Origin of the sequence: Methylocystis suflitae (assembly GCF_024448135.1) — a bacterium.
GTDB classification, from domain to species: Bacteria; Pseudomonadota; Alphaproteobacteria; order Rhizobiales; family Beijerinckiaceae; genus Methylocystis; species Methylocystis suflitae.
Map to the genome: position 1 here is coordinate 1 of NZ_JAMRYX010000023.1, position 50,685 is coordinate 50,685.

Annotated in this window: 38 protein-coding genes and 2 pseudogenes; 29 read left to right on the forward strand and 11 right to left on the reverse strand. The window is 61.4% G+C overall.

The genetic code is table 11. The features are described from left to right. Positions 1 to 171 precede the first annotated feature (171 nt). Positions 172 to 429: a hypothetical protein gene (locus NEI07_RS01600; protein ID WP_256032255.1), complete on the forward strand. Its 258-nt coding sequence runs from the start codon at positions 172 to 174 to the stop codon at positions 427 to 429. A 198-nt stretch (positions 430 to 627) separates the two neighbouring features. Here the strand turns inward: NEI07_RS01600 and NEI07_RS01605 are convergent, their stop codons facing one another. After that, positions 628 to 1,866, reverse strand: coding sequence for an MFS transporter (locus NEI07_RS01605; protein ID WP_328516950.1), 1,239 nt, complete (start codon positions 1,864 to 1,866; stop codon positions 628 to 630). 60 nt (positions 1,867 to 1,926) lie between these two features. Beyond that, a complete protein-coding gene (locus NEI07_RS01610; RefSeq protein WP_256032256.1) occupies positions 1,927 to 2,220 on the reverse strand; it encodes a con-10 family general stress protein in 294 nt (97 codons plus the stop codon). Between the two features lie 495 nt (positions 2,221 to 2,715). On the opposite strand from NEI07_RS01610, the gene NEI07_RS01615 reads away from it, so the two are divergent. From NEI07_RS01615 to NEI07_RS01635, 5 genes are all read left to right on the forward strand, one after another. Then, positions 2,716 to 3,105, forward strand: coding sequence for a hypothetical protein (locus NEI07_RS01615; protein WP_256032257.1), 390 nt, complete (start codon positions 2,716 to 2,718; stop codon positions 3,103 to 3,105). Positions 3,106 to 3,397: 292 nt separating this feature from the next. Continuing rightward, positions 3,398 to 4,069: a sensor histidine kinase gene (locus NEI07_RS01620; RefSeq protein WP_256032261.1), complete on the forward strand. Its 672-nt coding sequence runs from the start codon at positions 3,398 to 3,400 to the stop codon at positions 4,067 to 4,069. Further along, positions 4,066 to 4,686: a response regulator FixJ gene (gene fixJ, locus NEI07_RS01625; protein ID WP_256032263.1), complete on the forward strand. Its 621-nt coding sequence runs from the start codon at positions 4,066 to 4,068 to the stop codon at positions 4,684 to 4,686. The genes NEI07_RS01620 and fixJ overlap by 4 nt, the downstream gene beginning before the upstream one ends. 133 nt (positions 4,687 to 4,819) lie before the next feature. Continuing rightward, positions 4,820 to 5,263 carry a response regulator gene (locus NEI07_RS01630; protein WP_256032264.1) on the forward strand — a complete coding sequence of 148 codons (444 nt, stop codon included), beginning with the start codon at positions 4,820 to 4,822 and terminating at the stop codon, positions 5,261 to 5,263. 470 nt (positions 5,264 to 5,733) lie between these two features. After that, entirely contained in the window at positions 5,734 to 9,105 is a 3,372-nt protein-coding gene (locus tag NEI07_RS01635) for a PAS domain S-box protein (RefSeq protein WP_256032306.1), read from the forward strand. Between the two features lie 124 nt (positions 9,106 to 9,229). Here NEI07_RS01635 and NEI07_RS01640 read toward each other — a convergent pair whose 3' ends face one another. After that, positions 9,230 to 9,571: an antibiotic biosynthesis monooxygenase family protein gene (locus tag NEI07_RS01640; RefSeq protein WP_256032265.1), complete on the reverse strand. Its 342-nt coding sequence runs from the start codon at positions 9,569 to 9,571 to the stop codon at positions 9,230 to 9,232. 257 nt (positions 9,572 to 9,828) lie between these two features. Here NEI07_RS01640 and NEI07_RS01645 point away from each other — a divergent pair, with 257 nt between their 5' ends. From NEI07_RS01645 to NEI07_RS01715, 16 genes are all read left to right on the forward strand, one after another. Next, positions 9,829 to 11,952, forward strand: a complete 2,124-nt coding sequence (locus tag NEI07_RS01645) for a heavy metal translocating P-type ATPase (protein ID WP_256032266.1) — start codon at positions 9,829 to 9,831, stop codon at positions 11,950 to 11,952. Between the two features lie 292 nt (positions 11,953 to 12,244). Further along, a complete protein-coding gene (locus NEI07_RS01650; RefSeq protein WP_256032267.1) occupies positions 12,245 to 14,671 on the forward strand; it encodes a TonB-dependent receptor in 2,427 nt (808 codons plus the stop codon). A 16-nt stretch (positions 14,672 to 14,687) separates the two neighbouring features. Further along, positions 14,688 to 14,975 carry a hypothetical protein gene (locus tag NEI07_RS01655; RefSeq protein ID WP_256032268.1) on the forward strand — a complete coding sequence of 96 codons (288 nt, stop codon included), beginning with the start codon at positions 14,688 to 14,690 and terminating at the stop codon, positions 14,973 to 14,975. Next, positions 14,972 to 15,256, forward strand: a complete 285-nt coding sequence (locus NEI07_RS01660) for a hypothetical protein (protein ID WP_256032269.1) — start codon at positions 14,972 to 14,974, stop codon at positions 15,254 to 15,256. Before NEI07_RS01655 ends, NEI07_RS01660 begins: the two co-directional genes overlap by 4 nt. A gap of 15 nt (positions 15,257 to 15,271) precedes the next feature. After that, the gene (locus tag NEI07_RS01665) at positions 15,272 to 16,873 is read left to right on the forward strand and encodes a PepSY-associated TM helix domain-containing protein (RefSeq protein ID WP_256032271.1); all 1,602 of its coding nucleotides are present in this window, start codon (positions 15,272 to 15,274) and stop codon (positions 16,871 to 16,873) included. Next, a complete protein-coding gene (gene fes / locus NEI07_RS01670) occupies positions 16,870 to 18,234 on the forward strand; it encodes an enterochelin esterase (protein WP_256032272.1) in 1,365 nt (454 codons plus the stop codon). Before NEI07_RS01665 ends, fes begins: the two co-directional genes overlap by 4 nt. A gap of 3 nt (positions 18,235 to 18,237) precedes the next feature. Continuing rightward, positions 18,238 to 18,462 carry an MbtH family protein gene (locus NEI07_RS01675; RefSeq protein WP_256032273.1) on the forward strand — a complete coding sequence of 75 codons (225 nt, stop codon included), beginning with the start codon at positions 18,238 to 18,240 and terminating at the stop codon, positions 18,460 to 18,462. A gap of 74 nt (positions 18,463 to 18,536) precedes the next feature. Continuing rightward, entirely contained in the window at positions 18,537 to 25,706 is a 7,170-nt protein-coding gene (locus NEI07_RS01680; protein WP_256032308.1) for a non-ribosomal peptide synthetase, read from the forward strand. Between the two features lie 2 nt (positions 25,707 to 25,708). Further along, positions 25,709 to 27,124 (forward strand): enterobactin transporter EntS, encoded by a 1,416-nt coding sequence (entS, locus tag NEI07_RS01685; protein ID WP_256032274.1) that lies wholly within the window; start codon positions 25,709 to 25,711, stop codon positions 27,122 to 27,124. A 61-nt stretch (positions 27,125 to 27,185) separates the two neighbouring features. Continuing rightward, entirely contained in the window at positions 27,186 to 28,376 is a 1,191-nt protein-coding gene (locus NEI07_RS01690; RefSeq protein WP_256032276.1) for an isochorismate synthase, read from the forward strand. Then, a complete protein-coding gene (locus NEI07_RS01695; protein ID WP_256032279.1) occupies positions 28,367 to 29,989 on the forward strand; it encodes a (2,3-dihydroxybenzoyl)adenylate synthase in 1,623 nt (540 codons plus the stop codon). The genes NEI07_RS01690 and NEI07_RS01695 overlap by 10 nt, the downstream gene beginning before the upstream one ends. Before the next feature lie 19 nt (positions 29,990 to 30,008). Beyond that, complete coding sequence (locus NEI07_RS01700) at positions 30,009 to 30,896, forward strand: isochorismatase family protein (RefSeq protein ID WP_256032280.1); 888 nt, start codon at positions 30,009 to 30,011, stop codon at positions 30,894 to 30,896. 17 nt (positions 30,897 to 30,913) lie between these two features. Continuing rightward, a complete protein-coding gene (gene dhbA / locus NEI07_RS01705; RefSeq protein WP_256032281.1) occupies positions 30,914 to 31,660 on the forward strand; it encodes a 2,3-dihydro-2,3-dihydroxybenzoate dehydrogenase in 747 nt (248 codons plus the stop codon). Between the two features lie 272 nt (positions 31,661 to 31,932). Then, positions 31,933 to 33,042, forward strand: coding sequence for a transporter substrate-binding domain-containing protein (locus NEI07_RS01710; protein WP_256032282.1), 1,110 nt, complete (start codon positions 31,933 to 31,935; stop codon positions 33,040 to 33,042). Positions 33,043 to 33,112: 70 nt separating this feature from the next. After that, entirely contained in the window at positions 33,113 to 33,331 is a 219-nt protein-coding gene (locus tag NEI07_RS19665; protein ID WP_407659837.1) for a GCG_CRPN prefix-to-repeats domain-containing protein, read from the forward strand. A gap of 297 nt (positions 33,332 to 33,628) precedes the next feature. After that, a complete protein-coding gene (locus NEI07_RS01715; protein WP_256032283.1) occupies positions 33,629 to 34,087 on the forward strand; it encodes a MucR family transcriptional regulator in 459 nt (152 codons plus the stop codon). Positions 34,088 to 34,161: 74 nt separating this feature from the next. On the opposite strand, the pseudogene NEI07_RS19670 reads toward NEI07_RS01715, so the two are convergent. Beyond that, positions 34,162 to 34,733, reverse strand: a pseudogene (locus NEI07_RS19670) (ParB-like protein). A 481-nt stretch (positions 34,734 to 35,214) separates the two neighbouring features. Between NEI07_RS19670 and NEI07_RS01730 the strand changes: the two are divergent. Continuing rightward, positions 35,215 to 35,622 (forward strand): VOC family protein, encoded by a 408-nt coding sequence (locus NEI07_RS01730; RefSeq protein WP_256032285.1) that lies wholly within the window; start codon positions 35,215 to 35,217, stop codon positions 35,620 to 35,622. 65 nt (positions 35,623 to 35,687) lie between these two features. On the opposite strand, the gene NEI07_RS01735 is transcribed toward NEI07_RS01730, so the two are convergent. Then, positions 35,688 to 36,212 (reverse strand): NADPH-dependent FMN reductase, encoded by a 525-nt coding sequence (locus tag NEI07_RS01735; RefSeq protein ID WP_256032286.1) that lies wholly within the window; start codon positions 36,210 to 36,212, stop codon positions 35,688 to 35,690. Between the two features lie 8 nt (positions 36,213 to 36,220). Next, positions 36,221 to 37,159 carry an NAD-dependent epimerase/dehydratase family protein gene (locus NEI07_RS01740; protein ID WP_256032287.1) on the reverse strand — a complete coding sequence of 313 codons (939 nt, stop codon included), beginning with the start codon at positions 37,157 to 37,159 and terminating at the stop codon, positions 36,221 to 36,223. A 130-nt stretch (positions 37,160 to 37,289) separates the two neighbouring features. Between NEI07_RS01740 and NEI07_RS01745 the strand changes: the two genes are divergently transcribed. Together NEI07_RS01745 and NEI07_RS01750 are read left to right on the forward strand one after the other, a co-directional pair. After that, on the forward strand, positions 37,290 to 37,961 hold the full coding sequence (locus tag NEI07_RS01745) for a LysR family transcriptional regulator (RefSeq protein ID WP_256032288.1): 672 nt from the start codon (positions 37,290 to 37,292) through the stop codon (positions 37,959 to 37,961). Next, a pseudogene (locus tag NEI07_RS01750) lies at positions 37,880 to 38,245 on the forward strand (LysR substrate-binding domain-containing protein); the annotation flags it as partial. The gene NEI07_RS01745 and the pseudogene NEI07_RS01750, both read left to right, overlap by 82 nt. Before the next feature lie 76 nt (positions 38,246 to 38,321). Here NEI07_RS01750 and NEI07_RS01755 read toward each other — a convergent pair. Both NEI07_RS01755 and NEI07_RS01760 read right to left on the reverse strand, forming a co-directional pair. Continuing rightward, a complete protein-coding gene (locus tag NEI07_RS01755; RefSeq protein ID WP_256032289.1) occupies positions 38,322 to 38,879 on the reverse strand; it encodes a carboxymuconolactone decarboxylase family protein in 558 nt (185 codons plus the stop codon). Between the two features lie 14 nt (positions 38,880 to 38,893). After that, a complete protein-coding gene (locus NEI07_RS01760; protein WP_256032291.1) occupies positions 38,894 to 40,618 on the reverse strand; it encodes a thiamine pyrophosphate-binding protein in 1,725 nt (574 codons plus the stop codon). A 202-nt stretch (positions 40,619 to 40,820) separates the two neighbouring features. On the opposite strand from NEI07_RS01760, the gene NEI07_RS01765 reads away from it, so the two are divergent. After that, positions 40,821 to 41,912 (forward strand): ligase-associated DNA damage response exonuclease, encoded by a 1,092-nt coding sequence (locus NEI07_RS01765; RefSeq protein WP_256032293.1) that lies wholly within the window; start codon positions 40,821 to 40,823, stop codon positions 41,910 to 41,912. Next, positions 41,909 to 43,639: an ATP-dependent DNA ligase gene (locus NEI07_RS01770; protein WP_256032295.1), complete on the forward strand. Its 1,731-nt coding sequence runs from the start codon at positions 41,909 to 41,911 to the stop codon at positions 43,637 to 43,639. Before NEI07_RS01765 ends, NEI07_RS01770 begins: the two co-directional genes overlap by 4 nt. A 55-nt stretch (positions 43,640 to 43,694) precedes the next feature. On the opposite strand, the gene eutC is transcribed toward NEI07_RS01770, so the two are convergent. After that, a complete protein-coding gene (gene eutC, locus NEI07_RS01775; protein ID WP_256032296.1) occupies positions 43,695 to 44,480 on the reverse strand; it encodes an ethanolamine ammonia-lyase subunit EutC in 786 nt (261 codons plus the stop codon). Between the two features lie 2 nt (positions 44,481 to 44,482). Next, a complete protein-coding gene (locus NEI07_RS01780; protein WP_256032298.1) occupies positions 44,483 to 45,862 on the reverse strand; it encodes an ethanolamine ammonia-lyase subunit EutB in 1,380 nt (459 codons plus the stop codon). Between the two features lie 163 nt (positions 45,863 to 46,025). Between NEI07_RS01780 and NEI07_RS01785 the strand changes: the two genes are divergently transcribed. Then, positions 46,026 to 46,916 (forward strand): choline kinase family protein, encoded by an 891-nt coding sequence (locus NEI07_RS01785; RefSeq protein WP_256032301.1) that lies wholly within the window; start codon positions 46,026 to 46,028, stop codon positions 46,914 to 46,916. Next, complete coding sequence (locus NEI07_RS01790) at positions 46,913 to 49,360, forward strand: GcvT family protein (protein WP_256032302.1); 2,448 nt, start codon at positions 46,913 to 46,915, stop codon at positions 49,358 to 49,360. Before NEI07_RS01785 ends, NEI07_RS01790 begins: the two co-directional genes overlap by 4 nt. A gap of 9 nt (positions 49,361 to 49,369) precedes the next feature. Here the strand turns inward: NEI07_RS01790 and rocD are convergent, their stop codons facing one another. Continuing rightward, positions 49,370 to 50,611: an ornithine--oxo-acid transaminase gene (gene rocD, locus NEI07_RS01795; protein ID WP_256032312.1), complete on the reverse strand. Its 1,242-nt coding sequence runs from the start codon at positions 50,609 to 50,611 to the stop codon at positions 49,370 to 49,372. Between the last annotated feature and the right edge of the window lie 74 nt (positions 50,612 to 50,685).

Sequence of the window (50,685 nt, forward strand, 5' to 3'; positions counted from 1 at the left end):
AGCCATTTTTGACAAGGATGGTCGCGCACGTCTCAATACCGGCAGTTTGGAGCTTTGCTTTCGTTTCGCTGGGCGCAAAGCAGGGAGGATGACGCCGTGTGCACAGTGGAAAACGCGCTTCAAGATGATTGCGTCAGCGTCGTTCAAAGGCAAGATGACGAAGGCGCCTATATGATCCGGATCGGGACGCTCGAGACCGTCATCACCATTCGATTACGCCGGACCTGGGGTTCGCGCACGGCCTATCGCCTGAGCCACGCGATCAAGACGCCGCGCCAGCCGAGCCCCTTCTGGAGCTGCGCGTCGGAGGCGGATACGCCAGGCGACGCTTTGCGGAAAGCGATTAGCGGCTTCACGATGCACTATCGCAAGGCGGTCGGCGAGGGCTATGCGCCAGCCGAAGATTGGCTCGTTCCGGCCGGAAGCTAGGCGCGCGCCGATCGGCTTCCAGTGCAGCCAACGAATCTGCGGATAAGAGCTTCGTAGCGCGTCGAGTGGGGCGGCGCGCGTTGGCGACATCGACGCGCCTGTCAGAATGACGAGCCCGCGCCGCCTGTCGCCGACAACTTGTCGCGCTGCTCGCCAAGCGCTTGCTCGAGCGCGGCGGATCTGCGCGCTTCGGGCGGTTTAGCGGTTCACAGGCCGGTCTGAAGTTTTAGCGCGTCGCGCGAAAAGGTAGCTGGCGATCAGTCCGAGCATCGCGAACAGGGTGACGACCGAGAACACGTAATTATGCCCAACGGTCCCGGGCCACCGGTCGAGCAGATAGCCCATGAGCGGCCCCATAAAAATATCCGGCGCGTAGCCGATCACCGATAGCAAGCCAACTGCGCTCCCCGTGCGCTCCATGGGAATTTTGGCATCTTGCATGATCGCGAAATACAGGCCGCGCAGCGCGAAGACGCCGATGCTGGTGAAGATTATCGTCAAAACAAACATCCATGCCATGCCCGCGCCAATAGCGCCGGAGGCCAGCACGGAGCTCCCGGCTGCGAGAAGCACGAAACAGCCGACGATCATGAGCGGCGCGCCGACACGCTCAGCCAGGTAGCCGGCGCCAATGGCCGCAGCCGGTCGTATCCAGAGCGATGCGACGCCCGCCCGCGCCGCCTCTACCTGATTCATACCGATGACCTGATTCGCGTAGAGCGAAAAATCGTCGATCGCCTTAAAGCCCACGTAGGCGCAGAGGATCACCGCAGCCTGCAGCCAGACTGATGGCATGGCGAACACGCGGGCGACATCGCTTATCGACGCCGCTCGCTGCGCCGGCGTTTTGCGCTCCGGTAGCGCCAGCCGGATGAGCAAGGCGGCTCCGCAGGTCATCGCGGACAACAACAGTATGATCCATCGCAATGATTCCGTGCGTTGCGCGAGACTGGCCGTCTCGCTGTCTTCTGGCAACAGCGCGGAAAACAGGACCACCATGATCGACGCCATGACGGCCGCCAGCGCGCCTCTGCCGCCTTCGAGCAATCCGAACGCGCGGCTTTGGGAAAAGTTGAGTCCCCACTCACGCGTGGCGCGAATCAACGGCGCCCAGAACAGGGCGATCGTGGTGACTCCCCAGTACCCGTATAAGATCGCCAGCGTCGATGGGGACGGAATCGCCATCATCACGAGGCCGCCGACGGCGGTGGATGTCAACGCGACAGTCAACATTGTGCGTGCGGGGTATCTGTCGGCGAGCAGACCGCCGAATAAATACGCGGCCACTGCAACAACGCCATAAACCGAATAGGCGGCGCCGAGTTCGAGATTAGTTACGCCGAACACATCGAGGAGCGTCGGCCGGAATATGCGAGAAAATACGAAAGGCAGCAGAAAAACGGATTCCCCGGCGACGATCAGCGCCGTGATCGCCAGTCCTCGCCGTCGCGCGAGGCGCGCGTCATACGCCAGCAGTGGCGCCAGCGCGACGATTCGTCATGCGCCTCCGGATGTGCCCTCATCCTCGGTGCGCGTGTTGCGCGACGCATGGCCCCCTTTTTTGCCCGCTTGCGCCGCAAGCTGCCGATCGACGGAAAAACTGCGCTTTGCCGCGTTGACGGCAAGTCCGCCTTTGCGTCCCGCCGTCGACGCAAGGTCGGGATTTTTGGCGAAACTGCGCTGTTCGCCCGGCACGCTCTTTCCGCCCTTGCGCGCAATTTCACGTTGCCGCTCCGGCGTCATCGATGCGAAGCCCCTCCGGGACTTGGCGCCCGCGGCAACCGTATCCATACGTCGCGCTCCAATTCTGGTCGACTACTCCTCCGCAACGATCGAAGCGGCAGAAGCCGCTCAGCAGACCAAATAAACGACGCCGGCGCTGTCGGCCTTTCGAAATGGCGGCTGAGCCATAACCATTTTCGCTAAGACTAAGCGGCTGCCAAGCTCGTAATCTTACGTAGAAATTGCATCCTTCGAGCCATCAGAGTTTGTCAGTGTTCGCGAGGTCTGGGCGTCGGGCTCATGCGTTGAGAATGGCTTTTGAGGTAAGACTTCGTTAAGGCTCGCTGTGGTCGGTCTGATACTGCGTTCTCTTGTTTTGGGTCGACGCGCGCCGTGCAATACAACAAATGGTTGATCCAATATTCCACTTACGTAAGTCTACCAATTTTGCCTCGCGCGCGATCGTGCTCTTATGCCGTAGGTGTCGATTTCTCCAAGTAAATGCCGCCGAAAGAGCTGCAACAGCGCCTTGAGTAGAGCACGAGAACACGACGGGAGCGTCCAATGTTGTCGGCGTCGTGGTGTGGGGAGCAGTCGGGTCTCGCGCCACGCCAAGTGGTTGCGATGCTTTCACCGAAGCAAAAACAGTTGCTCGCGAGCTACCAGCTGAACCTGCAAAAGGGCGATTGGTTTGTATTTGAATTGATGGCGTCGGATATTCGGGGTCTTGTGGACCTCGGCGCAATGGCGCTTGCGACAGACGTGCTCGTTGTCCTTCGTATTTTCTCGCGGGACCGGTCCGCAATTCAACGCCTATGTGCAGCGCACCCCCGCGTTCAAAGGTTTGTCCGGGACTCGATCGACGCGGCGGACGCCCAACTTGCTTATTGCGGCGAGCGGGGGAGGCAAATTCAGTCTGCAATCCGCACGGAGCGGAAGCAATCACTAGCGTGAGCTCTGCCGTCGCAATGGCGGTCTTGTTGCTCAGTCCCGAGCACGCGATCTAACTGAAGGGGCGGACGCGCCGCAAAAGCAATGACGACGGCGTCTGTGCGCTGCCACGCTTACGGCGCCATAGAGCGCTGGCTATAGGAGATCGCGCTTGCCGAACTTGCGGCGTATGGCGGCGAGTGCGACGGATTATATGATTGAATCAGGCAATAGGATCGCCTCGGTGGATGATGCTGGTCCCAATGTATTTGGCGTTAGTCGTCGAGAACTCGATCGCCTGAGAGCCGTTAGCAGATTGGCTGCGACTTTCGCCCACAATATCAATCAACCGCTGACTGCGGCGAGCGCCTATCTCAGGGCGGCGCAGCGCCTCACAGGAGGACTTCCAAAGGAGTCGGTCGCACCGATCGTTGCGGCGCTCGACAAGGCCGTCATGCAGATCATGCGCGCCGGGCAGGTCGTTCGCAGTCTGAGCGAGCTTGTTGCGCAGGGCGAGCCAGACAAGACGCTTGTGAGCGTTAATTCGCTGATTGAGGAGACGCTTTCACTCGTTGCTGCGGAGGCCGCCGAGGCGGGGGTCTCGATCGGCAAGCGGCTGACCACAGACGACGATTTTATCGTCGCCGACCGTGTCCAGATCAGACATGTTCTGGCCAATCTTATACGAAACGCGATTGAAGCGATGCAGGATTTGCCGCGACGCGAGCTGTTGGTTTCCACAAAGACGCAAGCTCCGACCACCATACGCGTCGAAGTTCAAGACACCGGCTGCGGACCTGGCGGAAGGGAAAACGCCGATTCGCTCGATGTTTTTGCGATGCGGAAAGAGGGAATGGGCATCAGGCTGTCCATTTCCCGCGCAATCGTCGAAGCGCATGATGGCCGGCTGTGGGCTAAGGCCAACCCAGAAGGCGGCGCTATATTCTCCTGTGATCTTCCGTTGCGAGGACGAGCATTTAGCGGATGAGATCGGGAACAGTTTTTGTCGTGGACGACGACGCGGCGGTGCGCGATGCGCTTCAGCTTCTACTCGAATCTGAAGGGTTCGCCGTATCGAGTTTTCCGTCGGCGCCAGCTATGCTTTCGTCCATCGGGCCGGAAAGCGCCGGGTGCGTCATCGCTGATGTTCGCATGCCGGAAGTGAGCGGACTCGACCTGATTCTCGAGATGAAGAACCGAAATCTCCATCTGCCGATCATTATCATCACGGGCCATGGCGACGTGCCTCTCGCCGTCGAGGCCATGAAGCGCGGCGCTGTAGATTTTCTCGAGAAGCCGTTCGATGACGATGCGCTCTTTGCGGCAGTCAAGAGTGCGCTCTCGAAGCACGAAGCTGCGCAGTCGCGCTATGCGGAAGAGCGGCAGATCGCCGAACGATTTATGTCATTGACCAAGCGGGAGCGCGAAATTCTTGAAAGGCTCGCGCAAGGCCACTCTAACAAAGTCATTGCTCATGATCTCGGCATCAGCGTGCGCACGGTGGAAGCGCATCGCGCTAACGTCATGGCGAAAATGCGCGTCAAGAACCTCGCGGAGTTGGTCCGAATGTTTCTCAACGGTCGGAATATGAGCTTCGGCGCGTGATGTCGCCAAGCGTTCTTCACGATACTCCGTCGTCAATCATGCGTCGCGGTAATTTCGGTGCGGATGCCCTTGCCAAAAGGCGCGCATTAAGTATTCAAGTGAAAGCGCCGAGCGCAAGAGGAGCGAATTGGTCATGCGAGCGCCACTCTCCCCGGCAGACGCAGTCCAACTGAACGAACTCTCCGTAACGACGCCCCGGGCGCGGCGTGTTCTCGTCATCGACGACGATAGGGACGTCGCCGACAGCCTGGCGATGCTGCTCGACCTCCTGGGATGCGACGTGAGAACGGCCTATAGCGGCGCGGTGGGTGTCTCGCTGGTGTCCGATTTCCAGCCGAGGATTGTGTTCCTGGACATCGGCATGCCGGGGATGAACGGCTATGAAACTGCGCGGCGCATTCGCAGCGAGCCAGCCGGTCGGCGGGCGCAGCTGATTGCGCTCACCGGCTGGGGGCAGGATTTGGACAAGAAGCACACCCGCGAAGCGGGGTTCGACCGCCATCTGGTCAAGCCGGCCGATATCGACATTTTGGAAGAAATCCTCGCCGCCTGCGGCGAGGAATCACAGCAAGCTTAAGCGACATATCGGCGCATAATGCCGCCTCTTGGCGAGGCTTTCGTCAGGATTCCTCCCTCTTCACGTCGCTTAGCCCTTTGTTTGGCGCGCTGAAGCCATTGCGGGAGGCTCCTGCCGTCCACCAGGGCGGGTCATGCGACGCGCCCGCAGCTAGAGCGCGCCGCTAGTGTCGCGCCTCAGCTGGATTTTCCTGGGACGCCGGCGTTAGTAGGAGTGTCGCGGCGAGGAACCGTCTCGACATAATGCTTGGCGGGAACATCCTAAGGACTGAGCGCCCGAGGCGCGGCCGCGCGAGCAGTGGGCCGTGGCCTTTCGCGAAAGCAAGGCGCGCTTGCGCTTGCGTTTAAGCCTTGCAGGGGGATTTCCAACAGAAGCGTCAGGATGCGCCGGCGGACGCTGGACCAACAGCGCGTTTCTGTTCGGCGCCTTGCCCAATTCTGTCCGTTGGATAGCAAATGACCTTGTCGAATATGGACGCGTTCTGGGTTGTAAATTGGACAACGGATGTCGCTGGACAATGCGATTATATCGATCGGCAATGGCCAAGAATCACAGGCCAAACAGCCGGAGCCGCGATGGGCGGAGGGTGGCTCGACGCCATCCACCAGGACGATCTGGAGCAGGTGAAGGTCGAACTCGGTCTGGCGAGTGGATTACAGCGCCCGTTTCAGATCGTGGCAAGGCTTAGACGCCAGGATGGTCAGTTTCGCTGGGCGTTGGCGGTTGGCGCGCCGCGCTATGATGAGCAAGACGTATTCATTGGCTACAGCGGCTCCATCATCGATTTCCATGATCGGATAGATATCACCGAGCGCAAAGAGCGCTCGAACGCATTGCGCGCAAGCGAGGAGCGCTATCGTTCGCTTTTTGAGACGAGTCGCGACGGCATCGTCACCGTCGATCTGAGCGGCCAAATTCTCGAAGCCAACCCTGCTTACCAGAAGATGCTCGGCTACACGCTCGAAGAGCTGAAGCGCCTGACTTATCAAGAGCTGACCCCAGAAGTCTGGCATGACATGGAAGCGGCGATCGTGCGGGAGCACATTCTTCCGCGCGGCGAATCCGCCGAATATGAGAAGGAATATGTCCGCAAGGATGGAACCGTATTTCCGATAAGTCTGCGAACGTGGACCGTTGTCGACGAAAGAGGCCATATTGTCGGCATGCGCGCCTTCGTGCGCGACATCACCGAACGCAAGCAGGCGGAAGCGGCGTTGCGCGACAGTGAGGAACGCTTCCGCGTATCCTTCGCCAACGCCTCGATCGGCTTTGCGATGAACGGGCCGAACGATAATTATCTGGACGCCAACCGCGCTTATTGTGTGATCGCCGGCTACACGCGGGAGGAACTTCTTGCCCTCAAGGGGTCGCAGTTGATCCATCCCGACGATCGGCCAGCCAATATGGCCTTGGCCGAACGGATGCTCGCCGGCGTGATCCCGGGCTTCGTCGTCGAAAACCGCTACATTCGAAAGAATGGCGAAAACATTTGGGTCCGCAAGAGCGTCTCGCTCATTCGCTCGGCCGACGGTGCGCCACGGTGGATCATCACTCTCGTCGAGGACGTCACCGAGCGCAAGCTGGCCGAAGAGGCGCTGCAGCAAAGCCGCAACGATCTCGACCGCGCCCAGGAGGTCGGAAAGATCGGTTGGTGGCGGCTCGACGTGCGCCGGAACGTTTTGACCTGGTCGGACGAGAACCATCGCATATTCGGCGTGCCGAGGGGGACGCCGCTCACCTACGATAATTTTCTCTCCTTGGTGCACCCGGACGACCGGGCCGACGTTGACGCAAAATGGCAGGCCGGCCTGCGCGGCGAACCGTACGACATCGAGCATCGCATAGTGTCCGGGAGCGACGTCAAATGGGTGCGTGAGAAAGCCTATCTGGAATTTGACGCGGCGGGCGCGCTTCTTGGCGGCTTCGGCATCACGCAGGACATCACCGAGCGAAAGCAGGCGGAGGAGGCGCTTCGCGGGAGCGAGGCTCGGCTGCGGCTGGCGACCGAGGCCGCGAAGATCGGCGCCTTTGACTGGCGCATTCCGACGGACGTGAACATCTGGACGCCGGAATTAGAGGCGATGTATGGGCTGGCGCCGGGCGAGTTCGGCCGGAGACGCTCGGCCTGGGAGCAGTTAGTTCACCCAGAAGATCGCGCGGGCGCGGTCGCCAAGGTTAACGAAACGTTGGCGTCGGGCGAGCCGGTCGAGCATGAGTGGCGAGTCGTCTGGCCCGACGGCAGCGTGCATTGGATTGCCGGGCGGTTTCAAGGTTTCAAGGACGCAGCCGGCAAGCCAGTGCGCCTCACCGGCGTGAACATCGACGTTTCCGAGCGCAAGCGGGTCGAGAAGGCGCTGCGCGACAGCGAGTTGCGCTATCGCTCTCTCGTGGAAGCGGCGAGCGCGATCACATGGAGCTGTCCGCCATCCGGACTGCATGAACAGCCGCAACAGGAATGGATGGCCTTCACGGGTCAGACCGCCGAGGAAATGCTGGGCGACGGCTGGACCAAGGTTGTTCACCCTGATGACCTCGAGGCAGTGGCGGCGCAGTGGCGAGCAGCCGTCGCGCGGGGCGAGCCGTTTTGGAGCGAGCACCGCATCCGCCGACATAATGGCGAGTGGCGCTGGATGCGCGTACAGGCCGCGCCCATTCGCGACGCAACCGGCGAGATCATCGAGTGGTTCGGCAGCAATGCAGATATCGACGATCTCAAGCAGGCCGAACTGGCGCTACGGGAAAGCCAGCAGCAGCTCGCGCTGGCGCTGGAAGCCGGCCAGCTGGGATTCTGGGACTGGCACGTGCCCAGCGGCCGGGTCCAGTTCGGCGGCCATTGGGCGTCGATGCTCGGCTATGATCTTAGCGAGATTGAACCTGATGTCCGAGCCTGGGAGAGGCTAATTCATCCCGACGAGAGGGAGGAGGTCGCCGCCAGACTGACCGACCATCTGGAGGGTCGCTGCGATTTCTACGAATGCGAGCACCGCCTGCGTCACAAGGATGGATCTTGGCGCTGGATTCTGGACCGCGGCCGGGTCGTGGAGCGGGACGCTGCTGGCCGTCCGCTAAGGGCCATCGGCACTCATGCCGACGTGACGGCGCGCCATGAGGCTGAAAGCGCGCTGCAAGACGCCGACCGCCGCAAGGACGAGTTCCTCGCCACTCTTGCGCATGAATTACGCAACCCGCTCGCCCCGATCCGCAACGCCGTGCATATCTTGAAAAAGAAATATGGTCCCCAATTTCCTGACGCTCCGCTGCTCGCTATGGTCCAGCGACAGGTCGATCACCTTGTTCGCCTCGTCGACGATCTTCTTGAAGTGTCACGGATCAGCCGTGGCAAAGTCGACTTGCGAAAGGAAAACGTCGCCGTATCGGATTTCTTGCAGCACGCCTTGGAGTCTTGTCAGCCGCTCATCGAAAGCAAGAGCCATCGCGTAACCTTGAATGTCGCGGATGAGCCGCTGCGGGTTTTCGGCGACTCCGTCCGTCTGGCGCAAATTGCGGCCAATATCATCAACAACGCGGCGAAATACACGCCGCCGGGCGGGCGCATCGACATCGACGCCGCGCGCGGGAACGATGAAGTCGTGCTGCGGGTTCGCGACAATGGCGTTGGCATCAGCGCCGACATGATGCCGCGCGTCTTCGATCTCTTCGCGCAGACGGACGACCAAATTCGGCATTCCGAAGGAGGGCTCGGCATCGGCCTTGCGCTTGTGCGCAGCCTCGTGGAAATCCACGGCGGCAGGGTGGAAGCGCGCAGCGAGGGCGTCGGCCGGGGCAGTGAATTCATCGTCAGTCTGCCGCTCGCGGACGGCGGCGCCCGCCGTCACCGCTGAACTGGTCCGCCTCGAGGCATGTGAGATAGACGCCATCCGGCTTCGCAGCGAGGATGCGATCGCGCTTATTCAGCTGCGTCACCTCCTCCTTGGCCGACGCCTCGCGTTTCTTGCAGCATCAATCCTATTCTGCGGCGGTCGGCGCATAGTTTGGATTGGATTCGGTGAGAATCGCGTCGAAACCTTCGAATTCGGGACCGCCCAGATAGAGATCGCGGTTCTGACCAGCGTTTTTGTGAGCCTCGCGGAAATGTTCGGAATGCGTCCAATCGATGAAGTGCTGCCGAGTTTCCCACAGCGCATGCGACGCATAGAGAATGTGGTCTTCGCGCTCGGGCCCCTTGAGCAGATGGAAGACGATGAAGCCGGGCCTTTCCTGAAGCCGCGACTGACGCGACCGCCAGACGTCCTCGAAGGCCTGTTCCTTTCCCTTGACGATTTTGAAGCGGTTCATCGCGACAAACATGACTCGGCTCCTGTCATTGGCTTCGGCGGGTTCCGCCAGCGTTCTTAGCTAATCGTCCTCAGGGCGAAAGGCAAAGAACATGGTTGCAGCTAATGCGCTGTCGCGCGGTAGCGACTCCGCTAAGATCACAACACATTTGTGGACCATGGCGCAAAACTGAGTTAGGAGCGAAATTTAGTGTCTGCGTGAAGGCAGAGTCGGAGATCGACGCCTCAGCCGCAGATCCGCGAACGCGCAAAGGAGCCTCGTCGCTGGCCATGGCGTGTTTAGAAATTGTCCATGAGTTGGACAAGCGACTGCGTTTGCGGCTTTTGTCGAATGCGGACGATTTCACGCAGACGGAAGTTGCGCTGCGACAGCTTCCCGGCGTCGTCTCTGTGCGCGCCAATCGCGCCTGCGCATCTTTGACGCTTGCGTATAATGGACAGCCCGAGGTCCGCGACTGTATTCTTGAAACCGCACGTCGAACGCCATCGATGGCCGCGGATGTCTGGCGACCTCCGCCAGCCGCTAACGCCAAGCGCGTGACTCTCGCGGCCGGCGCAATCGCCGCTGCGCTTCTCCTTCCCGCGCCGCTCGCCGCAGCGATCACTTGGCTCAACATCGCGGGCGTGCTCGCGCGCGGCGTCCTTGCGGCGTCGCGCGGCAAGCTGAAGACCGACGTTCTTGATGCGCTCGCGATCGGCGTGCCGGCGGCGCGTCAGGAATATGTCACCGCCAGCGTGACCCGCTTCCTTCTCGCGCTGGCGGAGCATATCGAGGCGACCACCCTCCAGCAGTCAGACGAATTGCTGCGTTCGCTCCTGCGGCAGGCGCCTGGCGACGTCTGGGTGGAACGCCGGGACGGCGCACTCGCGCGCATGCCTTTCATGCAGCTGAAGGGCGGTGAGCGCGTCGTCATCGGCGCCGGCGAGACCATTCCGGTCGACGGCCAGGTGGTGGCCGGCGACGCCTATGTCGATCAGTCCTCAGTGACCGGCGAAAGCCTTCCCATGCCGCGCGCGGTCGGAGATCAGGCGCTCGCGGGCAGCGTTGTCACCGACGGACGGCTCGTGGTCCAGGCTGAGCGCGTGGGCGAGGACACCACGACGGGACGCATTTCGCGCTATATCCAGGAGGCGCTCGACCGTCCGGCGGACATCCAGACTGTGTCCAGCGTCTTCGCGGATCGGCGCGTCGGCATTACGCTGATCACAGCTGCGATGGTGTTCGCGCTCACGCGCGACTGGCGCCGGATCGAATCCGTCTTCATGGTCGACTATTCCTGCGCCGTGAAGCTCGGCACGCCGATCGCGATCAAGTCGGCGATGTATCGGGCCGCGCATGAAGGCTGTCTGGTCAAGAGCGGAACGGCGATCGAAACGCTTGCCGGGGTCGACACGATCGTTTTCGATAAGACCGGCACGCTGACTCACAACATGCTCGAGGTCACGGACATTTGTCCGCTGGACCCCGGGATCGGCGAAGAGCGGGCGGCGGCCATGGTCGCTTCGCTCGGCGAACACACGAGCCATCCCATCGCGCGCGCCGTTGTCGGGCTCGCGCAGCAGCGCCGACTCGCCCATGTCCCGCATGAGGCCGTCAATTTCATTGTCGGCCATGGCGTGGAAGCGAATGTCGATGGACGTCGCATTCGGTTTGGCAGCCGGCATTATCTCGAAGACGACGCCCACATTTCATTCGCGGCCGCCCGCAAGACCGTGCGCGCGCTTCGAGAGCAAGGCAAATCGCTTCTCTATGTCGCCGCCGATGAGCGCCCAATTGCGGTCTTTGCATTGCGCGATCGATTGCGACCGGAGAGCGCGCGCACGGTTGCGCAGTTGCGCGCGTTGGGAGTCAAGCGCCTCGTGATGATCACGGGCGATCGCCAGGCGCCGTCGCTGGCTTTCGCGGAGACGCTTGGCATCGATGCGGTGCATTACCAACAGCAGCCGGAAGACAAGGCCAATATCATCGCGGCGCTCAAACGGGAGGGCCGCCGCGTCGCTTATATCGGCGATGGCGTGAACGACGGTCCTGCATTGATGGCGGCGGATGTCGGCATCTCAATGCCGCGCGCCGCCGACATTGCCCGAGCCACCGCCGACATTGTGTTGCTGGAAGACAGACTGGATTCCGTCGCCACGATACTCGCGGTCGCTCAAGAGGCGATGCGCTTGATCCACTCGAACTTCCGATTCGCGGTTGGCGTGAATTCGGCGATTCTGGCCGCCGCGGCGTTCGGCCGTCTTTCTCCTCTCGCCGCCGCCACGCTGCACAATGGGACGACGATCGCCGTCCTGCTGCGCGCCCTGCTGAGCGGACGCGCGCATCGTTCCGTCACGGACAAAATCCCACGCGATTCAGTCGCGCTCGAGCATAGCCGGGCGCAGGAACAATAGCAGCACTCCTTCAGCTCGGCGATCGCCTCGGACCAGTCTGCGGCGAGATCGGAGTCTGCTGACTTCGGCGCCGCACGGTGACTGCGGGCGGGTCGCTTTGTTTACAACTTAAGCAATAAAGCACTAGCTACTTTGGAATGAGAATAAATACAAGTAATATATGGTACATATGTCACATCGCCTTTAAAATACTTCCGAAATGACGGTTACATAATTGACGGAAAAAAAATATTCGAGCTATGTGCAGCATACAAAGCGGGGCGTCGCGCTGCACAATAGTAGAGGCGGAAGAATGACTAAGAAACATTCCAGATTTTCCGGCCTGGACATCTCGACGATCGGGAAAAAATCCCTGCTTGTATGTAGTCTCGGCGCGCCGGTCGTGATCGCGCTCGAAGCCGCATCGGCCCTGGCGCAGAACGGCTCGCAAACATTGCCTCCGGTGACCGTGGACGCGCCGCGCGAAAAGCCGCAAGCCAAACCGCAGCAACAAACGCGCCCAGTGTCGTCGAGCGCACGGGCGAGCAGCGTTCATCCGAGCGGCCCGAGACCGCACGTGGCTTCGACGCCGCACGGTGCGACTTCCGCCGCCCCGCAGGTGGGTCCTGCGCTGCTCGGCGCAACCGGCGTTGCGCCGTCTCCGCCAACGGGCGAAATCGGCAATCTTCCGCCCGCCTATGCCGGAGGCGAGGTCGCTCGCGGCGCCCGGCTCGGCATGCTCGGCAATCGCGATTTCATGGATACGCCGTTCAATGTGACGAGCTACACGTCGGCGTTAATTCAGAACCAGCAGGCGCGCACCTTGCAACAGGTCCTGGAGAACGACCCGTCGGTTCGCATGCAGACGTCGGCAGGACACATTCGCGAGAATTTCAGAATTCGCGGCTTTCCCGTACTTGGCAGCGAGCTGGCGCTGAATGGTATGTACGGGCTTGCGCCCGACGGGCACGTGGCGACCGAATTCCTGGAGCGCGTCGAAGTGCTCAAGGGGCCGGGCGCGCTGCTCAACGGCATGGCGCCGTTCGGCGCGGTCGGCGGCTCGATTAATCTTGTCACCAAACATGCGGGCGATGCGCCGATCACCAGCGTCAGCAGCGACTACACATCCAGTTCTCAGTTCGGCACGCATATCGACGTCGGTCGGCGCGGCGGCGATCACAATCAGTTCGGCGTTCGCTACAACGGCGTTTATCGCAGCGGGGGGACCGCGCTCGACGAGCAGTGGAAAGTGCGCGGCCTGAACGCGCTGGCGCTCGATTTCCGGGAGGAGCGCGTCAGGCTGTCGATTGACGCCTATCACAGCCAGGAAATCTTCAAGAACGGCAGCGCGTTCATGGCGAGCTTCAGCGGCATTGGGGTGGCGGCTGCGCCAAGCGCAACCAAGAATCTGTTTATCGGTTCCAACGCCCGCTTCGAGAACGCGGCGGTCATGGCGCGCGGCGAGCTCGACATTGCGGAGAATGTCACCGTTTTCGCCGGCATCGGCTTTTTGGACAGCCGAAACTTCGGCTTCACAAATGGAACCCAGGCGCAAGGCGTCAATCTGCTCGGCAACTACTCCAAAGCCCGAATCGTCAATCTGCGCGGCTATACCAATTCGCTGTCGACGCAGGGCGGCATTCGCGGCCAGTTGGACACGGGACCGCTGCGCCATCAATTCGTGCTGAGCGCTTCGGCGCTGAAACTCAGCAGCAGTTCCGAATTTGGAGCTGTCTCGCCATACAGCTCCAACATTTATGTGCCCGTCGTGCCGCCTCAGGCGCCGCCGCCGCCGGTCATTCCGAACACGGCGTTCCGTCTCGGGCAGCCGTATTTCGCAACCGATCCGAGAAAGACCGGAGAAAACTATCTCGCGAGCCTCGCCTTCGCCGACACCATCTCGGCCTTCGACGAACGCATTCAGCTCATCGGCGGCCTGCGCAGCCAGCGGGTGATGACCAAGACGTTCCAGGCCAATACGGGCATCGAGACGAACGCCTATGACAGCCATCGTCTCTCGCCGGCCTTCGCGCTGATCGTCAAGCCATTCGACAATCGGCTGTCGCTTTACGCCAACTATATCGAGGGCCTCAGTCAGGGGTTACGAGTCACCAATCCCTCCGCAACCAATTACAATGAGACGTACCCGCCCTTCGTCTCCAAGCAGATCGAGACTGGCGCGAAGCTCGATTTGGGCATTCTCGCGAATACTCTGAGCTTCTACGAGATCACTCAACCGACTCTTTCGACTGTGACGACGGGCGGCCTGCTCAGTTACAAGCCCGTCCAGCAACGCAACCAGGGCATCGAGTGGAACGTCTTCGGCGAGCCGATCCCGGGCGTCCGCGTGCTCGGCGGCGTCTCCTACATGATCGGCGTCATCACTCAGAGCGCGGACGGAAAGACCACCGGAAAGAACGCCTTCGGCATTCCAAGATGGCAGGCGAACCTCTATGGCGAATGGGATCTTCCTTATCTGGTCGGGGTGACCGTGGAAGGCCGCGTCATCTATACGAGCGCCCTCTACGTCGACTCGTTGAACTATTACCGAATCCCTGAATGGGCGCGCTTCGACGCGGGGCTTCGCTATGCGACGAACATATACGGCGTGGATATGACGCTGCGGGCGAATGTGAACAATCTGTTCGATCACAGCTATTGGTCTGGAGCGTATAACGACGGTTTCGCCACGCTCGACGCGCCGCGCACCGTCCTCCTGTCGACGACGTTCAAGTTCTAAGGCTAGGGAGCGGACGTTGAACCTCTCGCCCGAAGCCCTTCAATTCGGATCCTCCATCGCAGTCGCGATGGGCGCCGCCAGTCTCTATCTCGGCGCGCAGAACCAGTGCTGGCTGTCGCGGCCGCTGCCTGGGTTGTGGAGCGGCGTCGCTGGCGCGGCGCTGCTGCTTCTCGGCGTTTTTCTGTGGAGTCAGACGGTTCAGCTTACAACTGCGATTTTCGGGACGCTCGCCCTGGTCATGCTTCTGTTCATTGCTTTCCCGTGCCTGGGGGCGCTGCGAACCTTCATCAGGAAGGCGCCATGAGTCAGATCCGACGCGATTGGGTCAGCAAAACATCGGCCGGCGCCATTTTGGGCTTCAGCCTCGCGATCGCGCTTGCGGGCCTCTTTGCATGGCTCAGTCCCGGCGGACTGGCGACTCCAAATAAATTTCAGCTCGTGATGTGGCTTGTCGCGCCAATCTGGCTGACGACGCTGAGTCTGTGTTTCCTCTTTTCGAGCGGTATGCGCGCCTGGCTCTGGCTGGGCGGCGTGAATCTATTGGCATACGCCGGCCTGATCGCCTGTCGCCTTCTCCTTCGCTAATCGGGACAACGCACGATGCGCAGCGACGTTGTTCGACTCTATAAGGTTGTTCATACGTGGACAGGCATCACCGCTGGGATGTTTCTGTTCATCGCCTTCTATGCCGGCTCCATCACGGTGTTCGCCGAGCCGCTCGCGCGCTGGGTTTCATCCCCCGCGCCTGTCCGCCTCACCGCGCTAGATCGATCGGATGATCTGATCGCGCACACGCTTGCCGCTCGGCCTGACGCAGCCAAGGAATTCACGCTCTATTTGGGCGAAACCGAAGATCTTTGGGCGCGCCTCACATGGCGGAAAGGCAAGGACGATAAGGCGCCATGGTCGGCGGAGCTCTCTTCCGAGGGCGACTTGCGCCTGGTGCAGTCATATCGCTCGAGTCTTGCCGATTTCGTCGACAATATTCACCGAACCGCTGGCATTCCAGGCGCAAATGACATCGGCGAGACCATCATGGGCGTCGTGAGCGCCGTTTATGCCGTCGCGCTTGTGTCGGGTTTGATCATCGTTCTGCCTTCGCTCGTTAAGGATCTATTCGCTCTGCGGATAGGCCCCAATCTCAAGCGCATGTGGCTCGACGCGCATAACGTCGTAGGCGTCGTTAGCCTGCCGTTCCACATCGTCATCGCGCTGAGCGCGGTCGTTTTCTGCCTGCACGAGCCCCTGTACGACGCGCTTGACTACGTCGTCTATGACGGCCGTCTGAAGTCGGTCATGGCTGCGAGCAATCCCTTCAACTCTGTCAAGAAGGACGAACGCCCCGCGCCCATGCTGCCCGTCAACACGCTCCTTGAGCGGGTGAAGGCGGCGTCCCCGAGTTTCGTCCCCACCGAGATGCGTTACCGAAACGCTGGGCATCGTGGCGCCTCGGTTCAGATTTGGGGCTATGACACGCGCTACATGACGAGAGGGAAGGGGTTTGCGGTCATCAGTCCGGTCACCGGAGAGATCGCCAACACAGACTATCTTCCCGGCAAAGAGGGAACTTGGACGGGCCTCGTGGCGATTTTTTTCGCCCTGCATTTCGCCACCTTCGGCGGCGATGTGGTGCGCGTCTGCTATTTTCTGCTCGGCATTGCGGGCGCCTTCCTTTTCTATTCTGGTAATTTGCTTTGGATTGAATCTCGTCGGCGAACTGAACGGCGAAACGGCGGGCCTGTAATTCAGAAGACTTCGACGCGGCTGATGTCCGCCGCCACAGTCGGCGTTTGTCTCGGCGCGATCTGCGCGATCTCCCTCACGATCGTGGCGGCGAAATGGTTGGACGGCCGCGTCGCGAACATCGATGTGTGGCACAATGGCGTTTATTACGCCGTGTTCCTTGCGAGCGTCCTTTGGTCGTTCCTCAGAGGAGCGGCCGCAGCCAGCGTCGAGCTTCTCTGGCTTGCCGCGATCGCCGCCGCCGCAATTCCTTTCACCTCACTGATCGGTTGGGCATCGCCTGCGCTCGGCATGCAGGGTTCGGCGAGCATGGCCGCGCTCGGCGTCGACCTCGTCGCGCTTTTCGGCGCCTTATGCTTCGTCTGGATGGCGCGCTCTGCGGCCCATCGCGTGGAATATGGGCCCGCTGACAGCGTTTGGGCCGCGTCCCACCGGCAATTGCAGGAGGCGACGCGATGACGACGGCTTGCGAGCAATTGTTGGTAGGTCGCTTCGGCCAAGATGTGGGTTCCAATCGTTGGTGGCGTCGAATCGCCATCGAAGGCTGTCCTATTGTTCAGGCGATAGGCGGGGACCGGGCGCGCGTCTTGTTCTTGTGGCGTGACCCTGAAGGCGATGCGACGACCTCAAGAACTCGATGCGTCTATATCGATATCTGCTCAGTCACTGATCATCATAGCAATGAACCTGCCTCCTTGGAGCGGATCGCCGGAACGGATGTCTGGCATTGGTCCTTCGAGGTAGAGGCTGAATGGCGTGGAAGTTATTGCTTCATTCCTGTCGACGACGACCACCTCCATGGCGCGCGCGGCGCTGACGGCGGCATCACACTGAAGGATTGGTGGCGTTCGGCGCTGAAGTTCGCGCAGACCGATCCGCTGAACCCCAACCTCTGCCATGTCGGCCTGCGCGGACAGCCGCTATCCGCCGCACACCTTCCACAGGCGCCAATGCAAACGGCATGGCGAGATGTCGACCGCAACAGCCGCCTCGCGGCCGATCAGAGCCGCCTCCATCAAATGGAATGGAACAGCGCTCAGCTGCGCAACAGCCGCCGTATTTGGATATATCGCACGGGCGTGACGCCTAAAGAAGGAAGGCTTCCTCTCGTCGTGCTGCTGGACGGCCAATATTGGGCCGAAGCCATGCCGATCTTCTCAGCCCTGGACCATGCCACGCACGCCGACTTGCTCCCGCCCAGCGTCTATGTGCTCATCGATTCGCTCAACGCGGACATGCGTCGTCGCGAGCTCGCGTGTGACGAGGCCTTTCTGGAAGCCGTTCAGCAGGAGCTTTTGCCAGTAGTGGCAGGCCTCGCGCCGTGCGGCCGCGATCCACGCAAAACCGTCATCGCAGGACAGAGCTTTGGCGGACTCGCGGCGCTTTTCGCCGGACTTCGCGCGCCAGAATGCTTTGGTTGCGTGCTCAGCCAATCTGGCTCGTTCTGGTGGCCGGGAGCATATGCGCGGGAGGAGCTGCGGCCGCACGTTCCCGATACTCGCGGTCATGCGCGAGACGTCGTCGCCGATTTGATCGAGAGCAGCAAGAGCGGCGCTTCCCGTCTTCGCGTCTTTCTTGAGGCTGGAAGCTTTGAGAAAGTCATTCGTGTCGCCAGCGACCGCGTTCATCGGACTCTCCTCGATGCAGGGCACGACGCCCACTATCGCGTCTATTCGGGCGGGCACGATCCGCTCTGCTGGCGCGGCGGGTTGATTGACGGATTGTCCGTTCTGCTCGCTGACCATCGCGCCGCGCCAGTTGGCGCTACGGCGTCTCGCTCGGACGCCTCAAGATTAGCAACTACAAACGCGACGGAGTGAAGTGTGAACGACGCGCAGCCAAACCCATTCGACGACGAAAGCCTTACGTTTCTCGTTCTGGTCAATTCCCAGGGCCAACACAGTTTGTGGCCGACGTTCGCCCCACAGCCCGCGGGCTGGCGACGGCTCTTTGGTCCGAGCGATCGGAACGACTGCGTAAAATTCGTCGATGAGCATTGGACCGACATGCGCCCGCAGTCGCTTCGTGACGTTTCTCGTCCGCGCTAACCGAATGACTTCCTAGTCAGCCTTTCTTTCGAGAGGAACGACAAGTGCTTCTTGCTCCGCCTTTGCGACCATCCGTGCCGAGTGAGCTTCAACTCCCGCTCATTGCCGCGCAGCCGGGCATCTGGATGGGGGACCAAGTTTCCCCGACGCGAAACGCCTTCATCGTCGCGCAATACGTAGAGTTGAAGGGCGCCGTGGATGTCCAATCTTTCCGCCTGGCTATTCGCATGGGACTTTCCGAGGCCGATACAGTTCACGCCCGGTTTGTCGAGTCTGATGGCCGGCTCTCGCAAATCATTCCCCAACGCCGAAACGCCGAGGAGTCGCCTGATCCGGAGGTCGTTGACGTCAGCGGAGAACTCGATCCGGAGGCTGCAGCGCTTGCCTTCATGCACGTCGATCTGGCGGCGTATCTGTCATTGGATGGCGACGCGTTGCTCTATCGGCACGCGCTTATTCGTCTCGGCGAAACATCGAACGGCGAGCGCTGGTTCTGGTATCAGCGATACCACCATCTGATGGTCGACGGTTTCAGCTTTGCGGCCATCGCGCGGCGCATCGCTGAGATCTATACGGCGCTAAGGCGCCGAAAGCCTTTAGGGGATTCGCCTTTCACCTCCTTCGCCGAGGTAGTCGAAGAATACCAATCCTACGAGGGCTCGAAGGCGCAGGAAGCAGACCGATTTTTCTGGCAGGACCACGCTCAAAATCTGCCGACCCCGATCGCATTGTCGCAACCGAGCGCGAAGACCCCGCAGGCCGGGGCTGTATCCTTGCCGCTGCGGCGAAGAATCTCGCTTCCGCCGGACGTTATGACGGCGTTCGAGGCGCAAGGCGCCGTGGTTCGCGTCTCCGGCGTCGAAATGGCGATGGCCGCCGTCTTTGCGTATCTGCATCGGATGAGCGGCGCGACGCGATTGACGGTCGGCATGCCCTTCATGCGACGCATGGGATCCATTGCGCTCTTTGCCGCAGGTCCTGTCGTCAACGTCCTACCTGTGCAGCTGAGCATCGAACCCTCGATGTTACTGTCGGAGGCGGCGACAGCGCTCGCATTGGAATTGAAAGCGGTGCGGCGGCGCCAACGGTACGAAGCCGAACAGCTGCGGCGAGATCTTGGGTTGGTCGGTTCGGATCGATCTCTCTACGGGCCGATGCTCAATCTCAAGATGTTCGATTATCGCCTCGATTTCGATGGCGTCGCGGGCGTAACGCATCAGCTGGCGTCGGGACCGGTCGAAGACATGGAAGTCGACCTTTATGTCGACGACGGAAGGTTGACGATTGATCTCGTTGGCAATTGCGATCGCTACGACAAGCAGGATCTGGAACTGCACGCGAAGAGGCTCGCCCGTCTCGTGGAGCGCCTCGCGGATGATCCCAAACTCGCGATCGGCGCGGCGCTGCTCCTGACCGAAGGCGAGCGCGCGCTGATCGCAGCGGCGAACGACACCGCGAAAGATGTTCCGCAGCTGACATTATGCGACATGCTCGCCGCCCAGGCGGCAAAGACGCCGGACGCTATAGCGCTCGTTGATCCAGACCATACGCTGACCTACCGAGAGGTTCGCCGCCAGGTCTCTCGACTTGCGCAAATACTTGCAGATGCGGGGGTGGTCGCTGAGGATCATGTCGCGATCGCGCTTCCCCGGACCGTTCACTTAAGTCTTGCGATCATGGCGGCGCTGGAGACGGGCGCCGCCTACTTGCCCCTCGACATAAATTATCCCGACGAGCGACTCGCCTATATGGTCGAAGACGCAGCGCCGCGATTGATCATCACCAGTGAGAATCTGCGAAGCCGATTCGAAAGGATGGGGCGGGTGCTGATCCTCGACGAGCTCACGCCCAACATCGAAGAACATTCGTTCGTGTCCAAGTCGGCGCTCACGCCCGATCATCCGGCCTATATCATCTACACGTCAGGCAGCACCGGGAAGCCGAAGGGCGTCGTTGTTTCTCACGGCGCGGTCGTTAATCTCCTGTGCTGGCTTCAAGACGAATATTCGCTCAGCGCCGATGATGTTGCTTTGCAGAAGACGCCCTGCAGCTTTGACGTCTCCGTCGGCGAGTTCTTCTGGCCCCTGACATGCGGCGCACGTCTCGTGATGGCGCCGGAAGACGTGGACCGCGATCCGGAATCCCTGCTTCAGGTTATCCGCGACTATCGGGTCACGACGATGAATTTCGTGCCGTCGCTGCTCGCCGCCTTTGTCGCCGGCGTTCGAGCGACGGCGAACGCCGCGCGTGACGCTATGAGTCTGCGTGCGGTGTTTTGCATTGGCGAGGCGCTGTCGAAGGAACTCGCTGAAGCTTTTGAGAACCTGTTTCACGCCCCGCTTCATAATGTTTACGGACCGACCGAAGCGACGGTCGAGGTGACCTATCAACCTGCATTCGGACAAGCGCTCACCTCGGCGCGGGGACCGGGCGTGCCGATCGGACGCCCCCTGTGGAACACGGGCTTGCGCATAATGGACGCGCGCTTGCGTCCTGCGCCGATCGGCGTCGCGGGCGATCTCTATCTGACGGGGGCGCAGCTTGCGCAAGGCTATTGGCGCCGCGCGTCGCTGACCGCTAGCCGGTTCGTCGCCGACCCGGAAACCAATGGCGCGCGCATGTATCGCACCGGCGATATCGCGCGCTGGTTGCCAGACGGAACCGTCGACTATCTGGGTCGTAGCGACGATCAGCTCAAAATTCGCGGCCAGCGTATCGAACTCGGCGAAATTGAAAGCGCTCTGCGAGATCAGCCCGGCGTCGGGCAGGCGGCCGTCATCGCGCGCATTTTCGGCTGCGGGGATGTGTCGGCGCTTGCTGCTGATGCTCGACAACTCATCGGCTATGTCACGCCGGCGATGGTCGGCGACGAAATCGACGGCGAAGCGCTGCGCGCGGCGCTGGGCGAGCGCCTTCCTGTCTATATGACGCCTGTTGCGATCGTGGTTTTGAAAGAATTTCCGCTGAGCGCCAACGGCAAGCTCGATCGGAAGGCTTTGCCCGATCCATCCGAGACGGTTCAATCAAAAAGTCGTCAGCCGCTCCCAGGACCCGAAGCGATGCTGGCCGAACTTATCGCTGGCGTCTTGCGCGTGGACAGCGTCGGCGCCGATGACGACTTTTTCTTTCTCGGCGGCGACAGCATTTCCGCGATAGGTCTTTGCGCGGCGCTGCGTCGGCGCGGCGCTCTGTTGCGCCCCCGAGACATCTTCGAATGCCGAACCGTCGCTCGCATGGCCCAGGCGCTCGAGTCGCAGGCGCCCACGCCGTCAGTAGCAACTCTTGAGTCCAACGACATCAGCGAGGCGGAGCTAGATGCGCTGCGGGAGCGATACGGTCCAATCGCCGCCGTATTGCCTGCATTGCCGTTGCAAGAAGGACTGCTGTTCCATGCCCGGCTTGGCGATCAAGCCAGCCGCTACAATGCTATCTCCCGCTTTGATTTCGAAGGTCCGCTTGATGTCGAAAGACTCAAGGATGCGCTGGAGACGCTGCTGCGCCGTCACCCCCAGTTGGCGGCAGTCTTTGATGTGCAACAGGGCGCGGCGCTGCAAATCCTTCCGCTGCTCGACGAGGGTTCCAGTCTACGTCACTGGCCATGGAAGCGTTGCAGTCTCGACGCATGCGATCAAGTGCAGCAAGTCGCCGAACTCGATCGTCTCGAGCGGGCGGAGCTTGATCAGGATTTTCTTGGCGCCGAGGCGCAGGAGCGGATGATGGCGCAGGCGACGCTCGTGCGCCTTGCCGCCGACAGGCATGTTCTGCTCATCTGCTCGCATCATTTGATCGGCGACGGCTGGTCTTCAACGATCATGCTGCGAGAGCTGCTCGGCGCCTATGCAGGTTATGCGCTGCCGGCTCTCACGCCGGATTATCCGACAGTCGTGCGTCGCCTCACGAGCCGCGATCCTGTCCCGGCGCGTCTCGCTTGGCGAGAGGCGCTGCAGGCCGTTGCGCCGACATTGCTGTTTGAAGACACAAAGCGCTTCGGAGCCATTCATGAGCTGCCGCTTCGTCTTCGGCCCGGACTCCTGGAAGAACTGGAGGCGTTGCGCCGCAGCCGCGGGCTGACGATCAACACGTTGATGCAAGGCGTTTGGGGCGCATTTCTTGCAACAATGACGGGTCGCAGCGACGTTGTGTTCGGGTCGCCAATGTCGGGCCGTTCCGAGGCGATCGAGGGCGTCGAAGCGCATATTGGACTTTTTACCAACACGCTGCCGGTGCGCTTGCGGCTGCGCCCGGACCAGCCGCTGCTCGAGCAGCTTGCCAATGTCCAGCAGCGGCAAATTCGCCTGCTGGAGCATGACGGCGTCGGCCTTGGCGAAATCCAGCGGCTGTGCGGCGTTTCCAACCTGTTCGACACATTGCTCGTGGTGGAGAATTATCCGGAAGACGCGAAGCTGTTCGCGGCGGACTTCGGCGGTCTGCGATGCGTCGGCGCCCGCAACCGCGGTTATACGCATTATCCCTTGACGCTGATGGCTTTGCCGGGCCGCGAACTGGAGCTGCGGCTCGAATATCGCGAAGGCGTCAAGGAGCCGGAGAACATTGCCCGCCGTGTGACGAGACTGCTGGAGCAGATCGTCGACCGACCCGACGCGCCGCTCTCTGCGATGGATGTTTTGCTGCCCGAGGAGCGAGATCTGCTCACGCGCGTCAACACGACGAAGGTGGCGAATCATCCGAGCACTCTATGTGAGCTGCTGGCGGACCAGGCGCAGTGCACGCCGGACGCTATAGCGCTGGTCGACGCCGCTTATGCGCTGTCCTACCGCGAGGTTCGGCGGCAAGTGACGGCGCTCGCGCGCAACTTCGCGGCTGCCGGCGTCACCACCGGCGACATCGTCGCGATTGCGCTGCCGCGTTCAGTGCGACTCGTCATCGCGCTGATGGCCGCGCAAGAAGCGGGCGCCGCCTATTTGCCGCTCGACACCAGCTATCCGGAAGAACGTCTTGCGTACATGGTGCAGGACGCCCGACCGCGCCTCATCGTCACGACGCAGGATTTGGAGAAGCGCTTCGAGCAATTGGCCGCATTGCTCATCTATGATGAACTGTTGGATGGTCAAAGCGAAGACAGCTTAAAGAGCGTCATTCGCCCAAGCCCCGACGATGCAGCCTATGTCATCTATACCTCCGGCTCGACAGGGCGCCCCAAGGGCGTGACGGTCTCTCACAAAGCGATCGTTAATCGTTTGCGCTGGATGCAGCACGAGTACCGATTGAGTGCTGACGACGTCATTTTGCAGAAGACCCCAAGCAGCTTCGATGTTTCAGTATGGGAGTTCTTTTGGCCGCTGATTACGGGCGCGCGTCTCGTCGTCGCGCCGCCCGAAGCGCATCGCGATCCACGCGAGTTGCTTCGGCTCATTCAGGACCACCGGGTCAGCGTGATCCATTTCGTTCCATCAATGCTCGCGACCTTCGTCGCGACGGCCAAATCTCAGTCCGGCCATGCAGCGGACTCCAGCAGTTTGCGTCTCGTCTTCTGCAGCGGCGAAGCCCTGTCAAACGGATTGGTTCAGTCCTATGAGACGCTGTTCGGCGCGCCGCTGCATAATCTCTACGGTCCGACAGAGGCGGCTGTCGACGTCACCTTTCAACAGGCCTGCGGAGTCGGCGCAGACGACGCTGCTGAGGCGGCCAGCGTTCCCATCGGCAAGCCTGTGTGGAACACAGGCTTGCGGGTTCTCGACGGCTGGCTGCGGCCGACGCCGGTCGGAGTCGCCGGCGAACTTTATCTTTCGGGCGTTCAACTCGCCGATGGTTACCTCGGCCGCCCGTCGCTCACGGCCAGTCGTTTCGTCGCCGATCCTTTTGCGGACGGCGAGAGAATGTATCGCACAGGCGATATCGTCCGCTGGCTTGCGAACGGAACCGTCGAATATCTTGGTCGAGGCGACGACCAGATCAAGATTCGGGGCCAGCGGATCGAACTCGGTGAAATCGAAAGCGTGCTGCTGGAGCAGCCCGGCGTCGCGCAGGCCGTAGTCATAGCAAGAGCGACGGGCGAACGAGTCGGCGGCGGCGCCGATGAGCGTCAGTTGATCGGCTATGTCATTCCAACAAAGGATGCGGAACTCGACGGCGAATCGTTGCGTAGCGGGCTGTCGCGTCGTCTTCCCGGCCATATGACTCCGACGGCTGTCGTCTGCCTGAAGGAATTTCCGCTGAACGCCAGCGGCAAATTGGACAGGAAGGCGCTGCCAGCGCCTGGAAATGTGGTTCAACGCCGAGGCCGCAAGCCGCTCCCGGGTATTGAAACGACTCTTTCAGAAATATTTGCGCGCGTTCTCGGAGTCGACGAGGTCAACGCCGACGACGACTTCTTCGCGCTTGGCGGACATTCTTTGCTCGCCATGCAACTCGCCGCGGAGTTGGAGACGGAATTCAAGACGCCCGTCTCCGTCGGCGAAGTCATCGTCAGTTCGAGCGTCGAGCGGCTTGCGCGCGCGCTCTTCGACGAACAGGCGGGCGAAGAGCGCAAGGCCGGCTTCGGCGAAGTGCTGCATCTGCGCTCGGGCGCGGAAGCGCCGCTGTTCTGCATCCATCCCGCGTCAGGCTTTTCGTGGCAGTTCAGCGTCCTCACCCGCTATCTCCAAAGCGACTGCCCGGTGATTGGACTCCAGTCGCCGCGCCCCAATGGCGTTATCGCGATCTGTGATTCAATGGATGAGGTTTGCCGGAGACATCTGGAGACGATCCGAAAAATTCAGCCTCGCGGGCCTTATCGGCTGCTCGGCTATTCGCTCGGCGGCGTGGTGGCGCAGGCCATCGCTGCGCGCCTGGTTGAAGAAGGCGATGTGGTCGACTTTCTCGGATTGCTCGACACCTATCCGCCAGAAATTCAAGATTGGAGCAGGCCTCCGACGGCGGACGAAGAGCGAGAGATCGAGAAGGAGCGCGCGCTGTTCATGAACGCCTCCAAGGATGCTCTCGACTCGGCCTTGGCGAAGGAGAAGGCCGAGATGTTCGGCAATATCATGCGGAACTACGAAGATTCAGTGCGTCTACTCTCCACTGCGAAGACGGCGCGCTATCCCGGTGCGGCAACGCTATTCGTAGCGACGCGGACCTTGCCGCCGGGAATGGACGTCCAGGAGACCTGGCGTCCCTATGTGGGCCAGCTCAACGTCGTCGACCTGGACTGCGCCCACACGGACATTGTCTCTCCGCGCTCCTTGCAGGCTTTGGGACCGATCCTCAATGGCTTGCTGCGCGACACAGAGGCGAGGAGCTAGGGGTGGATACTCAGCGCTCCCCAAAGGCGTCGCAAGCGACGCGCAACGAAGACCGCGCCGTGTCGTCGGATTCCTCTTCTGATCCGGCCGGCGCCGCCGCCAAGAATATCGCCAAGAACAAATCTACTTTCCTGTTGGACCTTAGCCTGCTGCGCGACAATGCAGCGTTTCGCACCGTCGTCATCGCTCGAACCCTGTCGGTGTTTTCGCTGGGCATGCTGACTGTCGCGGTTCCAGTTCAAATCCAGGAATTGACCGGCTCCCCCATGCAAGTCGGAATAGCCATGGCGCTCGGCGGCGGCGGCGCCTTCGCCGGGCTGTTGGCGGGCGGAGTGCTCGCTGACCGATGGGATCGACGCAAGCTCATCCTCTTTGCGCGATCCGTGTGCGGCCTCGGCTTCGCGGCGCTCGCCGTCAATGGCTTCAGCTCGTCGCCTTCAGTGCTGGCGATCTATGCGTTGGCGCTGTGGGACGGATTTTTCTCAGCACTGGGCGTTACAGCGTTGCTCGCCGCAACGCCCTTTCTCGTCGGCCGCGAAAATCTTGGCGCCGCCGGCCAGTTCAACATGCTGACGGTTCGCATGGGCGGAATTCTCTCTCCGGCGCTCGGCGGGATGGTGATCGCGTCTTTCGGCGTCGGTTGGAATTACCTCGCAGCCGCGATCGGCGCGCTGCTGACCGTCGCCCAGCTCATGCGGCTTCCGCCGATGCCTCCCGCCAGACGCGAACCGCAGCACCCGCTGCGCGCGCTAGGCGCGGGCATAGGCTATCTTTTCGTCAACAGGCTTGTCGGCGCCGTCGTGGCGGTGGGCGCGCTTGTTAGTCTCGGCGGCGGCGTTCGCATTCTTCTGCCGGCGCTTGCCGAGGACCTATACCGCGTCGGCCCGTCGGCGGTGGGAATGATGTATGCCGCTGCGCCGCTTGGCGCGACGGTGGCCGCCTTAACGGGCGGTTGGCTCGGCGGCTTTGCTCGTTCCGGAGCGCTACTGCTCGCGAGCGGCGCGGCAGCTTTCGTCACGCTCGGCTCGCTCGGATTGATCAGCGATCCTGTCGTCGCTTTCGTGGCTCTCGCCGGCTTTGGCTATTTGAGCTCGATCGCCTCGCTTCTGCAGTTCACTCTCGTCCAACGCCACACGCCGGAACATTTGTTGGGCCGAGTCAATGGTCTATGGGCCGCCCAGGCGGTCACCGGCGACGCTTTGGGCGCGCTTGCGCTTGGCGGCGTCAGTCGCGTTTTTCCGCTGACGTCAGCCATTCTCATTTTCAGCCTTGTCGCGCTTCTTTCAAGCGGGGTGATGGCGATTGGATTTCGTTCGCTTCGTTTCGCCTCGTCAAAGGAGAGCGAGGATTTGCCCTCGACCGCCGCCGACAAGAGCGAACGGCCGCAGCCTCAACTCTTGAAGAGCGAGAAGGCTTGATGCGCAGGCCGCGCATGTAACGCCCTTGATGAAGAGATTCGATAGCAAAAGAGGTGCGACAATGAACGCGGTTAGTCTTCCTCCATCAAGTTCAACCATTGAAGCGAACCCCACCTTTTTGTTCACATCGCCACACCGCAGCATCAAAGCGTACGGCGTCGCCGAGAAAATTTGTCTTTCGGCGTGCGGCGCGGCGCATTCGGATAGTTTCCTGCAGACGGCCGTGCAGGGCGCCATCAATCGGGCGCGGCAGGCCGGACAGGCGAATCCCATCGTCGCGGGCGCCATTCCCTTCGACATACGGCAGCCCTGCTCATTGTTCGTGCCAATGAGCTATACGGCTTTCGCGAGAGAATCGTTGATGGTCGAAGAGCGACGCTCGGAGCGCGCGCCCACGGTGCTCGGCATGCGCAGCCTCCCCGACAAGGACGCATTCAAAGACGCCGTCACGCGCGCGATCACAAGCTTTCGCGCCGGGAAAATGTCGAAAGCGGTTCTATCCCGCATCCTCGAGATCGAACTCGCGCAACCGGTCGACGTCGCAGAGATCTTGAACGCCTTGGTGAAGCAAAATCCCAGCGGCTATCATTTCAAGGCGCCTTTGAGCGATGGCGCGATATTGCTTGGCGCAAGTCCAGAGCTCCTGATCCGAAAGGACGGAGCCGCCATTCGTTCTAATCCCTTAGCCGGTTCGGCCAAACGCAGATCCGACCCGGACGAGGATCAGCTGGCGAGCCGCACGTTGTTGCAGTCGAACAAAGACAATTTCGAGCACAGGCTCGTGGTGGAGGAAATACAGGAAGCGCTGGAGCCCGTATGCAAAGCTCTAACGACCCCCACTGAGCCAGCGCTCATGAACACGTCGACGATGTGGCATCTCTCGACATTGATCACCGGCGAACTGGCGAACCAACACACGTCGGCGCTTCAACTTGCCTGTCGGCTGCACCCGACGCCTGCGGTCTGCGGCTATCCAACCGCTGAGTCGCGGTCGCTGATTAGCGCTCTGGAGCCATTCGACCGCGGGGTTTTTAGCGGCGCCGTCGGATGGTGCGATTCAGAGGGCGATGGCGAATGGGCGGTGGCGATAAGGTGCGGAACGGTTCACGACAAAGCGATTCGACTCTTTGCCGGCGCCGGCATCGTCGAAGCGTCTGATCCGGAATCGGAATGGGCGGAAACGGAAGCCAAGCTCGGCACGATGCTGCGCGCCTTCGGAATAGAAACCGGGGAGCGCCCTGCATGCCGATAGAGTTCACGCCCTGGCCCAAAGTCTTTGCCCGCAGATATCGCGACAAAGGCTATTGGCGCGGCGAGCCGCTGACCGAAATTTTGCGATATACACGCCAGCATCGTCCCGACGGAGTCGCGCTGATTTGCGGCGATCGACATCTCACCTACGCTCAGCTTGACGCCAAGTCGTCGCGACTGGCGTCGAGCCTTGGACGGCGCGGAATCGCGCAAGGCGATACGGCGCTGGTGCAACTCCCCAACATCGCCGAGTTTTACATCGTCTTTTTTGCGCTGCTCAAAATGGGCGTGGCGCCGGTCAACGCGCTGTTCAGCCACGACAGGTTGGAGATGACCGCCTATACGCAACAGCTTCGGCCCAAGCTTCTGATCGCGTCTGCCGAACATCGGCTCTTCGCGGATGACGTCTATGTCACAGGCTTACGGCGCTTCGCGCCGACATTAAGCGTCATCGCGATCCACGGGCGAATTGGATATGCTGAAAATCTTGAGTCGCTGTGGGAGTGTGACTTAGACGGCGCGGCGGACGAACCGCGCCCTTCTGCGGCGGATCAGGTGGCGTTTTTCCAGTTGTCGGGCGGCAGCACCGGCGTTCCCAAACTTATTCCGCGCACCCATGACGATTACTACTATAGCGTGCGGCGAAGCGCGGAAATCTGCCGCCTCACATCCGAGAGCCGCTATCTGTGCGCGCTTCCGGCGCCCCATAATTTTCCACTGAGTTCGCCCGGCGCGCTCGGCGTCTTTCACGCCGGCGGAACGGTGGTGATGGCGCGAAATCCGAGCGCGGATCTCTGCTTCGACCTCATTCGCCGTCACAAGGTGAATTTCACGGCCGTCGTGCCGACGATTGCTTCGTTATGGCTTGACGCCGCCGCCAACGACTCTCGCGAAGCGCCGAATCTCACAATGATGCAGGTCGGCGGCGCGCGACTCAGCGAGACGGTCGCCCGCCGAATTGGCGTGACCTTCCGCTGTCGGCTGCAGCAGGTTTTTGGCATGGCTGAAGGCTTGGTGAACTACACGGGTCTTGACGACGATCCCGAGCACATTTTTACGACTCAAGGGCGGCCAATGAGTCCCGATGATGAGCTGAAAGTCATCGATGCAGATGGGAAAGAGGTCACCGCAGGCGAAGTCGGAGAGCTGCTGACTCGCGGTCCGTACACGATCCGCGGCTATTATCGCTCCCCAGAACATAACGCTCGCGCCTTCGATGAAGACGGATTCTATCACACGGGCGATCTCGTCGAGATGACGGCGGACGGATATGTGAGAGTCGTCGGCCGCAAAAAGGATCAGATCAACCGCGGCGGCGAGAAGATTCCTGCCGAGGAGATCGAAAATTTGCTGCTGCAGCACCGGGCGGTTGTTCACGCGGCGCTCATTTCCATGCCCGATTCCCTGATGGGAGAGAGAAGCTGCGCTTACATTGTCGCGAACGACGCCGCGCTAAAGCCGATCGCTTTGCGAAAGCATCTGCGCAGCCAGGGAATTGCGGAATTCAAGCTCCCCGATCGCTTTGAATTCATCGATCAGATGCCGCTTACCGCCTTCGGCAAGGTCGACAAGCAAACGCTGCGCGACGACATCCAGGCAAAGCTCAACGTCTAAAAGCAAACAGGAACTGACCATGGCCATACAATCCCTCGCATCCTACCCAATGCCGGGCCCGGACTCCTTCCGAACAAACAAAGTCAATTGGAGGTTTGCGCCCGAGCGCGCGGCGCTGCTGATCCATGACATGCAAGACTATTTCGTGGGCTTCTATGGCGAAGAAAGTCCACTTGTCGATCAGCTCATCTCAAATATTCGAAGGCTGCGCGCCTTTTTCACGGCCCACGGCGCCCCGGTGATCTATACGGCGCAGCCCATTGAACAGAGCGATGAAGATCGAGGCTTGCTGAATGATATGTGGGGATCTGGTCTGAACGCCCAACCACACAGACGCAAAATTGTTGAGCCTCTATTGCCGGACGCAGGCGATACAGTGCTGACGAAGTGGCGCTACAGCGCCTTCAAGCGTTCGCCATTGGCCGAGATGATGAAGGAGATGGGCAGAGATCAACTGGCGATCTGCGGCGTCTACGGCCACATCGGATGCCTGACGACGGCGCTCGACGCGTTCATGCATGACATCAAGCCTTTCATGATCGCCGACGCCATCGGCGATTTTTCGCTCGAAGATCATCTCATGACGTTGAACTATGTCGCCGGACGCTGCGGCATGGTGGTCGGCGTGGACGACGTGCTCGCCGCGCGAAACGCACATTCTGCTCCGCTGACCAGAGAAGACCTCAAGAAGCAGCTCTTGTCGGCGCTCGACGTCGAGGAGTCAGAATTCGACCCCGATGAAAACCTTATCGATTACGGCCTCGACTCAGTGCGAGTCATGATGCTGGTCACCGAATGGCGCAAGCTCGGCATAGAAGTGGGCTTTGACGAGCTGGCGAAAAAGCCGACCTTGAACGGCTGGTGGGACATCGTCGATCGCCGGCTCGCCGCGGCCGTCTCCGCGTGATGTCTCGGCGGTTGCGAATGGATTTTTCAGGAAAGCGGATCTGGGTCACGGGCGCGGGCCAGGGAATTGGCTATGCGACGGCCGCCCAATTCGCGGCGCTCGGCGGCGACCTTGTCGGGCTTGACAAGACATTTGCGGCCTCAAGCTATCCTTTCACGACCGTGCGCCTCGACGTCAGCGATCGCGATCAGGTGCAAGAGACCTGCCGAGCCTTGCTGAAAGAGCGTCCGAGATTGGATGTGCTGGTAAGCGCTGCAGGCGTGCTGCGCCTCGGTCGGACGGAAGAGTTGAGCTTTGATGATTGGTCGGCGTGTATGAACGTCAACGCGTCCGGCCCGTTCCACCTGTTTCAGCAGACCATCCCGCAGTTCAAACGGCAGCGCTCGGGCGCCATCGTCAGCGTCGGCTCCAACGCCGCGCATACGCCGCGCATGCTGATGAGCGCCTATTGCGCCTCGAAGGCGGCGCTGACAAGCCTGACGCAATGCGTGGGCTTGGAGCTCGCGCCTTATGGCGTGAGGTGCAATCTCGTTTCCCCCGGCTCCACGGACACCGCCATGCAGCGGTCCATGTGGCGTTCGGCAGACGCAGAGAAGCAAGTGATCGCCGGAGACCTCGGGTCCTTCAAATTGGGAATTCCGCTGGGAAAAATCGCCGCCCCAGAGGAGATCGCAAGCGCCGTCGTGTTTCTTGCGTCGGATCTCGCCAGCCATATCTCGCTTCAGGACCTTGTCGTGGATGGCGGCGCGACGCTTGCTGCTTAACGGCTGAGACGCGTGCGCGGCCGGGCCTGCCCCGGATCAGTTCGAGCCGACTTCCGAGAAGCGACGAACGCGTAAGAGACGAGGCGGCGCGTCGCGCTCGACGGACCCGACGATCGCGTCGAAGATCGACATCCTTTGCCGCGCGCAGAATTGACCGCGCCGCGCGGCGCCTCGAGCGTTGGCCTTTTTGGCGGGACCGCTTCGACAAGTTATAAATCACCGAGCGCGATTGCGACACTCAAGCTTCAGAGCGCCAATCCCCGGCTGGAACAATGATCAGAATCAGTCTCTTACTGTCCACGATCCTAGCCTGCTTCGCCATCGTTGCATCCAACCCCGCATGCGCGGAAACCAGCTCTCCTCCGGCAAAAAAGATGCAGGTCGTGGTGTTGGAAAGTCCTCCGTTCGTAATGAAGACTGACCAGGGGTTTACTGGCTTTGCGATCGACCTGTGGGAGGAGAGCGCCAAACGCATGGGCTTGGAGTACGACTATCGGGAAGCATCAACCCTCCAAGAGCTTCTCGATTCAGTAACCACGGGAAAATCCGACGTCGCGGTCACCGAACTGACCATAAACGCCGAGCGGATGGAGCGAATGGATTTTTCCCAGCCCTGGTTCGATGCGGGCTTGCAGATTATGATTCATCAAGCGCCCCCGACCGGTTTTTGGAGTTTCTTCGAGCAGCTTGAGGCGAATGGCCATCTTAGAGTGTATCTTTGGATGGGGCTCGGCGTGATCGTCGCTTCTTTTCTGCTTATGGCGCTGGATAGGCGCCTGGACCCCGAGTTTCCAGCGGAGTGGAAACAGGGTTTTTCCGAAAGTTTTTATCACGTCCTCTCGGTTCTGACGTCGGGGAAAACAAATCACAAGCTGCTGTTCGGAAGTTACGGGACGATGATCGCGGCTGTCTGGCTCGTCATGGGCGCGGGCGTTGTCGCTTACATAACGTCCTCGATCACCAGCGTCATGACTGTGAACTCACTGGAACGGCGCATATGGGTCGCTGACAAAGACAGGATCGAGGATTTAACGGATCTCAAAGGCAAGATTGTCGGCACGCTCAGCGGGAGCGTAGCGAACATGTATGTCGCGAAGGCGGGCCTGTCCGGCCGGGGGTTCAGCACCCTTGGCAATCTCGTCAAGGCGCTGGCGGAAAATCGCGTGGATGCGATTGTCGGCGACCAGCCTTCCCTCGTTTACCTCCTACATCAGCACCCTGATTTGCCTGTAATTCCCGTAGGCAAGGTCGTAAGACACGAGAAGTATGGCTTCGCCCTGAAGGCCGGGAGCCCAATCCGTCTGAAGCTCTCGAAACAGGTGATGCTCGCCTGGGAGACCGGCCTGATAGACCGTTTACGAAAAAAGTATTTTGGCGGTTGAGAGCGCACGAAACGCGTGGCGCAATTGCGAATTAGGAGATAGCTTATCGCTGATAACTACAGGAGAAGTTATGGCACACTTTCGGATTTTGGTGACTGCGGCTACACTTGGTCTTGGTTTTGCTTTCGCGCCTACAGCATCGAACGCCATGCCGGCCGCCGCGGTGAATGCTGCGGTTCAGGCTCCGATCGAGAAAGTTTATGGGGGATGTGGCGTTTACGGACACCGTGGCCCATATGGCGGTTGCCGGGCCGGCGGGCAGGCTGGTGGATGGCGCTATCGCCGGTAAGCGATCTCTCTTTACATAGCACCCCGAGGACAGAACTCCTCCAGGTGACGCACTTGAGACCTGGTTGGCGATATGCAGACTGGCTCTCAACAGTCCATTCCAAAGGAGGGCGCAGGCTGCTGCGCCCTTACGCTCTTTGGGTTTTTTGGAGTGGGCCTTGGGGCGCGACGATCAGAAACCCTCGTCGCCCCGAGTTTGGAGCCGCAGATTTTGCGGCGCAAGTAGAACGGTGCCTATCGACGCGGAAGCAATGTCCGCGTATCGAGGGGGAGGGGACGACCGCTTCGAGGAATTTCCGTGACATCAAATACAGATCAGCCGAATACGACCGAGCTCGCCGCCGAAATCGTGGCGGCCTTCGTCTCTCGCAATTCGCTTCCCGTATCGGAGCTTCCCGCTCTGATTTTGTCCGTGGATGCGACGTTGCGTCGCCTCGCGACGGGCGCGCCGGCGACGGTGGCTTCGCCAGCGGAGCAGCCCACGCCCGCCGTCTCCATCCGCAAGTCGGTTACGGCGGATCATCTGATTTGTCTGGATGACGGGAAGCGGTTCAAATCGCTCAAGCGGCATCTCGCGACGCTGGGGATGACGCCAGAGGAGTATCGCGCCAAGTGGGGCTTGCCCGCCGACTATCCCATGGTCGCGGCGAATTATGCGGCGCGGCGCTCGGACCTGGCGAAGAGCATGGGGCTCGGTCAATCGCGCGACAAGGCTGCACCGGCAAAGCGCGGGCGCAAGCCGAAGGGGAGCGCTTAAATCGGTGGAGCGGGTGGGGATCGCAGACGCATTCCCCGTCCCAGACGCTCAAGATCGACCTTATCCGCCGACTCCTATGAAACCGCTTCTTCCGTGCAGCGGCATTCAGCGCATGGCTCTTTGCACCACGCGTCGCGGATTAGCCTTTTGGCTGCTTTGATCGCGAGGGCAGGGTCACTTCGATGTAAATCGAGTTTGATATGGACGCGTAGGAAAGCGGCCCAGCGAAATTCGGCGAAAGGCGCATGATCCTTCGGGCATCCGCAGTCCCGGCGCAGGTAGGCTATGAGGCTTCGGAATGGATCGTCCGCCAAGTCCTGAGCGCGCGCGGCAACTCCGAAAGGGTGTGCGGCGCGCCGCTAGAGCAAATTAAGCCGCGTTTCCGTAGCGCCATGAAAAACTGATGTGCATCGAGGCTGGACAGATCTTCGATCTGACGCACTGAAACCATGTCGACTCTCTCCTGAAGAAGCGCGAGAGCCATGTGGTGACCATCAATCAGGAAATATTGCGCGCCAGGTCCGTATACGGCAGGAAAAGGGTGAGACGCGAGAAAACGGAGTTTTTCTCCAGCCGACAAGGCGCGCCACTTCGAGCGCTTGGCGCTGACCGCCTCATATCCGACCGCAATCTGGGTCGGTCGCAGCTATGCAAGCTTGACTGAAACAGTTTTCACGGCAGCTTCCATGCTTGGCAACCGTTCTGACGCCGTTTTTGACGTGGCCACGCCCGCTCCGCGCTCACAAGGCGCTTGCTGGGGCAGGGAAAACGGTCTGGCCAACGCAAATTCCGCCGAAGAAAACGCCCAGACTGAGCGGGCGCGTTTTATCAGGAGTCCAGCTGATCCTGACTGAGGAGCGCTGTCCGCTACAATGCGGTCATTCGACGCGCGTATGCGTATCAGCCTGGCGGTTTTCCTCGGCTTATCATGAAGAGCCTCGGCGAAGCTTTGGAAAGGGCGGACGACAAGGTCACTCTAACGAGGCGGCGGGTTTCGCCTGCGCCGACGCGCGAATCGCCAGCTCAAAAGACGTCGGCGCCGAGCCGCCTGGAGAGTCTCGCATTCGAAGCGAGATTCGGCCACGGGAAGCTTTTGTCGCGCGATCGTCACTTGAGGAGCAATTGTCATGATCCGCATCCGAGAAATTGACCATCTCGTGCTTCGAGTCGTGAACCTTGACGCGATGCTGAAGTTCTATTGCGATGTTCTGGGATGCACGATTGAGCGGCGACAAGAGGCGATTGGCCTAATACAGCTGAGAGCGGGCCGCTCGCTTCTCGATCTTGTGCCGGTAGATGGCGAACTCGGCAGCGCCGGAGGCGAGGCTCCGGGGAAGGGCGGGCGGAACCTAGATCACTTCTGTTTCCGTGTTGATCCCTTTGATGAGCCCGGCATCCGCAGACATCTTGAAGCCAACGGCGTCGAAGCCGGCCCGACCCGTTTCCGTTACGGCGCCGAAGGCGACGGACCTTCTATTTATGTCACGGATCCTGAGCGAAATGTTGTCGAACTCAAGGGTCCCCAAGGACGCTAACTGTTCGCGGACACATCGACGCGCATGGGGCGGCTTATGATTGCTGTGCGGACGGTTATGCGTGATCAGGGCTCTTGCATCGCCACGATGAGATCCGACAAGGCGGCGCGAAGCTTGTCCGACAAAGTCAGATCGAACGAGATCTCTTTCGCGTCATAAGGGACGGCTATTGGCCCCATCTCAATGAGTTTCGCCGACATGGTGATCAGGATTTCTCGAAGTTGTGCGTCTGCATGGATTGCGCGCGGCGACGTATTGATCACCGCAACAGGCTTGCCGGGAAATTCGACGCTCCCGACGAGCCAATCGAGTGCGTTCTTTAGAGAGCCCGGAACGCCGTGCGCGTATTCTGGCGATGCGATAACGACGCCGTCGCTTTGACCAATACTTTTGCGTAGCGCGCGAACTTCGCAGGGAAGACGTCGAGACGCCTCGGCGTGATCGAGATCAGGGTTGAAATGCGGCAGGCTTGCAAGCCCATCGTAGAGAACAAAGTCGACGAAAGGAGGCGCGAGCAAAGCCATCGCCCTTAGGGTCGCACTGTTTGAGGATGCAGTTCGCAAACTGCCGGAAATCCCCAATATTCGCATGACTTCCTCTAAACGCCGTCGACAAAAGATCGAACTGTTGCTGTGGCTCCCAGCTCGAGCGGCGTCGGGTCCGACCAAAAGCGCGACGAAAACTTTTGCGCATCGACACGGTAGGGGCGATCCCAAAGAAACCGCATCTCAGTCATTTCCCGCAATAGAGCGGAGCCCAGCCCAAGGACCGGAAGGGATGCAAGCGGCAAGGCAAAAATACTCGGTGCGCGATCGAGCGCCCTGGCGCCAAAAGTTAGGATTTCACGCGGCGTGCGCGTGGGCGCGCAGGGGAGGTGCCAAGCGTGGCCGTAAGCGTCGTCTGGCGCGTCGAGTAGTGTGACGACTCCACGCGCGACGTCGGGAACATAAGCAAAATCATGCTGCGTGTCTGGCGGCGACAGCAACAAGGCGCGCTTGCTTTTGGCGATTGCGCCGAAGGCGTTCGCGCCCAAATGAGATAAGGCGACGCCTGGTCCATAAAAATCTGAGGCGCGTAGAGCCGTCGCCCGGATTCGTCCGGCTTCCGCCGCCGTCATCCAGATACGGGTCGCCTCGACGCGAACGGCCGGCTTCACGCCAAAAGGAACAAAGGGCATGTCCTCGCGCAAGGGCGCGTTTTGCGGACCATACATGTAAAGATTATCGACAAACACCATGCGGGCGCGCGTCGCCTCGCAGGCGGTAACAAAATTCGTCATCGCGCGCGGCCAGGCGACACGCCAGACCTCGCCCACATAGGGAAATCCGACCGCTACGACGATTTGTCCCGCCCCCTCAGTTGTCCGACGGACAGCCTCAGCGTCCAGGACGTCGCAAGCGATGAAACGCGCGCCTTGAGGTAAATCAGGCGGCGCGTGGCGCTGCGCGACGCGAACGGAGACGCCTTGCGCGAGAAGCCGCCGCGTCGTCTCCCGTCCCACCGGCCCGAAGCCGAAGACTGTAACATCAGAACTCATCTAGCTCTGCTTCGAGTCTCATTAAATTTGCGAACGGCCTCTCTAACCCTCATGTGGGCGAAGTCGTCTTGTGCGCATGAGCCTATCGCGGCGCTTTGTATATAGAAAATGCATTGTTATGATAGCTACTATGCATGAAACGAATTTATCTGGCGTTGATCTCAATCTGTTGCCGCCGCTCGACGCCTTGCTGCGGCGGCGCAATGTTACGCGCGCCGCCGAGGACGTCGGGCTGAGCCAGCCGGCAATGAGTCGCGCGCTCGCGCGGTTGCGGGGCCTGCTGGGGGACCCACTCCTCGTTCGCACGCGCGAAGGCTTTGCGTTGACTCCGAAGGCGCAAACGCTGGCGCCGCAGGTCGTCGCTGCGCTCGATGGTCTCAAGCCGGTATTTGCGCCGACGCGATTCGACCCCGCGAAAGAACGCCGAGTCTTGCGCGTCGCGGCGGCCGACGTTCAGTCGATTTTGCTCGGACCGCCAATCATGAGCCGTCTGTCGCGTGAGGCGCCGCTGGTCGATCTTCGCTTCGAACCCTACGGCGGCGACGTTCTCAGGCGATTGGAGAGCGGCGCGCTCGACCTCGCCTTCGCCCTGGCGACCACGCCTCTCCCGCCAGGGGCCGTGAGCGAGACGGTCGCCTGCGATGAACTTGCGCTCATTCGCGCCGAGGTCATCGGGCGGCGAAGCGCCGGTGGAAACTCGAGGATTACAGTCGTTTCGATCATGTCGGCGTTGCGCTGCTCGGCGATGGCGCGTCCGAGATCGACGCCATGCTCGCGGCGTCAGGCGTATCCCGCCGCATAGCCTTCATCGCCCCACATTTTACGACCGCACTCGCCTGCGTCGCGGCGACGGATATGGTGACGACTCTCTCGGCCACATTTGCTCGCCGCTTCGCGGATCACTTCGGTCTTATTTTGCTGAAGCCTCCTTTCCACAATACCGCACTGCCGATGACCCTTGTTTCCTCCCAGGTTCGGGCCATGGACCCTTTGGTAAAATGGTTCTGCGCGCTCGTGCGAGACGAGGCGAAGAAAGTTTATGAAGGAGAAACCACCTCTCGAAAACGGTGGAGAACGCTCCGTTAACGAGCCGGACCAACTCCGATTCGGTCACGCCACGTCACGCAAGACTGTCACGCCATTGGCGGGTTTGACAGGCGATCTACTTGAACGGGCTCTCGACGCCTGGCGGCAACGCGACGTGGAAACCCTGGTTGATCGCCGAAAACATCTGATAAAAGCCGGACAGGACGACGAGTTCGATAAACCCTTCGACGCCGAACGCCTTGATGGCTTCGTCCTGAACGCTCTGCGGAATATTTTGCCAGGACAATGTCGACGTCAGCACCGCGGTGACGAGATTATAGGGCGGCGAAGCGACGGCGCTTAAGTCTTCGCCCCTTTCAAGAGCGCTGATCAACGAGGATGGAACGCCCGCCGCTTCGGCGTGCTGAACATGATCAGCCCATTCGAAGGCGGCGCCGGTTCGACGCGCGACGAACAGCACGACAAACTGATAGACCTCGCGGGGCAGATGGCCCTGGAACTTCAAATAATAGCCGAGGTCCTCGATTTTTTCGCAAAGCTGCGGATGGTTCATCAGGGCGGCGTAGGGGCCGCCGAAGCCTGCGCCTTGCGCCTTCCGCCGTTCGACCATGCGGTCGTAGCGCGCACGATCGGCCGGCGACAACGTTGAAGGATCAAAAGGCAACTGAGCCATCGGCGCCTCCCTTATCACTCGTGGTAGGAATAGGCCGCAATGGCCTCGGCCCAGTCTTTGACCGGCGTCGTGAAGGCCTTGTCGGCTTTGACGTCGATGAGGCAGGGGCCCGCGCCCTGCAATGCTCTCTCGAAAGCGCCGGCAAGATCGTCCGGAGAGCGCACGGTTTCGGCGCGAGAGCCCAACGCCTTTGCGAACCCTGCCCAGTCGTGATCCGGCAATCGCGTCATTTCGTCGGGCGTCGGACCGAGTCCATGCGCGCGCAACCAAACATTGCCGAGCGCGGCATTGTTGATGACCACATAGATCACCGGCAGCTGGTAGCGCGCCGCGGTGGCGATTTCCATGCCGCCCATGCGCATGCATCCATCGCCCGTGATAACCGCCACACGGCGGTGCGGCTGTGCGCATTGCACGCCGATCGCGGCGCCGATCGCCCAGCCCATCGGGCCGAGATTTGTGGCGGATACATAGGTCTTGGGTTCGTAAGCTTCCCAGTAATGGCCGGCGAACGCGCGATGCGCGCCGGAATCCACCACCAGAATGCCGTCGCGCGGGAATGCCTTTCTCAGCTCGCTGATGACGCGCGCCGGATGAATCGGAACCGCGTCGCTCGCGCAGTTTACCGGGTCCTGCAGGCGCGGCTGCGAGCGGATGTCGGACATCCAAGCCGTGCGCGCGGAGAGCGTTGGCTCGAGACCCGCGCGCAACTTGTCGCTCTGATCGAGCAGATAACGAAGATAGGCGCCGCAGCTGCCCACGATCCCGCCGTCCTGGACATGCGTCCCGATTGCGGAGGGCAGCAAGTTCACGCAGATCGTCCTACCGGGTTTGACTTGGAGCGCCCAATGCATCGTGTCGCGCTCGTTCAGTCCCGACCCCAAGATGATCAGGAGATCGAGCGAGGGGTCCATAAAGGCGGCGCGGGAGTGGTGCGTCCCCGCGTAGCCAAAGACGCCGAGCGAAAGCGAATGATCCTCTGGAAAGACGCCTTTGCCGCGTAGCGTCGTCGCGACAGGAATACGCCAGGTCTCGGCGAATTCCTTCAATGCATTGGCGGCCTTCGAATGCTCGACGCCCGCGCCGGCCAGTATGGCGATCTTGACGGGCGGCTGGCCGCCAGAACCGCCATAAAAATGCTGCAGCGATGACTCGGCGGCCGCCATCGACAGCGCGTTGTAATCGACCAAGGACCGATCAATCGGAGAATGGGTGACGGAGATCTCTGCGGTCAGGCAGTCGCCTGGCAATGAGAGGTGCACGGGCGCGGCGGGACGGGTACGAAGCTGTAGCAGGGCGTGCTCAAACAGATGCGGCATATTCTTTGGATTGTCGATCGAAGAGGAATAACGCGTCAGCGGCTTCATGATCGCGACGTCGTCCAGCGTCTGAGGGCTTGCGTCCTGAAATACGCCCAAGCCCTCGAGGACAGTCGCCACTTCGCCGCTCATCAGAAGAAGTGGCGAGCCGTCGGACTGCGCGGTCGCCACGGCGGTGACCGTATTAGTGAGGCCTGGGCCGCCGATGCAAAGCGCGGCGCCAAAATTTCCGCTCGCGCGCGCATAGCCATCCGCCATATAGGCGGCGCCGCCTTCTTGCGCCGCCACGATCGGCGTCAGCGCTTCCTGTCTCCCGAAAGCAGGCAGAAAAGGATCGACGAGGCCGCCGGGCACCATGAACACATGGTCGAGTCCTTCGCGCGCCAGCGCCTCGAGGATGAAGTCGACCCCTAGGTGCATTCCCAGCTCCCATTCACGATTGACGCGTCAGACGCGTGTGGAGAAACGCATTCGCCAGCGCTTCATATAGTCGAGCGCAAGCTTTAGGATCAATGGAGATTTTGGCCGCGACAGGCGCAGCGGGCGCAAGCGGCGCCTCGCGGCAAATCGCGAACTCGGCCGTCGCCGCCTGAAGTGAATACGAGCGACCGAATTCCTATTTATGCTGTCAGCGCTGCTTCAAGGGTCGCGCCGACGCGCATTTCACATCTTCGGCCAGATGACCAAGGATCTGATCGTTCCCGCCGCAGAGGGCCTCTACTGCCCTCAAGGGAAATTCCACATCGACCCCTGGCGCCCGGCGGCTCTGGCGGTGATTACGCACGGCCATTCTGATCACGCGCGATGGGGCAGCGGCGCCTATCTCTGTCACGAGGATTGCGCGCCGATCTTGCGCCGACGGCTCGGCGACGTTCGCATCGAGACGCTGCGTTATGGCGAGAGTCGACAGATCGGCGAGGTGCGGCTCTCGCTGCATCCGGCCGGCCATGTCATCGGCTCGGCGCAGGTGCGCATCGAGCGCCGGGACGAGGTCTGGGTCGCCTCCGGCGACTACAAGCTCGAGGCGGATGGAATCAGTGCGCCTTTTGAGCCCGTCCGCTGCGATGCTTTTATCACCGAATCGACCTTCGGTCTGCCGATCTATCGCTGGCGCCCGCAAGCGGAAGTGATGGGCGACATCAATTCATGGTGGGCGGAAAATGCGCGTGCGGGACGCGCCAGCGTCATGCAGGCCTACGGGCTCGGCAAGGCGCAGCGCCTGCTCAGACATCTTGACGCGAAGATCGGACCGATCGTCTGCCACGGCGCGATCGAACCGCTCAATCAGATTCATCGCGATCTCGGCATAGCGCTGCCGCCGACGCTCAACGTCGGCGCGCTCGACAAGGCGGGGCTTTCGCGCTGTTTTGCGCTGGCGCCGCCCCATGCTGTGCAAAGCGGATGGATTCGACGGTTTGGCAATCATTCGGAAGCCTTCGCCAGTGGATGGATGCGGCTGCGCGGCAATCGGCGACGCCGCGGCGTCGATCAGGGCTTCGCGCTTTCGGATCATGCCGACTGGCCGGGGCTCTTGCAGGCGATCGCCGCGACAGGCGCAGCGCGGATCTTTGTCACCCATGGAAGCGGGGAGGCGCTTTCGCGCTATTTGCGCGAGAGAGGATATGACGCTCGGCCGATGGCGACGGAATATGGCGACGAAGCTCTGGAGGGCGAGGCGGAGCCGAACATCGAGGCCGACACAGACGGCGCATGAAGACCTTCGCCACGCTCTACCGGCGCATCGACGCCGCGACGTCGACGCAGCATAAGAGACAGGCGCTGATCGACTATCTGCGCCTTGCGGTCGGCGATCCGGAGCAATACGCCAGCGCCGCCTGGACGGTCTATTTTCTCGCCGGCGGCAAGCCGCGCCAGATGATCTCGACCAAGCTCCTACGCCAGCTCGTCTTGGAGGCGACGGATCTGCCCGAGTGGCTCCTTGACGAGTGCTATCACAGCGTCGGCGACCTCGCCGAGACTATGGCGCTTTTGCTGCCGCCGCCGACCCGTGTGGAAGACGCGCCGCTCGACGTCTGGATGAACGAACGGCTACTGCCCTTGCGCGAGCGTGACGACGCCGCGCGGCTCGCGGCGCTACGCGACTGGCTCGACGCCATGCCGTCCGACGACCGCTTGCCGTTCTTCAAGCTCGTCACTGGCGAATTGCGCATCGGCGTCTCGAAGCTGCAAATGACTCAAGCGATCGCCCAAGCGACGGAGCTTGACGCCAAGCTCGTCGCGCAGCGGATGATGGGCTACACGCAGGCGAACCGCGCGCCTCAGGCGCAAGATTTCGTCGCGCTCGTCGCGCCGGCCGAAGCGGGCGAAGACGGGCGGCCCTTGCGCGGCCAGCCTTATCCGTTCTTTCTCGCGCATCCGCTTCAGGCGCCGCTCTCGGCGTTTCCAGAACTGCTCGGCCCAGTCGACGACTGGCTCGTTGAATGGAAATTCGACGGCATACGCGCGCAGTTCATTCATCGCGCCGGAGAGTGGTGGCTATGGTCTCGCGGCGAGGAGCTTGTCAGCGACAGCTTCCCGGAGCTTGCCGCGCTCGTCGATTTTCTCCCCGATGATATTGTCCTCGACGGCGAGCTTATCGTCATCGCGCCCCGTTCGGACGCGCGTTCCGCGATGGACGATCTTAGCGATCTGCGCCCCTTTTCTGAATTGCAGCAGCGTCTCGGACGCAAAGTTCTCACGCCAAAAATGCTGCGCGACAGGCCAGTGGCGCTGATCGCTTATGACCTACTCGAGAAGGACGGCTACGATCTGCGCGAAAAGCCGCAGCGGGAGCGACGCGCGCTCCTCGAAGATGTCGTCTCGCGCGCGCATTCATCCGCCATGCAGGTCGGCGCCGATTTGCCGTTGCGACTGAGCCCAGCGTTGACGCAACCCGATTGGGAGTCCTTCGCCCGACAGCGCGAAGAGGCGCGGGCGCGCGGCGCCGAAGGCATGATGCTTAAGGCGATGGGCGCGCCTTATGGCGTCGGCCGGCAGAAGAGCGGCGCCAATCTGTGGTGGAAATGGAAGCTCGATCCGATGAGCGTCGACGCCGTGCTGATCTACGCCGCGCGGGGACACGGGCGACGCTCCGGCGTTTACAGCGACTACACGTTTGCTGTGTGGAGCGGCCCGCCGGAGCAGACCGACCGCACGCTGCTGCCCTTCGCCAAGGCCTATTCCGGGCTTTCGGACGAGGAGATGCGCAAGGTCGACGCCACGATCAGAAGGACGACGATCGAAAATTTCGGGCCGGTGCGCAGCGTGCGCCCAACGATGGTTTTTGAACTCGGTTTCGAGGGAATCGGTTCAAGCAACCGCCACAAAAGCGGCATCGCGGTTCGTTTTCCCCGCATGTTGCGCTGGCGACAAGATAAGCCCGTTGAGGACGCCGACACGATCGAGGCCCTACGCGCGCTCTTGCCCGGCGGCGGCGCATGAGCGGACAGGCGCCAAGCAGTCCTGACGCCCGGGCTCCGCTACAGATGGACCCCAGCTAACGCTTGGCGCCGATCGCACGCAGCTCTCCCGATGGAAGCGTATCGGCTTCGTCTTTGAGGTCGACGCCGGTCAGTTGGCGTCGGCGCGCTTCGTTGCAAAGATACGCCAGCTTGCGCGCGGCGTCGGCATAGGGAAGGCCCTGAGGCCGGATATTCGAGAGGCAGTTGCGCTCGGCGTCGGTGCGGCCGACGCGCGGCGCAAATGTGAGATAGACGCCCATGCTGTCTGGCGAGGAGAGGCCCGGCCGCTCGCCGATAAATACCGCAGCGAGTCTCGCCCCCAGCGTTGCGCCGATATCGTCGCCGAGCGCCACCCGCCCCTGTTCGGCGAGAACGATCGGCGCGATTTTCCACGATGTTTGACTAAGAGATTGCAGCGTTCTTTCGAGCACTGGAAGTGCGTGCCGGGCGATTGCGCGGGCGGAAAGTCCTTCGGCGATGACGAACGCAAGATCGTAATCGCCTGCGAGGGCTTTGAGATGCTGGCGGGAATCGTCGTCGAGTTTTCGACCGAGGTCAGGACGCAACAGAAAGCTTCGCCGATCGCGGGCGGCGCTCTTCACGCGGACAGCCGTAAGCCCGCGGTCGGTCAACTCATCGAAGAGCCGGTCGGCGTCGAGTCGCTCTTCCACCGCATCCCGCGCTTCGGCATGCGCCAGCTGAAAATCCAGCGTAGCGCGCGTCGTCAGCGCCGCTCCGGCGCGTGGCAGGAAAATTCTCGCCGGCGTCGCCGAACGCAGCATCGACATCTTATCAAGAGGCGTCGGGCGATCGTCGGCCATCCTCAGGCTCTTTCGAGAAGCGGCGCAAAGGATGCAGGCAGCGCCGGAGCCTGTAATTCGCCGTGCGCGTCCGTCAAACCGACGTCCGCGAGCCATTGCGCAAATTCCGGCGCGGGCGCCAGATTGAGCATACGCCGAACGGCAAGCACGTCATGATAGGAGGTGCTTTGATAATTCAGCATCACGTCGTCCGCGCCAGGGACGCCCATGACATAATTGACGCCGGCGACGGCGAGCAGCGTCAGCAGATCGTCCATATCGTTCTGGTCAGCTTCGGCGTGATTGGTGTAGCAAACATCACAACCCATCGGCAGTCCAAGCAGCTTGCCGCAGAAGTGGTCTTCGAGCGCCGCCCGCGTGATCTGCTTGCCGTCGAAGAGATATTCGGGGCCGATAAACCCGACGACGGTGTTGATCAGTAGAGGATCGAACATCCGCGCGACGCCATAGGCGCGGGCTTCCAGCGTCTGCTGATCGCAATTCCAATGGGCATTGGCCGAAAGCGCGCTGCCCTGGCCGGTTTCGAAATACATGACATTGTCGCCGATCGTTCCGCGCCTGAGCGCAAGCGCCGCCTCGCGCGACTCGCGCAACAAAGCGAGGTCGATCCCGAAGCTTGAATTAGCGGCCTGCGTGCCGCCGATCGATTGAAACACCAGATCGACCGGCGCATGTCGCTCCATCAGCTGCAGCGTCGTCGTGACATGCGCGAGCACGCAGGATTGCGTCGGAATGTTCAGCGTCTCCCGCAATTCATCAAGAAGGCTCAGGAGTTCGTAGCATTGCCCCGGACTATCGGACGCCGGATTGACGCCGATGACCGCATCGCCGTTGCCGAGAAGAAGTCCGTCGATGGCGCTTGCCAGAACGCCGCGCGCATCGTCGGTCGGATGGTTGGGCTGAATGCGGGACGACAGCCGCCCGCGCAGGCCGAGCGTATTGCGAAACTTCGTAACGACGCGCCGCTTTGCGGCGATCAGGATCAGATCCTGGTTGCGACAGATCTTGGAGACCGCGGCAGCCATTTCGGGCGTCAATCCGAAGGTTAAGGCGGCAAGCGCGTCCTCATCGACGGCGTCGGAGAGAAGCCAGTCACGAAATTCTCCGACGGTCAGCGAGGCGATCGGCGCGAAGGCGTTTCGGTCGTGGCCGTCGAGGATCAATCGTGTGACCTCGTCCTCTTCGTAGGGGACAAGCGCTTCGTTCAAAAACACGCTTAAAGGCAGATCGGCGAGGGCCATCTGCGCAGCGACCCGCTCCGCGGCGCTTGTCGCAGCAATGCCGGCGAGGCAGTCCCCGGAACGCAATGGGGTCGCCTTCGCCATCAGCGTTTTAAGGTCTGGGAACCTGTAGCTCGTTCCACGTATCGTCGTTACATACATGGCCAGACCTCGAAAGACCTTCTCACAGGCTATGGCGCCCCAGCGCACATGTCACTGTCCGCGCGTAAGGTTTTCCCCAGGGCCCTACGTAGCCCATAGCCTTTGCGCGCCAGCCGCATATATTAGCTCAGTCAGAGTTTGTTATGTTGCCCCGCCGGAGCCCATGTCAGCCCATACCGCAGACCCAGAAGCTCTGATACGCGCGCTTCCGCTCTGGCGCGGCCCGATCGAAATCGCGCCGTTGCTCGGCGGCATCACCAACAAGAATTATATCGTAAAGGATGACGATCGATGCGTCGTCATTCGCCTAGGCGGCGACATCCCCGTTCATGGCGTCATGCGCTTTAACGAATTGGCGGCGAGCAGGGCCGCGGGCGCAGCCGGCATATCGCCGAAAGTTCTGTATGCCGCGCCGATGGCGATGGCGCTCGAATTTATTTCCGGCCGTACCTATGAGCCGGAAGACATGCGCGTGAACCGCAGACGCTGCGTCGATCTTATCAAGCGTGTTCATCGTGAGGTTGCGCTGTATTTGCGTGGGCCGACCCTGGCGTTCAACGTCTTCCATATCATTCGCGACTACGCCCATACGCTCGTTGAGGACAACAGCCGGATGTCGGCGAAATTGCCGCGCTTGCTCGCGGCGAGCGAGATTCTGGAAAAGGCGACGGGCGCGATCGACCTTGTCTTCGGCCATAATGATCTCCTTGCCGCCAATTTCATCGACGACGGGCGTCGCCTTTGGCTCGTCGACTGGGATTATGCGGGATGGAATACGCCGCTGTTCGATCTTGGCGGACTCTCTTCGAACAATGGCTTTGACGCCGCGGACGACGACGCGATGCTCGAAGAATATTTCGAGGCGGCGCCGACCGATGCATTGCGGCGCCGCTTCAAGGCGATGCTTTGCGCCTCGCTGCTGCGCGAAGCGTTGTGGAGCCTTGTCTCGGAGAGTCGGTCAGCGATCGATTTCGATTACGTCGCTTACTCAGAACAAAATCTGACGCGCTTCGATGACGCCTGGGCGGCGTTTCAGCAGATGGAAAGAGCATGACGGATCTCCCGGCAAGCGCCCAGATCGTCGTCATCGGCGGCGGCATCGTTGGCTGTTCCGTCGCTTACCACCTCGCCAAGCGCGGCGTGGAGACGCTGCTGCTTGAACGCCACCAACTGACGTCGGGTTCGACGTGGCATGCGGCCGGACTGATCGGTCAATTGCGGACCAACGCCAATATCACGAAGCTCCTCGGCTATTCGGTGGAGCTCTACGACCGGCTCGAAGCAGAAACGGGCTATGCGACCGGCTGGCGACGCAATGGCGGACTGCGTCTTGCCTGCAACGCCGACCGATGGATCGAAGTGAAGCGGCAGGCGACGTCCGCGCGGAGCTTCGGCCTCGAGATGCAGCTCCTGAGCGCCAAGGAGGCGCAGGCGCTCTGGCCGCTGATGAATGTCGATGACGTCATCGGCGCGGCTTTCCTGCCGACCGACGGACAAGCGAATCCTTCAGACATCACCCAGGCGCTCGCGAAGGGCGCACGGCTTGCGGGCGCGAAGCTGATCGAGGGCGTCGCCGTCACGGACTTCATCATCGAGAATGATCGCGTGCGCGGCGTCGTCACGAATCGCGGCGCCGTCGCCTGCGAGAAGCTCGTGCTCTGCGCGGGGCTCTGGACCCAGCCGCTGGCGGCGCGCGCCGGCGTCGCCGTTCCGCTCTCGGCGGTGCATCACCAATATCTCGTGACCGAAAAGATCAACGGCGTGACCAGCGATCTGCCGACGCTGCGTGATCCGGATCGGCTCACCTATTACAAGGAGGAGGTCGGCGGCCTCGTCATGGGCGGCTATGAGCCCAACCCGATACCCTGGTCATCGGGCGTCGTGCCCGAGGACTTTGCCTTTCGGCTTCTCGAAGACGATTGGGATCATTTCGAGCCGATCATGAGTCTCGCGCTCGGCCGCGTGCCCGCGCTCGCCGAGGCCGGCGTCAAGCAGATGATCAACGGCCTCGAAAGCTTCACGCCCGACGGCAATTGGATGATCGGCGAAGCGCCGGAGGTGCGCAATTTCTTCGTCGGCGCCGGTTTTAACGCCTTCGGCATCGCGTCGGCGGGCGGCGCCGGCATGGCGCTGGCGGAATGGGCGGCCGACGGCGAACAGCCGTTCGATCTCTGGCCGGTCGACATCCGCCGCTTCGGCGCGCCGCATAAGGATCCGGCTTGGGTGCGCGTGCGGACGCTCGAAGCCTATGCGCGCCACTACAGCATCGCCTGGCCCTTCGAAGAATTTACGTCGGGCCGGCCGCTGCGGCGCTCGCCGCTCTACGACCGCCTCAAGGCGAAGGGCGCGTGCTTTGGCGAAAAAATGGGCTTTGAACGGCCCAATTGGTTCGCGGATTTGAGCGCGGGCGAAGAGCCGCAGGATCGCTATTCGTTCGGCAGGCCTGGCTGGTTCGATGCGGTCGGACGAGAGCATCGCGCATGCCGGGAGGCGGCGGCGCTTTTCGATCAGACAAGCTTCGCCAAGGCGCTCATTGTCGGCAAAGACGCCGAAGCGGCGCTGTCCTGGATCGCCGCCAACAATGTCGCCAAGCCGCCGGGCGCCGTCGCCTATACGCAGCTGTTGAACCACAATGGCGGCATTGAATGCGATCTGACGATCACGCGATTGGCGAAGGACCGCTTCTATGTCGTGACGGGGACGGCCTTCGGAACGCACGACTTCGACTGGATCAGACGATCGATTCCCGAGGGCATGGACGCGCGAGTCATCGACGTCACCTCGGCGAATTCCGTGCTGGTTCTGATGGGTCCGCGCGCGAGAGAGATTCTGCAATCGTGCTGCGACGACGATCTTTCGAACGCCGCATTCCCATTCATGACTTCTCGCGAACTCCATTTGGCCGGCGCGCCAGTGCTGGCGATCCGCGTCACTTATGTAGGCGAACTCGGCTGGGAGCTTCACATCCCTGTCGAATTCGCCGTCTCGGTCTATGACGCGCTGGTTGGCGCGGGCGCGCCATTCGGCCTGGTCGACGCGGGCTATCGAGCGATCGAATCTCTGCGTCTGGAGAAGGGCTACCGCGCGTGGGGCGCCGATATCGGTCCCGATCACACGCCGCCGATGGCGGGTCTCGGCTGGGCCGTCAAGATGAAGTCCGGCGCGCCCTTTCAGGGAAGAGACGCGCTCATTAAAGCCGGCGCGGATCCGTTGCCGCGTCTTCTCGCCGGCTTCGCCGTCGACGATCCTGAGATCGTGCTGCTCGGGCGCGAAACGATCTATCGCAACGGCCTGCGCGTCGGATGGCTATCCAGCGGCGGCTATGGCTATTCGACCGGCAAGGCGATCGGCTATGGCTATGTTCGTAGTTCCGACGGCGTCGATACGACTTTTGTGCTCGCTGGCGACTATCAACTCGAAATCGCCGGCGAGCGCCGGCCGGCGACCGTCTCCCTTTCGCCGTTCTATGATCCGAAAGGCGAACGCATTCGGGCTTAATCGTTGCGCCTATGCGTCAAGTGATTGGCCGACGTCGGCGGCGCCACGGGGATGGCGCGGCGCGTGATATTTCGAGATCGCTTCCTCGACGGCGTCGAGCGCGAGATCGAGGTCGTCTTGCGAAATGACGAAGGGCGGCGCCAAGCGCACGACCGTGTGATGCGTCGCGCTCGTCAGCACGCCTTTGGCAAGCAAGCCCTCGCAGATTTCTCGCGCGCTCGCATAGCGTGGGTCTATCTCAACGCCGGCCCAGAGGCCGCGCCCGCGAACTTCGTTGATCGCCGGAGCGCGTATCGCATGCAACCGCTGCAGCATTCTCGCGCCAAGCGCTTGACTGCGTTCGATCAGTCGCTCGTCACGAAGGACATGCAGCGCCTCTAAACCAACGGCGGCGGCGAGAGCGCTGCCGCCGAAGGTCGATCCGTGCGAGCCCGGCGTGAAAACATCCATCACCTCGCGTTTCGCCACGAAAGCCGAGACGGGCAGAACGCCGCCGCCGAGCGCTTTTCCCAGCGTCACGCCGTCGGGAACGACATTCTCATGCTCGAAGGCGAACCAGGCGCCGCTGCGCCCCAATCCGGATTGGATTTCGTCCAGCAGCAGCAAAACGCCGCGTTCGTCGCACAGTCGGCGCAGCCCCGTGAGCCAGCCGTCCGGGGGCACGATGACGCCGGCCTCGCCCTGGATCGGCTCCACGAGAATGGCGGCGGTTCGCGGCGTGATGGCGGCTTCGAAGGCGGCGAGATCGCCAAACGGCGCGGCGCGAAAGCCTGGCATGAACGGACCAAACCCGTCCCGATACTCGCGCTCCGAGGAAAAGCTGATGATCGTGGTGGTGCGCCCGTGGAAATTGCCCTCCGCGACGATAATCTCGGGATTGGCGACGCCCTTCACGCGATTGGCCCAGCGGCGCGCCGCCTTGATCGCCGTTTCCACCGCCTCAGCGCCGGTGTTCATCGGCAGAGCGACGTCGAGTCCTGTCAGAGTGCAGAGCTCCTCGAGAAACGGCGCGAGCCGATCATTGTAAAAGGCGCGGGACGGCACCGCGAGCCGCTGCGCCTGCTCAGCGAGCTTTGCAAGAATTCGGGGATGCGCGTGACCGAGGCTGACAGCTGAATAGGCGCTCATCATGTCGATGTAGCGCCGACCTTCCACATCCCACAGATATGCGCCCTGGCCCCGCGTGAGCACGACGGGCAGCGGGTTGTAGTTTCTGGCGACGTGCGGGTTCCTGAACTCCGAGTTGTCCATATCCGAGAGCTTTTGGCGCGCATTCGCATTGGACAAATGCGTGCGGACTTTCAATGTGCTGACTACATTACATG

Bases quoted from the DNA above. Each gene is read 5' to 3' on its own strand.
- NEI07_RS01600 (WP_256032255.1), top strand. From the start codon at position 172: ATGATCCGGATCGGGACGCTCGAGACCGTCATCACCATTCGATTACGC.
- NEI07_RS01610 (WP_256032256.1), bottom strand. From the start codon at position 2,220: ATGGATACGGTTGCCGCGGGCGCCAAGTCCCGGAGGGGCTTCGCATCG.
- NEI07_RS01615 (WP_256032257.1), top strand. From the start codon at position 2,716: ATGTTGTCGGCGTCGTGGTGTGGGGAGCAGTCGGGTCTCGCGCCACGC.
- fixJ (WP_256032263.1), top strand. From the start codon at position 4,066: ATGAGATCGGGAACAGTTTTTGTCGTGGACGACGACGCGGCGGTGCGC.
- NEI07_RS01630 (WP_256032264.1), top strand. From the start codon at position 4,820: ATGCGAGCGCCACTCTCCCCGGCAGACGCAGTCCAACTGAACGAACTC.
- NEI07_RS01635 (WP_256032306.1), top strand. From the start codon at position 5,734: ATGGACGCGTTCTGGGTTGTAAATTGGACAACGGATGTCGCTGGACAA.
- NEI07_RS01640 (WP_256032265.1), bottom strand. From the start codon at position 9,571: ATGTTTGTCGCGATGAACCGCTTCAAAATCGTCAAGGGAAAGGAACAG.
- NEI07_RS01645 (WP_256032266.1), top strand. From the start codon at position 9,829: ATGGCGTGTTTAGAAATTGTCCATGAGTTGGACAAGCGACTGCGTTTG.
- NEI07_RS01650 (WP_256032267.1), top strand. From the start codon at position 12,245: ATGACTAAGAAACATTCCAGATTTTCCGGCCTGGACATCTCGACGATC.
- NEI07_RS01660 (WP_256032269.1), top strand. From the start codon at position 14,972: ATGAGTCAGATCCGACGCGATTGGGTCAGCAAAACATCGGCCGGCGCC.
- NEI07_RS01665 (WP_256032271.1), top strand. From the start codon at position 15,272: ATGCGCAGCGACGTTGTTCGACTCTATAAGGTTGTTCATACGTGGACA.
- fes (WP_256032272.1), top strand. From the start codon at position 16,870: ATGACGACGGCTTGCGAGCAATTGTTGGTAGGTCGCTTCGGCCAAGAT.
- NEI07_RS01690 (WP_256032276.1), top strand. From the start codon at position 27,186: ATGAACGCGGTTAGTCTTCCTCCATCAAGTTCAACCATTGAAGCGAAC.
- NEI07_RS01695 (WP_256032279.1), top strand. From the start codon at position 28,367: ATGCCGATAGAGTTCACGCCCTGGCCCAAAGTCTTTGCCCGCAGATAT.
- NEI07_RS01700 (WP_256032280.1), top strand. From the start codon at position 30,009: ATGGCCATACAATCCCTCGCATCCTACCCAATGCCGGGCCCGGACTCC.
- dhbA (WP_256032281.1), top strand. From the start codon at position 30,914: ATGGATTTTTCAGGAAAGCGGATCTGGGTCACGGGCGCGGGCCAGGGA.
- NEI07_RS01710 (WP_256032282.1), top strand. From the start codon at position 31,933: ATGATCAGAATCAGTCTCTTACTGTCCACGATCCTAGCCTGCTTCGCC.
- NEI07_RS19665 (WP_407659837.1), top strand. From the start codon at position 33,113: ATGGCACACTTTCGGATTTTGGTGACTGCGGCTACACTTGGTCTTGGT.
- NEI07_RS01730 (WP_256032285.1), top strand. From the start codon at position 35,215: ATGATCCGCATCCGAGAAATTGACCATCTCGTGCTTCGAGTCGTGAAC.
- NEI07_RS01735 (WP_256032286.1), bottom strand. From the start codon at position 36,212: ATGCGAATATTGGGGATTTCCGGCAGTTTGCGAACTGCATCCTCAAAC.
- NEI07_RS01740 (WP_256032287.1), bottom strand. From the start codon at position 37,159: ATGAGTTCTGATGTTACAGTCTTCGGCTTCGGGCCGGTGGGACGGGAG.
- NEI07_RS01745 (WP_256032288.1), top strand. From the start codon at position 37,290: ATGCATGAAACGAATTTATCTGGCGTTGATCTCAATCTGTTGCCGCCG.
- NEI07_RS01755 (WP_256032289.1), bottom strand. From the start codon at position 38,879: ATGGCTCAGTTGCCTTTTGATCCTTCAACGTTGTCGCCGGCCGATCGT.
- NEI07_RS01760 (WP_256032291.1), bottom strand. From the start codon at position 40,618: ATGCACCTAGGGGTCGACTTCATCCTCGAGGCGCTGGCGCGCGAAGGA.
- NEI07_RS01765 (WP_256032293.1), top strand. From the start codon at position 40,821: ATGCTGTCAGCGCTGCTTCAAGGGTCGCGCCGACGCGCATTTCACATC.
- NEI07_RS01770 (WP_256032295.1), top strand. From the start codon at position 41,909: ATGAAGACCTTCGCCACGCTCTACCGGCGCATCGACGCCGCGACGTCG.
- eutC (WP_256032296.1), bottom strand. From the start codon at position 44,480: ATGGCCGACGATCGCCCGACGCCTCTTGATAAGATGTCGATGCTGCGT.
- NEI07_RS01780 (WP_256032298.1), bottom strand. From the start codon at position 45,862: ATGTATGTAACGACGATACGTGGAACGAGCTACAGGTTCCCAGACCTT.
- NEI07_RS01785 (WP_256032301.1), top strand. From the start codon at position 46,026: ATGTCAGCCCATACCGCAGACCCAGAAGCTCTGATACGCGCGCTTCCG.
- NEI07_RS01790 (WP_256032302.1), top strand. From the start codon at position 46,913: ATGACGGATCTCCCGGCAAGCGCCCAGATCGTCGTCATCGGCGGCGGC.
- rocD (WP_256032312.1), bottom strand. From the start codon at position 50,611: ATGGACAACTCGGAGTTCAGGAACCCGCACGTCGCCAGAAACTACAAC.